Below are 55,766 nucleotides of genomic sequence, written 5' to 3' on the forward strand. Positions count from 1 at the left end.
CCACACCGAACCCGGAAGGCCCTCACCCGTTCAAGATCCCTAAGCCGAGACCTGCATCACCCGTCCACAACCTCCCGCGGCATTACAGCTAGGGCTTGTGGTCGCACTCCGGGTGCGGGCCGGGCGGCATGGGGCAGCCGGGGGAGCGACGGCAGGTCACGGGCGCGGGCCGCTACCGGGCGTCGGCCGCGCGCAGAGTCGCCAGCGCCCGGTCGGCGTGGGTGCTCATCCGGAACTCGCTGCGGACGACTTCGAGGACGCGCCGGTCGGTCCCGATGACGAAGGTGGCCCGCTTGGTCGGCAACGGCCCGAAGCCGCGCGCCACCCCGAACCGGCCGCGCACCGCGCCCTCAGGGTCGGACAGCAGCGGGAAGCCGAGCGTGTGCCGCCCGGCGAACTCCCGCTGCCGCTCCACGGTGTCCGCGCTGATCCCGACGGGCCGGGCGCCGACCGCGGCGAACTCGGCGGCCAGATCCCGGAAGTGGCAGGCCTCCGCCGTGCAGCCCGGGGTCATCGCGGCCGGGTAGAAGAACACCACCACCGGTCCCTCGGCCAGCAGGGAGGAGAGCGTCACGGGGGTGCCCGTCTCGTCGGGCAGGGTGAAGTCCTCCACGAGGGAACCGACTTGGACACGGGGGGACGCGGACACGGAGGGCTCCCGGGCGCTGGTGCGGAGCGGTACAGGACACGCGAGATCCTACTCGGCGGTAGCGCTTGTCGACGGGGCGCTCCGGCGGGGAGGGGTGGTCCCATGAACACGCATGACCAGAACGTCGAAACGGCGGCGACCTGACCAAGGGCGAGGCACGGGCGGACGTGGCCCGCCTTGGGGTGGGAATCGGCTGACGTCGCCGTGCGTTACAGGAACCGACGGCCCGGGAGGAGAACGGACCGTCCGTACCGACGTGGGCAGGGAGTTTCGCATGACCGTGGGAACCGAGAAGGCTGTGCTGGCCGGAGGCTGCTTCTGGGGCATGGAGGACTTGATCCGCAAGCAGCCCGGCGTGGTCTCCACGCGGGTCGGGTACAGCGGCGGTGACACACCGAACGCCACGTACCGCGATCACGGCGACCACGCCGAGGCGATCGAGATCGTCTACGACCCGGCGGTCACCAGTTTCCGGGAGCAGCTGGAGTTCTTCTTCCAGATCCACGACCCGACCACCCGGGACCGCCAGGGCAACGACATCGGGCGCAGCTACCGCTCGGCCATCTACTACGCCGACGAGCGGCAGCGCGCCGTCGCCCTGGACACCATCGCCGACGTCGAGGCGAGCGGGCTGTGGCCGGGCAAGGTGGTCACCGAGGTGGAGCCGCTCGGCGACTTCTGGGAGGCCGAGCCCGAGCACCAGGACTACCTGGAGCGCTACCCGAACGGCTACACCTGCCACTTCCCCCGGCCGAACTGGAAGTTGCCGAAGCGCGCGGAAACCACTGCCGGCTGACCCGCCGCCGCGCGCTCCCGGGCGGGCGGTAGCGTGCTGCCGGGCGCCGATCGAGGGGACCGGCCGACGCGCCCCGGCCGGAGCGGTGTGCGGGAGGTAGTCGGCAGTGGTGGTGTGGAGAAGGATCGGCCGGGGCGTCCGGCAGGTCCCGGAGCCGTGGGCGACGCCGCTCATCTGGACCGCCGCGTACCTCGGCGCGTTCGCGCTGGTGGGCGTCCTGCACGTGCTGGGCTTCCTCGACCGTACGGGCCTGGCGCTGCTGCTGCTCTCGCTGCTTGCCGGGCTGCTCGGCACGCGGGGCCGTCTCACCGCGGCCCCGGGCACCGCGCTCCTCTGCTGGGCCTGTCTGAACGTCGTGGGCACGGAGCCGACCGGCGAACTGTCCTGGGCCGGCCACCGGGATCCCGGCTGGATGGCGCTCCTGCTGGTCGCGGCGGTCGTGGGGACGGTCGCGGGGCGGCTGCTGCACGCGCGTGCGGCCTACCACCGCGTGACGCCGTTCGAGGAGCCGGGCTGAGGCCGCCCCGGAGACCGAAGAGCCCGAAGGGGCCCCTGCCGCGATGCGCGGCAGGGGCCCCTTCGGGTTCTTCAGGCGAATTCTTCAGTGCGGGCGGACCGCCGGCGCCGGCTCAGGCACCACTGGCGTCGAGCATCGCGTCGCGCTCGACGATCTTGACGCGCTCGCGCGTCTGCGGCTCACCGAGCGCCTTCTCGGCCGCGTCGAGCCGGTACCAGCCGTCCCACGTGGTGTACCGGACACCGCGCTCGCCCAGGAAGGCGTCGACGGCCTCGGGGGCGGGGGCGGACGGGGTGTGCAGACGGCCGTTGCCGTGGTCGTCCAGGAGACTGGCGACGGTCTCGTTGGCGTCGCCCTTGGTGTGACCGATCAGACCGATCGGTCCGCGCCGGATCCATCCGGTGACGTACGTGGACTGCAGGTGCTCGCCGGTCTCCTGGATCACGCGGCCGCCCTCGTCGGGAACCGTGCCGGTGGCGACGTCCCAGGGGAGCTTGGGCAGTTCGTCGGAGAGGTAGCCGACGGCGCGGTAGACCGCGGTGACGTCCCAGTCGGTGAAGGCGCCGGTCCCCTTGACGTTGCCGGTGCCGTCGAGCGCGGTGCGCTCCGTGCGCAACCCGGCCACCTTCCCGTCCTCGCCGATGATCTCCGTGGGCGACTCGAAGAAGTGCAGGAACAGCTTGTGCGGGCGCGTACCGGTGTCGCGGATCGCCCAGTTCTCCAGCGTCTTGGCGACCATGTCGGCCTGCTTGTTGGCGCGGCGCGTCGCGATCGAGCCCTCGTCGTAGTCGATGTCCTCGGGGTTGACGATGACCTCGATGGTGGGGGAGTGGTCGAGCTCCCGCAGCTCCATCGGGCTGAACTTGGCCTGGGCCGGTCCACGGCGGCCGAACACGTGGATCTCCCGCGCCTTGTTGGCCTCCAGGCCGGCGTGCACGTTCGGCGGGATCTCCGTCGGCAGCAGCTCCTCGGCGGTCTTGGCGAGGATGCGGGCGACATCGAGCGCGACGTTGCCGACGCCGAGGACGGCGACCTTCTCCGCGTCGAGCGGCCAGGTCCTTGGCACGTCGGGGTGGCCGTCGTACCAGGAGACGAAGTCGGCCGCGCCGTACGAACCGTCGAGTTCGAGGCCCGGGATGTCGAGGTGCCGGTCCGCGGTGGCGCCGGTGGAGAAGATGACGGCGTCGTAGAAGCTGCGCAGATCGTCGAGGTCGATGTCGCGCGGGTAGTCGACGTTGCCGAAGAGACGGATCTGCGGCTTGTCGAGAACCTGGTGCAGGGCCGTGATGATGCCCTTGATCCGCGGGTGGTCGGGCGCCACGCCGTAGCGGATCAGGCCGAAGGGGGCGGGCATGCGCTCGAACAGGTCGATGGAGACGCCGGGCTCGGTGGCCACTGCGGACTTCAGCAGAGCGTCGGCGGCGTAGATGCCGGCGGGGCCCGCTCCGACAATGGCGACCCGCAGAGGGCGAGGCATGTTCAGGTTCCCTTCGAAGGAAAGCGGAGTACTCCAGAGATCTTAAAGTAAGGCAAGCCTTAGTTGGCAGGCGGGTCCCGTCTATGGGGGCATAAGGCGCGGTTATGGGTTGTCCCAGGCATCCTTGGGGTGCTTGTTCGCGCGGCTCCGCGGGCCTACCGTGCCGGGATGGATCCCTTCGCGCGCTCCTGGGCAGCCCTGCGTACCGCGGTCGCCGACCTCGACGACGAGGATTTCACGCGACCGTCCGGCTGTGTCGGCTGGCTCGTGCGGGACCTGGTGTGCCATCTGGTCATCGACGCGCAGGACGTCCTGATCACCCTGGTCACCCCCGCCGACACCGAACCGACCGTGGACGCGACCGGCTACTGGGAGCTGCTGGCCGAGCCTCCGACGGGCGACGATCCGCTGGACGCGCTGATCCCCCGGCTGGCCGCCGCGTACGGCGAACCGCGCCTGCTCACCTTCCACCTCGACGACGTCGGCTCCGCAGCGGGCCGCGCCGCCGAGCTCGCCGATCCGGCGGCCCGTGTCGCCACCCAGGACAAGGTGCTGACCGTCGGCGACTACCTGTCGGCGTACGTCCTCGAATGGACACTGCACCATCTCGATCTCGTCGCCCACCTGCCGTCGGCGCCGCGGCCGCCCGCCGAGACCCTGGCCACGGCGCGCGCCGCGCTGGAGAAGATCGCGGGCGCCGCGTTCCCGTCGTCGCTCCCGGACGCGGAGGCGCTGCTGATCGGCACGGGGCGCCGCGCACCCACCGACGAGCAGGCCGCCGCCCTTGGTGGCCTCGCGGCGAAGCTCCCGCTCATCCTGGGCTGAGACCCCTGGGGCGGCGCCCACCCGGCCGCATATGTTGTCGGTATGACACCTACCACCACCCCCGGCACGGCCGTGGTCACCGGCGCCTCCCGCGGCCTCGGAGCCGTGATCGCCCGGCGTCTCGCGGCCCAGGGGCACCCGGTCGCCGTCGTGTACCGGTCGGGCGCCGACGCGGCCGGCGGGGTCGTGACGGACATCCGCTCCGCGGGCGGGACCGCGGAGGCGTTCGCCGCCGACGTCACGGACGAGAGCGCGGTCACGGAACTCGTCGCGGACGTCACCGCCCGGCTCGGCCCCGTCGCCACGCTCGTCGTCAACGCCACCGGCCCGCAGCCCGAACTCGACCCGACCGCCGTGACCTGGCAGGACCACCTCGACCAGCTCACCTTCTTCGTCAAGAGCCCCACCCTGCTGATGCAGGCGGTACTGCCGGCCATGCGCGAGCGCGGCGGCGGCCGCATCGTCCAGATCGGGTCGGACGTGATCGAGCGGGCACTGCCCGAGATGTCGGCGTACACGGCGGCCAAGGCCGCCCAGCACAGCCTGACCGAGTGCTGGGCCCGCGCGCTCGGCCCGTACGGGATCACGGTCAACACCGTGGCCCCGGGCTGGATCCCGGTCGAGCGGCACGCCGATGTCTCCTCCGCGTCACTCGACGCCTACGCCGCGGAAGTCCCGCTGCGCCGCATGGGCGACCCGGACGATGTCGCCGCCGCCGTGGCCTACCTCGTCTCCGCGCAGGCGGCCTTCGTGACCGGAGAGCGGATCAAGGTCAACGGCGGCCACACGCTCGGTTAGGGCTCGCCGGGGGCGGATGCCCAGGTCAGGACGGGTTCTTCAGGGGCACCGGAGCCTCGTGCGCGATCACGTTCCGCTCGCGCAGGGCCTTCCAGAAGGCGTACGGGACCTCCTCGGCGAGCGCCCCCAGGTCCTCGGCGATGCGGGCGGGGCGCGTCGCGCCGGGGATGACCGCGGCGACGGCCGGATGGGCCAGCACGAACTGGAGGGCGGCGGACTTGATGCCGATGCCGTGCTCCTGGGCGAGGCTCTTGATCAGGCCGACCTTCTCGACGATGTGGGCGGGCGCCTCGCCGTACTCGAAGTGGCTACCGCCCGCGAGGATGCCGGAGCTGTAGGGGCCGCCGACGACGATGTCGACGTCCGCCTCGGCGGCCGCGGGCAGCAGGCGCTGCAGGGCACGCTCGTGGTCGAGCAGCGTGTAGCGGCCGGCGAGGAGGAACGCGTCGGGGCGCGGCTCCTCCAGGTCCAGGGTCATCTCCAGCGGCTCGACCTTGTTGACGCCGAGGCCCCAGGCCTTGATGATGCCCTCCTCGCGCAGTCGGGTCAGCGCCCGGAACGCGCCGGTGCGGGCGCTCTCGTACATGTGCACCCACTCGTCGCCGTAGAAGTCCTGGGCGATGTCGTGGACCCAGACGATGTCGAGGCGGTCCGTCTTCAGGCGCTTGAGGCTGTCCTCGACCGAGCGGAGCGTCGCGTCGGCGCTGTAGTCGTTGACGATCTTGTTGGGCCGCCCGTGCTCGAACAGGGCTCCCTTCTCGCCGAGTTCACGGCTCGTGGGGTTCTCGGTCTCGTCGAGGATGACCCGGCCGACCTTCGTGGACAGGACGTACGCGTCGCGCGGCTGCTGGGAGAGGACGTCGCCGAGGCGGATCTCGGCGAGGCCCGCGCCGTACAGGGGCGCGGTGTCGAAGTAGCGGATGCCCTGGTCCCAGGCGGCCTGCACGGTCGCTGCGGCCTCTTCGTCGGGGATGGCGCGGAACATGTTGCCGAGCGGTGCGGTGCCGAAGCCGATGCGGCCCGGCAGCAGGGTGCGAATGCTCATGGTGGTGCCTCGAATCCGTACTGCGTGGGGGAGTTGTGGGTGTGTGCGGCTGGGGCCGGGTGGTCAGTTGAGGGTGTCGGGGTCCGGGCCCGTGCGCAGACCGCGGTCGGCCGCGGTGAGGGCCTCCATCTCCTGCGGGCTCAGCCGGAAGCCGAGGACGTCGAGGTTCTCGCGGATGCGGGTCTCGGTGACGGACTTGGGGATCACCACGTTGCCGAGCTGCAGGTGCCAGCGCAGCACCACCTGGGCCGGGCTTTTGCCGTGCCGCGCGGCGATCATGGTGACGGCCTCGTCCCCGAGGACGGCACCCTGGGCGAGCGGGCTCCAGGCTTCGGTGGCGATGCCATGGCGGGCGTGGAAGGCGCGCAGCTCCCGCTGCTGGAGGCCCGGGTGGAGCTCGATCTGGTTGACGGCCGGGACGACCGACGCGCTGTCCAGCAGGCGTTCGAGGTGGGAGGGCTGGAAGTTGGAGACGCCGATGGCGCGCGTGCGTCCCTCGGCGAGCAGCTTCTCCATGGCCCGCCAGGTCTCGACGTAGAGGTCGCGGGCCGGCGTCGGCCAGTGGATGAGGTAGAGGTCGACGTGGTCGAGGCCCAGCTTGTCCAGGGAGGCGTCGAAGGCGGCGAGCGCGGCGTCGTGGCCCTGGTCGGCGTTCCACAGCTTGGTGGTGACGAACAGCTCGTCGCGGGCGATCCCGGAGTCGGCGAGCGCCCGGCCCACGCCGCGTTCGTTGCCGTAGATCGCGGCGGTGTCGATGCTGCGGTAGCCGGCGTCGAGGGCGGTGGCGACGGCCGCGGTGGTCTCCTCGTCGGGTACCTGGAAGACACCGAAGCCGAGTTGCGGCATGGTGATGCCGTTGTTGAGAGTGACGGTGGGGATGTCGGACATGTGATCGTCCCTTGTCGTGCGTCCGTGCCGCGCGGCGCTGTGCGCCCGGGGCTTTACAAGCGACAACAATAATTGCGTACGCGGGTTAAATGCAAACGCGGGATAGCGGCGTGGGACGGTCGCGGATTCTTCACATCATCGGCGCGGTGCGGCGGGCGCTCAAGGGCAGGCGAACAGTGACGGCCACACGACCGCGGCCGGAACGTCGATGGGGGCACCTGATCGTGCATACATGTGAGGCGAGCGGCGAGTCCCTGCGGGGCGGTGGCACCGAGGCCGCGGCCCGGGCCAGGGACCTGACCCGGGGATTCCTGCGCGACGCGGCACCCGGCGACCGGGCCGCGGCGCAGGACGTCCTCCTGGTCGTCTCGGAGCTCGTCACCAACGCCGTACGGCACGCCGGAGGTCTCGCCGGTCTCCGGCTTCGCAGCGGCCCCGGGACGGTGGAGGTGTCGGTGCGCGACCACAGCAGCGCGACCCCGCGGAGCGACGCCGCCGACCCGGCCCGGCCCGGCGGCTTCGGCTGGCCGCTGGTGCGCCGGATCGCCGACCGGGTGGACATACGCCTGCACACCGGCGGAAAGACCATCGTCGCCGTGCTGCCGCTGTGACCGGACGGCGCGCCGCGCGTGCCGCTCGCTCCCGCCGGGCGGAACCCGTTCAGGAACCCGTTCAGAACGCGGACGGAGCGCGGACTGAGAGGGAGCACAGGGGGAAGACGGCGGGCATGACCGTACTGAGGAAAGCCGCACGTCCGATGCTCGCTTCGGTCTTCGTCACCGGCGGGCTCTCCACGCTCCGCGACCCGGGGCGCGTCGCGTCCGCCGCGGAACCCGTGGCGGTGCCCGTGGCGACGCGCGTACCGCGCCTGCCCGACGACCCGGAGCAACTGGTCAGGATCAACGCGGCGGTGCAGATCGGAGCGGGCCTGATGCTGGCGGCCGGAAGGCTGCCCCGCGTCGCCTCCCTCGCGCTCGCCGGCTCTCTCGTGCCGACGACGATCGCGGGCCACGCCTGGTGGAAGGAGAAGGACCCCGAGCAGCGCGCACGGCAGCGGACACAGTTCATGAAGAACCTCTCCCTGATCGGCGGCCTGCTCATCGCCGCGGCCGACACGCACGGGAAGCCCTCGGTGGCGTACCGCACCCGGGGCGCCGCGGCGAGCGGACGCAAGAACGCACGACGCGCGCGGCGGGATGCCGCACAGACGCTGCGGGGAGCCTCCGGCGCGGTGCGCGCGCTTCCGTCGACCGCACGCCAGGCTGTCTCCGAGCACCTCTGAGGCGAGCCGCCGAGAAAGGGAGAACCTCGTGACCACATTTGTCATCACCATCCCGGGCACGTTCCTGCGTGACGCGGACGAGCGGGCGCGGGCCGACATCGCCGCACGCCTGCGTCCGGCGGACCCGAACCAGACGGAGCTGGGCCGCGAGGAGGACCTCGACCTGCTCACCGTCAACGACGACAACACCTTCAGCATGCGGCTGGAGGTGACCGCGGGCGCCGGTGAGGAAGCCCAGCTCAAGGCCGAGCGGACGGCCGCGGAGGCGCTGCGCGGCGCGGGGTTCACCGCGGACGAGGCTCCGCTGGGCCCGCCGGCCGTGACCGGGATCGACAACCCGGCCTGACCTCGCCCCGCAAGACCCTGACCTCGCCCCGCAGGACCACGACACACCGCGGCGCCCGCCCCCACCGGGACGGGCGCCGCGTCGTCGTCTCAGACCCGCTGCCGCGCCACCGTCTCGGCGAGCTTCTGGAACTCGCCGAGGTCGTAGTTGGCCAGCGCGGAGTCGAGATTGGTGAGGGCGCCGAGACGTTCCACGAAGCCCTTCGGGTCGTACTCGATCTGGAGCGTCACCCGGCTCCTGGTGTCGTCGAGGCGGTGGAAGGTCACCACTCCGGCGTGGTCCACGCCCTCGACGGTGTGCCAGGCGATGCGGTTCTCGGGAACCACCTCCGTCAGTTCGGCGACGAAGTTCTTCTCCGCGCCGGGCAGCTCCAGCTGCCACGCGAAGCGTCGCTCGTCCATGGGCTCGACCAGACGTACGTGGCTCAGGAAGGACGGCCACCGGGACACGTCACTCCACAGCTCCCAGGCGACGGAGACAGGTGCCTGGAGGTCGACGGACTCGAGCAGGGACGCGGACATGCGCACCTCTTTCCTGGTGGTTTCCTCGGTAGCGGGCGGCCAGGGGCCTTCGGGGCCCGGACGGCACGGGGCTCCGTTACCCCTTCGTCTTCGGGCCACGCGGGCCGGCGTCAGGCCTTCTGCTCGGAGCCGGCGAGCTCCTTCAGGTCCACCGTCTCGCCGGCGGCGGGCTCCTGCGGGCGGACCGGCTTCCCGTAGTCGCTGAACGTGGCGGTGTTGGGGTCCTTGCCGCCGCTGGACGTCGTACGCAGGATGTAGGGCTTGCCCTTGGTGGCCACGTACAGGGTGAGCGTCTCGCCCCCGGCGGCCTTCTTCGTCAGGCGGATCGCCTCGGCGCCGTCCACGGTGGTGGTCGAGCCCTTCTTCATCCCCTTGCGCTCCGACTTGTTCTCGTCCATGGACGAGACGAGCCCCTGCTTGTCGCACAGCCCCTGGGTCATCGAGTCGTCCGCGGGCGACTTCACCCATTTGTCGACCACCTTCGGCACGATCTTGTCGCCGCCGGGCTGCCCCTTGAGAGCGTTCCGCCAGTACTTCTCGTCGCCCCGCAGGTACAAGGTCGCGTCGGTGTGCCGGACGTCCGCGCTCGCCCCATTCGTCCGGATGGTGCCGTCACAGTTCTTGCGCCGGTCCACGGCCAGGTCGACGGTGACCGAGGCCCCGGAGGACTGCCGCACGGTCCCCTTCATGCGCATCGAGTCGGCCTGTTCCGTGGCCTTGACCGCGTCGGCGGCGATCTCGTCGGCGCTCTTGCCCGCGAAGGGCTTGTCGTCGCCAGCGTCACTGTCACCGCATCCCGCCATCGCCATCAAAGCCGCTCCGGCGACCGCGGTCGTCAGCGCTCTACCGACCCTCATGAGGTCTGCTCCTTCCCGGGGACACGGGTGGTCCTCCGCTCGTCCCACGGCCGTCGGGGCCCTGGGACGCCCCGACTACCCCAGGTGCCCGATGGATCACCGGAAGGCCGATTGTCACTTTCCGGCTTACGGTGGTCGAGCGGCATACCGGAGACAGCGATGACCTCAGCCAGGAAGTCAAGGAAGACACACATCGGTCTGGAACAGCGCATGTCCCTGACCGGCACAGGCAGCTTCGACTGGGACCTGGAGAGCGGCGAGGTGAGCCTCGACGCGAGCGCTCTCGCGCTGCTCGACCTGAGCCCCGGCGAGTTCGGCGGTTCGGTCTCCTCCCTGCTCCAGCGCATGTCCTCCGAGGAGATCGTGCGGATCACCTTCGCGGTGACGGAGGCGATCACCTCGGGCGCCGACTGCTACGGCGTCTACTTCCGCGCCCGACACCGTGACGGCACCCTCCACCTTGACCACGCCCGCGGCCGCATCCTGCGCGACGAGCACGGGCGGCCGGTGCGCGCCGTGGGGATGATCCGCACGGCGTCGGACGACGGGACGGAGCTCGCGGCCGTCGACCCCGGGGAGGAACGGCGCCAGGGCATCGCCCTCATGGTGCAGGGCACCACGGACGCCCTCTCCCGTGCCGTCACCGTCGACGACGTGGTGGCCGTGCTCTCCGGCGCGAGCGGACTCGACCGGTTCGCCGCCGACGGCCTCGTCCTCGGGCTCGTCGAGGGGGACCACCTCAAGCTGATCGCCCTCGTGGGCCAGACGATGCAGGCCCTCGACGAACTCAAGCTGCACAATGTCGACGCGTCGCTGCCGCTGGCCCAGGCCGTCACGACGCGCCGGCCCCGCTTCATGGGCTCGCTGCCCGACCCGGCACGGCACTTCACCCTTCTGGGCCCCTACATCGACGAGATGAGGCTGGACTCGGCGGCGTTCCTGCCCCTGGTCGCGCAGGACCGCGCCATCGGCGGGCTCGCCCTCTTCTACCGCGGCCGCAAGGAGTTCACCGACGCGGACCGCAACCTCTGCATCGGCCTCTCCGGCATCGTCGCCCAGTCGCTGCAGCGCGCCATGCTCTTCGACGAGGAGCGGGACCTCGCCAAGAGCCTCCAGGCCACGATGTTGCCGCGCGACCTCCCGCAGGTCGCCGACTCCGAGATCGCCGTGCGCTACCACGCCGCCTGGGGCGGACGTGACGTCGGCGGCGACTTCTACGACGTCATCGCGCTGCCCCGGGGGCGCATCGGCGTGGTCGTCGGCGACGTACAAGGGCACGACACCCACGCCGCGGCCATCATGGGGCAGCTGCGCATCGCGCTGCGGGCCTTCGCCGGGGAGGGGCACGCGCCCGCGACGGTGCTCTCCCGCGCCTCCCGTTTCCTGGCCGAGCTGGACACCGAGCGGTTCGCCACCTGCACCTACGCACAGTTCGACCCGGCCACCGGCATCGTGCGGGCGGTCCGGGCCGGGCATCTGCCGCCCCTCGTGCGCCACGTCGACGGACGGGTGGGCGTCCCGCGGGTGCAGGGCGGGCTGCCGCTGGGGCTCGCCACCGACTTCGGCATGGAGGACTATCCGGAGGTGCGGCTCGATCTCGTGCCGGGCGAGACGCTGGTGCTGTGCACGGACGGGCTCGTGGAGGATTCGGGGCTCGACCTCGACACGGGCATCCACAACCTCGTCGAGGTGCTGAGCGGCGGCCCCGAGCCGGCCGAGGAACTGGCCGATCACCTCTCGCGGGCGCTGTGGGAGAGATGGGGCAGCAGTGACGACGTGGCGCTCCTGGTGCTGCGCCGGCTGCCCGATCCCGGTACGCCCCAGGAGCCCCGCATCCACCGGTACGTCCATCAGGCCGACCCGGAAGGACTCGCCGACACGCGCGCGGCGCTGCGGGGCCACCTCGCGGCGTGGGGTCTCGGCGCGGTGGCCGACGACGTCGAGGTGGCGGCCGGCGAACTCCTGGTCAACGCCCTGGTCCACACCGAGGGCGGCGCCATCCTCACCCTTGAGGTGCTCTCCGGGCCACCCTGCCGTGTCCGCCTGTGGGTGAAGGACCGCTCCAGCACCCGCCCGCGCAGACGGGAGCCGGGTGAGACGGCCACGTCCGGGCGTGGGCTGCTCATGGTGGAGGCGATCGCGTCGAACTGGGGGGTGGAGCCCCGGGGTGAGGGCAAGGCCGTCTGGTGCGACTTCACCGTCCCGGACGACTGACCGCGCCCCCGCTCGGAAAGCGGTCCCCGAGCGGGACGGAGCCACGGGATCAGCCGACGGGGGCCAGACCGGTGATCTTCCGCGTGTTCAGGTCGGACTGCACCTTGATCTTGGTGATTTCGGGGTTCTGCCCGTCGCTCCATGTGAGCGTCACCAGCGCCGTGGAATGCCCGGCACCCGAACCCGTGTACGCGACCTTCCATTTCACCGGTACGTTCTGCGCGAAGAGGATTCCGTCCGCGTGTTCCCGGGCCTCGAAAGCCGCCACCTTCTTCTGTGCGGCGGCCGACAGATAGAAACCGCGCAGCGCCTTGGCGTCGGCGGCGGAACCCGCGTCCTCGTTGTCCCAGACGGCGTCGATGTAGGCGCCGTAGAAATGGGCGACCCGGTCGGTGGTGCTGCGCGGATCGCCCTGCTGGGCGCCGGCGGAGGCCACCGAGGCGCTGTGCGTCCCGGTCCGGGACGGTCCGGCGAGCGCCGGGGTGACGGCCGCGAGCGTGAGCACGGCGGCGACGCCGCCTGCGGCGATGAAACGGGTGCGAATGGTCCTGCGCATTTGAGGTGCCTTCCCCGTACAACGTGCGTGGTCGCCCGGGAATGAGGAGAACCGGGCTCCTTGGTCACAAGGGAAGATGACAAATTCGTCGCGGCAGTTCCAGCGCATCGGAATAAATTCCCCGGCGCCGCCACTGAGCGGGCCGTGCGGAATGGTTGTGCGACGAAATGAAAAGAACCGGCAAAGGTGCGCCCTGGCGCCCACGAAAAGGCGGGGCGGCACTATGTGCCGCCCCGCCCCTGACCGCGCCACCTAGGACTGGGGGCGGCTGCCGTGGTTGGCGCCGTTCCTGCGGCGGGCCTTCTTCTTGCGGCGTCGCTTCGAGGACATCGCTACCTCCCAGGGTCGGTGTTTCTTGTGGTTCTCCCTGGATCTGTCCAGGCGAGCACGCACCCGCCTACCCGGCCACCCACGCCGCATGGCGTGAGCCACGTCACGGACCCGTCGCCGTCCTGGCCGCCGTCACGGGCGAGCGCCCGCGTAGGGCCCTTCCGGCGGGGCACTCGTCAACTCCCCGACTCCGCAGCGGAGTTGCGTCGCCAACGGAAGGAGTGCAGATATGGAGATCTCCGGCATCCTGACCGCGATCGTGATCGGCATCGTGATCGGCATCCTCGGGCGTCTGGTCCTCCCCGGCCGCCAGCGCATCGGAATCCTGTGGACGATCCTGTTCGGGATCGTCGCCGCGCTCGTCGGCACGGCCCTCGCCGCGGCGTTCGACGTCGCCGACACCAAGGGCATCGACTGGATCGAACTGATCATCCAGATCGGCCTGGCGGCCATCGGTGTCGCGGGGCTCGACCGGCTCAAGGGCCGCCGCTGACCTACCGGGCGGCCGTGGAGCGGCACCGAGGGGCCCGGCCCCGTCCTCGGCCCGCCGGCGCCGCTCCACCCCGGCCCGTCGCGACGGGCCGGGAATTCGGGTGTGCTCCCGCGCGGGCCGCGTTACCGTGGCCCGTATGAACGTCATGGGGCCACGCACCACCGCGACCGCGCGAGCGACCAGCTCGCCGGTTGCCGCCGCCTGACGTCCTTCACCCCACCTCGGCGACCGGAGACGGCCCGCCGATGGTTCCGTGGCAGCTCCGCAAGGCTTCAGCCCGGTCTCCGGTGATCGTGCGGCCCCGTGTCCGGTGCCTCCCCGCCCCGTCGCGAAGGAGCCACCCCCATGAACACCGAATCCGTCACCCGCACGTTCGTCGAGTACTACGAGGAGCGCGGCCACCACCGCGTCACCGGCTCCACGCTGCTCCCGCCCCCCGGCGACCCCGTCCTCTTCACCACCTCCGGCATGCATCCGCTCACCCCGTACCTGGAGGGCCGGCCCCACGAGCGCGGGCGGCGGCTGGTCAACGTGCAGCGCTGTCTGCGGACCACGGACGTGGACGAGATCGGCGACGCCACCCATCTGACGGTCTTCGAGATGCTCGGCACCTGGTCGCTCGGCGACTACGAGGGCCCCCAGAGCCTCGACTGGGGACACCGCCTGCTCACCGAGGGTCTCGGCATCGATCCGGGGCTGCTCCACGCCACGGTCTTCGGCGGCGACGACCAGGTGGGCCAGGACACGGACTCCCTGCGCGTGTGGCAGGAGCGCGGGGTGCCGGTGGAGTGCACCGTCGAGGACAACTGGTGGTCCAACGGACCGACCGGCCCGTGCGGCCCCGACTCGGAGATCTTCCTCTGGACCGGTGACACGCCCCCGCGCTCGACACCCACCCGTGACGACCGCTGGGTCGAGGTGTGGAACCACGTGATGATGCGCCACCGTCGCCTGCCCGACGGCTCTCTCGTGCCGCTGCCGCAGCGCAACGTCGACACCGGGCTCGGCCTGGAACGGCTGGCCTCGCTGCTCCAGGGCGAGCGCTCGGTCTTCGACTGCGACGTCTTCGCTCCGTGGCGGCGCAGCGTGCCGGACCTGTGGCGGCTGGACGTACCGACGTCGCGTCTCGTCTGCGACCACCTGCGCTCGGCCATGGTGGTCATCGGGGACGGGGTGCGACCGGGCGCCACCGGCCGCGGCTACGTGCTGCGCAGACTGCTCCGCCGCGCCCTCACCGCCCTGTGGCGGGACGATCCCTCGCGTCAACTGGTCGACCTGCCCGAGGAGTTGACCCGGCACACGCTCGACCGCTTCCGCCAGACGACGGAGCCGGACGAGGTGCGCCGGGTGCTTCTCGACGAGGAACGCCGCTTCGCCGGTCTCCTCCGGCGCGGCCGTCAGGTGCTGGCCCGCCCCCGCTTCCGTGGCCCGCTCGACGAGGACGACCTGCGCTATCTGCACGACACGCACGGCCTGCCCCGGGAACTGGTGCTGAGCCTGCGCTGCGAGGAGCCCAGCCGGAGTTCGTAGGCCGCGTGCGTGCGGGCCTGGTGGGGCGGAGTGGAGTTCGCCGACAGGCTCGACGGAGGGGGTCCGACGAGCGGACTCTAGTCGCGGGCGGCGCGCACGTCACCGTTGACCGTGGTGAGCGCCATGGTGCGGGCGGGCCGTTCGCCGCCTGTGGGGAGCGTGATCAGAGGGTGGCCGTTCTCCGTCGTGGCGTCCACCCGGTAGGCGGGGGAGTCGTGGGGGACGGCGACGTCCACGGACCCGTTGACGGTCCGTGCGGAGATCCGCCGCGGAGCGGTGCCGCAGCCGAGCGTGACGTCGCCGTTGACCGTCCGCGCCCGCAGCGCCGAAGCGCGTACGGCCGTCGCCCGCACGGAACCGTTCCGGGTCGCGAGCCGCAGCGTCGCGGCGCTCTGCCCCGAACCCGTCACCGTCACATCGCCGTTGACCGTCGTCAGGTCGAGGGAGCCGGCCACCTCGGCGACATCGATGCCCGCGTTGCGCGCCGTGACGGTCACCGAGGTGCCGGCGGGTATGCCGATCTCCGGCATCCGGGGGCACGGCCGGTCGTGTCCCCGGCACGACAGATCCAGGACCTGCGTGCGGCCGTGCCGGGACCAGTGAGCGGCGACGGCCGGGTCGACGCCGGCCCGGTCGTCGTCGGTGGGCCGCAAGCGCACTCCGTTCTCCGTGGTGATCGTCAGACGCGGGGCCGAACCGGCCGGCCGGGCGTCCGTGCCGGCGGAGCGGCCGTGCCCGTCGTCGCCTCCGCACCCCGACAGGAGGGGGAGGGCCGCCAGCACGAGAGCCCCGGCGGCCAGCCGCCGGGCGGATGACTTCATCGCTGCCTTCATCCCGACCGACTGCCCCGTGCCGCGCTCCGCTCACGCGATCGCCTCGGCGGAGGCCCGCCGAGGCGATCGGAGGTACTCCACCCTCCGCCCGGAGGCGGAGGGTGGAGTGGCGGGCTCACTGCCGAACCCTCCCGGGAGGGGCTCGGGGCGATCCGTGTCGCACGAAGTCCCCTGTACAGCGAGGGTGAAACACGGGAAACCGACTGATGCTCCCCGGGGCGCCGCGAGATTGGCCGGAACCTCGTGCCGGACAGGGGGCGTGCGGTGCCCGGCACGGGGGTAGGCGCGCCCCACACGGGCTGCGTCGGCTGCGCCGCCCGCCGGCTGAGGGGTCGAGGATGGAGCGAGCGCGGGCGCGGTTTCCGGCGCGTTGGGAAGACGGGGGCGTCCTGGTCGTCGGCGCCGTCGACGCCGACGGAGAGTTCGATCGGGCCGCGGCGGCCGAGCTGTGCGCTCTGCTGACGCGCATGACACGGACCGGACAGCGGCTCTTCGTGGTGGACTTCGCCCGAGCCGGCCGCCGCGCCGCCGACGGCATCCGGCAGTTCGTCCGGGCGAGCCTGGAGGAAGAGGCGCTGCCGGACTGCTTCCTCACCGTCGTCGCCGGGACCATCGCGCGCCCCGTGCTGCTCGCCGAGGGCGCCGACCGCCTCTCGGGCGGCCTCCACGACACGGTCACCGACGCCGTCGAGGCCTGCTGGGCCGCGGCGCCAGAAGCCGGAGAAGCGGGCGTCCTGAACTAGGGCGTGTGTCGAAAGTCCCGCCGGCCGGCGGGACTCCGCCGTCGGCCTGGGCCCCGAGGGGGTGCCTTCGGTACGCGCCCGCCGAGCCGCTAGTGTTCGCATCCGTACTGCCCGACACGGGGTGCCCCGCGACATCGACGGGGCTGAGATCACACCCGTAGAACCTGAACCAGTTAGCACTGGCGGAGGGATGTCAGCGATGCCGATACCGCACGCTTCCTTGGACCCGCGCGCCGCCGAGCCGCACAGCGCGACCGCCTTCGACGGACGGATGCCCGCCGCGCCGGGGGACTGGCGGCCCGAGGCGCGGGGCATCGCGCCCGTCCCCGAGAACCACCGGTACGGCGGTGCCGGACGGCTGTTCACCGTGTGGTTCGCGCCGAACCTGACGATGAGCGGCGTCTTCACCGGCACGGTCGGCGTCGGCCTCGGCCTGGACTTCGCCACCGCGCTGGCCGCCGTGGTCCTGGGCACCGTGCTCGGCGCCGTGCCCACCGCGTACCTCGGCACCTGGGGCAGCCGCACCGGGGCCGGCCAACTGCCGCTGGCCGGACTGGCGTTCGGCCGTGGCGTCGTCGTGCCCGGCGCTCTGCAATGGCTGTCGTCCATCGCCTGGGACGCGCTCATCGGACTCTTCGGCGGAGACGCGCTCGCCCGGCTCTGCGGCTGGCCGTTCTGGCTCGGCGCGCTGGTGATGATGGCCGCCCAGGGCGCTTTCGGCGCGCTGGGCTACGAGGCGATCCACCGCCTGCAGAAGTGGATGACGGCCGTTCTGGCGGTCGCTTTCTGCGCCCTCGCGCTGCGGCTGGCGGACACCGGTGTCATCCCGCCCGGCCACGGCAGCGCCCACGGCGCCGACCGCGCCGGGGCGTTCGTCCTCACCGCCACCATCGCGCTGAGCCTGGCGATCTCCTGGGCCCCGTACGCCAGCGACTTCAGCCGGTACCTGCCGCGCACCACCTCGACGACCCGCATGTTCTGGTGCACGCTGGCCGGCGTCGTCGTGTCCTTCACCGCCGTGCAGGCGCTCGGACTCTGGGGCGCCTCCGTCTTCACCGACCAGACCGCCCAGGGCGTCGACACGCTGCTGGGCGGGGGAGCGGTCGGCTCGGCCGGACTCCTGGCCGTGGCGCTGGCCGCGCTGTGCAGCAACGCGATGAACGACTACAGCGGTTCGCTCGCCCTTCAGGTCGTCGGCGCCCGGCTGCCACGTCCCCTCGCCGCCGGTCTCGCCGCGCTCCTCGGCTTCCCGCTGGTGCTGTGGATGCACGCCGCCGACACCGCCGCCCGCTTCCAGAACGTGCTCCTGTTCGTCGGCTACTGGATCCCCGGCTTCGTGGCCGTCGTCCTCGTCGACTGGCTGGCCCGCTCCCGCGCCCGCGGCGGCGCCCCCATCGACCTCGCCGCGGAACACTCCCGCCGCCGGCCGCCGTGGCCCGCCCTGACGGCGTTCCTCGCCGCCTTCGCCGCCACGGTCCCGTTCATGAACACGTCCCTCTACGTCGGTCCCGTGGCCGAGGCGCTGCACGGCGCCGACCTCGGCTACTACGTCGCTTTCGTGACCGCCCTCGTCCTCTACGCCCCGGTCAGGCTGCGCTCGTCACCGGCACAGCGCTGAGGCGCGCCGCCCTCCCGCAGGCCCGCGCCCGGCCCGGGCACGACGCGGCTCGCCTACGATCTGCCAGGTGTGCGCACATGTCATGGTCGCTGAAGACGACGCGAAACAGGCCGAACTGGTCCGCCGCTACCTGGAGCGGGAAGGCCATGCCGTCACCGTCGTACGGGACGGGCGGCAGGCCATCGAGGAGGTCCGGCACCGGGAACCCGACCTCCTCGTCCTCGATGTGATGATGCCGCGGGCCGACGGCCTGGACGTCGTACGGGTGCTGCGGGCGGAGGCGCGCGAGACACCCGTGCTCATGCTGACGGCCCGCACCACCGAGGACGATCTGCTCCTCGGTCTCGACCTCGGGGCCGACGACTACATGACGAAGCCGTACAGCCCGCGCGAGTTGATGGCGCGGGTGCGCACCCTGCTGCGCCGCACCCACCGCGGCGGCCCCGCGTCACCGGGCTCCGCGGCGTTCAGGGTCGGTTCGCTGGTCGTCGATCCCGACCGGCACGAGGTGTCGGTCGACGGCGCCCCGGTGGAGTGCACGCCGGGCGAGTTCCGGCTGCTCGCGGCGATGGCGGCCGAACCCGGCCGGGTCTTCGGCCGGCAGCGGCTCCTCGCCGAACTGCACGGATTCGACCGGTACATAAGCAACCGCACGGTCGACGTGCACGTCATGAACCTGCGCAAGAAGATCGAGCCGCAGCCGCGCCGCCCCGTCCGGCTGCTCACCGTGTTCGGGGTCGGCTACAAGCTGACGGACCCGGCGAAGGGCGCATCCGATGCGCAGGCGTAGGCCGGGGAAGGAGCGCCGGGCGGGCGCGCGGAGCGACCGGCCGCCGCTGCGCAAGAGCCTGCGCGGACGGCTCCTCGCCGTCTCCGTCCTGGTCGCCACCTGTTCCGTCGCGGCGACGGCCTGGCTCGCCGCGCAGACCACGTCCGGCGCCATCAGGCAGGAGCAGGGCCAGAACCTCGCCGACGACACCAGGATCTACGACACCCTGCTCGGGTACGCCGCCACGCACCCCCGGTGGGACGGCGTCGACACGGCCGTACGCGAACTGGCCCGCTCCACCGGACGCCACATCACCCTCACCACCCAGGCGCGCCGACCGCTCGCCGACTCGGCGGGACACACGCCGGCGCGCACCCTGCCCGCGCAGGCGTCGGCGACCGTCGACCCGCTCTCCGTGGACACGGCGCTCGCCTCGGGACGGACCGGGGCGTCGACCGCGGCGGCGGACCGGATCGACGTCCGCGCCGTCGGCCCGTTCAGGCTGCCCGCCGCGGAACGCTCGGAGCTGCGCGGTCTCGCCGAGCGGCACAAGTCGTGTCTGCGCGCGGTCGGGATCGGCGCGGACATCGTGGTGGGCCCCAGCGGGCGCCCCCGGGTGGAAGCCATCGGCTCCGGTGACGCCACCGGCGAGGCGGGCTACGCCAAATGCGCGACGGATGTGCTCGACGAGCCGACGTCGACGGAGGGCAGAGCGCTCACGGCCCTGACCCGGCTCACCAACTCCTGCCTGAAGCGCCAGAGCCATGACCGCGTCGACCTCGCTCTCGACCTGACCTGGCGGCAGGGGCCGCGCGCCGTGCCGGACAAGGAAGCAGCCGCGGCCCGTGCCGTGCCCCCGGCCCCGACCTCGGCCCCGGTCCCGGAGCCGGCGGCGACGGTGGCGGAGGACGACCGGACGGTGGCCTCCTGCGTGAGCACGGCCCGGCGCGAACAACTCACCTCGTACGTCGCCGCGCCCGTACTCCTGTTCATCGGCGACCAGGGCGGCGGCACCGTCCCCGGGTTCGACCTGTCCCCGCGCAACACCGCGAAGATCGCGGGCGTCGCCGCCCTCGTCCTCGCCCTGACCGTCGGCGCGTCCGTCCTCGCGGGCACCCGGCTGGTGCGGCCCCTGTACGCGCTGACCGGCGCGGCCCAGCGGCTGAAGGACGGCCGTGCGACGGAGCCGGTGCCGGTGACGACCGACAACGAGATCGGCAGGCTCGCGGCGGCGTTCAACGACATGTCGGCGCACCGCACGCGCCTGGAGGAGCAGCGCAAGGCGATGGTCAGCGACGTCGCGCACGAACTGCGGACGCCGCTGAGCACCATCCGCGGCTGGCTGGAGGCGGCGCAGGACGGCGTCGCCGAACCCGATCCGGCGTTCATCGACTCGCTCCTCGAAGAGGCCGTACAGCTCCAGCACCTCATCGACGACCTCCAGGACCTGGCCGCCGCGGACGCCGACACACTGCGGCTGCACCCCCGGCCGGTGCGCGTGGAGGAGTTGCTCGGCCAGGTCGCCGCGGCCCACCACGTACGCGCGGAGACGGCGGGCGTGACGCTGACCGTCAGTCAGTCGCCGTCCCCCGTACCGGAGTTGATGGCAGACCCGGTCCGGCTCCGGCAGGCGGTCGCCAATCTCGTCTCGAACGCGGTACGCCACACGGGCCCGGGCGGCACGGTCACGCTGCGCGCGTACGCGGCCGACGCCGGGGACGAGGTCGTGGTGGAGGTCGCCGACACCGGCAGCGGCATCCCCGCCGCGGATCTCCCGTACGTCTTCGACCGCTTCTGGCGCGCGGAGAAGTCCCGCAGCAGACGCACAGGCGGCAGCGGCCTCGGCCTGTCGATCGTGCGCAAACTCGCGCAGGCGCACGGCGGTTCGGCGACGGCGGCCAGTACGGAGGGCGAGGGATCGGTGTTCACGCTGCGGCTGCCGCCTGCGGGCCCGCCCGCCGCGGAGCGGTCCTGATGCGATGACCACAGCCGTCTGACAGCTTCCTTACAACTCCACGCGAGCCTGGGTCCGTCGATCAAGGGCCACGCCCGGCGATCGGCACCTCCCGGCCGACCGGCCGTGAGCGCCCAGGTATTGGAGCCCCACCATGTCCCACCGACTGTCCCTGCGCACCGCGGCCGTCACCGCCGCCCTGGTCGCCGGGGTGCTCGCCCCGGCCGGCGGCGCGTTCGCCTCCGACACCACGCCCAAGCCGGTGGCGAGCGACCGGGCGGCCGCCGACAAGGCCGACAAGGCAGAGAAGGAAGCAAGGGCCGACAAGACCGCCGAGCCTGTCGAGGCCGGACAGGCCGAGGCGAGCCCGGCCCCGTCCCGGGACAGCGACGAGGCGCGCAAGCGGGCCGCCGTCGCGAAGGCGCCGCGCGGCGGCGTGGCGGCGGGCGAACGCCCGGCGTCCGACGGCGGCTCCACGTCCACCGCGCTCGTCGCCTCGCTCTCCGCGGCGGCGCTCCTCGTGGGCGCGGGCACCGTGGTGCTGCGCCGCCGCGCGTCGCAGCGCTGAGCGTCCGTCCGCCTTGACGGCCCCCTGGCGCCGTCCGCCGTTCTGCGGGCGGCGCCACCCGCTCCCCGTCCCAGGAGTCTCTTGTGCACCAGCCGAGGTGGCGCGTGGCCGCCCTGTCCCTCTTCCTCCTCGCCCCGCTCACCGCGTGCGCGTCGGGGGCCGGAGCTCGGATCAGCGGCGACGCGAGCACCGCCCCGCCCTCCCGCTCCGCCGGCCACCTCCCCGGGCCCGGCCGCACCGCCGCCGCGCACCCCGACCGGGTGACCATCGCCTCGATCGGCGTCGACAGCGCCCTGCTCCCGCTCGGCCTGAACCGGGACGGCACCGTCGAAGTCCCGCCCGCCCGGCAGGGCATGACGGCCGGCTGGTACACCGGCGGCGCGGCGCCGGGCGAACGCGGAGCCGCCGTGATCATCGGCCACAACGACACCAGGTACGGCAGAGCCGTCTTCCACGACCTGCGCCGACTTCACAAGGGCGCGGACGTCACCGTGCGCGACACCCTCGGGAGAACGGCCCACTTCAGGGTCACGGCGACCGAAACGGTCAGCAAGAAGGAGTTCCCGACCCAGAAGGTCTACGGGGCCACCGGCGCCCGCACCCTGCGCCTGATCACCTGCGACGGAGCGTTCGACGCCCAGGGCCACCCCGTGGACAACCTCATCGTCTACGCCGAACTCGACGGGCCCGGGGCGTGAGGTGAAGGGCTCCGGGCGGGGTGACGTGTCCGACATGGGGCGCGTGCCAACTCGCGGCCCGCGTCGGCCTGTTGGGTGCCGCGCGGCCGGGGCGCCCCGCGCCGACCGCCGGCCGGTCGGTGCCGGCCGGCATGTCGGGGCGAACGTCGTACGTCAGCGCGTCCGGCCGGCCACCAGGCGGTAGAGCAGGAGCACGATCACCGAACCGACGATGGCGGCGATCCAGGTGGACAGGCTGAAGAAGCCGTCGATGGAGTGGACTCCGAAGATCACCTTGCCGAGCCAGCCGCCGAGGAGGCCGCCCACGATGCCGATCAGCATCGTGATGAGGCAGCCGCCGGGGTCCTTGCCCGGGGTGAGTGCCTTGGCGATCGCTCCCGCGATGAGTCCGATCAGGATCCAGGCGATGATGCCCACGAGTTCGTCCCTTCCGTTCCGTTGCGTGAAGCCGGCCGACGGGGGAGCCCGACTCCGGCGCTGTTTCTCATGTCCCGGTTCGATCTTTGTACACAGGACCAAAGTCCTCACCCGCGGCGCACAGCTCGCCGCGGGGGCTCCCGGAGAAGTTGCCGGTCTTTTCCGCCCGGCTTAATTTGGCGCCGAGACGACCTTTCAGGGCTGAAGGCCAAGAGCGGCACCAGCACAGGAAGAGAAATGCCGGATGGCGAAAGGCTTGCCGCGCGGAACGCCCGGAAGGACCCGGGCAGGAAAGACACGGACGGCCCGCACGCCGGCCACGGACCGCATGGTGCGCACCCTTCTGCGGCAACGCAAGAAGGCGCTCAGTGCCGAGGACGTGACGGTGTCGGACCGGCCGACGGTCCGGCGCGCCGTGACGGCCGCCGCGCTCGGCAACACCATGGAGTGGTTCGACTTCGGTGTCTACGCCTATTTGGCGGGCACGATCGGAAAAGTCTTCTTCCCCTCCAGTTCGCCCGGCGCCCAGGTGGTCTCCACCTTCGCCACGTTCGCCGCGGCGTTCCTCGTCCGTCCCCTGGGCGGCCTGGTCTTCGGACCGCTCGGCGACCGCATCGGCCGCCAGCGTGTCCTGGCCGCGACCATGATCATGATGGCGGCCAGCACCTTCGCGGTCGGGTTCCTCCCGTCGTACGCCTCGATCGGGTTCGCCGCGCCGCTGCTGCTCCTCCTGTGCCGGCTGGTCCAGGGCTTCTCCACCGGCGGCGAGTACGCGGGCGCCACGACGTACATCGCCGAGTACGCGCCCGACCAGCGCCGGGGCTTCCTCGGCAGCTGGCTCGACTTCGGCACCTTCGTGGGCTACTCCCTCGGCTCCGGTCTGGTCACCGTGCTGACGCTGACCCTGGGCTCGGACGGGCTGGAGAGCTGGGGCTGGCGCATCCCGTTCTTCGTCGCGGGGCCGCTCGGCCTCATCGGCCTGTACATGCGGCTGAAACTGGAGGAGACACCCGCGTTCCAGAAGGAGGCGGCCCACGAGGCCGCCGAGTGCGGGGACGCCGAGGAGGACGGCGACACCGACCCCGTCGAGGCGGCCCGGCAGTCCGGCAAGGGCCGGCTCAAGGAGATCTTCACCCGCCATTGGCAGGCCGTGCTGATCTGCATGGGGCTCGTGCTGCTCTACAACGTCACCAACTACATGGTGACGTCCTACCTGCCGACCTACATGACCGTGACGCTGGGGGAGAGCGACACCACCGCGCAACTCCTGGTCCTCGGGACCATGCTGCTGGTGGTGCTCACCATCACCGTCGTCGGCCGCAGCTCGGACCGGTGGGGCAGACGGCCCATGTTCATGGGCGGCAGCATCGCGATGATCGCCCTGGCCGTCCCCGCGTTCCTGCTGATCAGGGAGGGCGGCATCCTGCTGCCCGCCTTCGGCTGTGTGATCCTCGGCCTGCTCCTGGTCTGCTTCGCGGGGACGGCGGCGGCCACCCTTCCGGCCCTCTTCCCCACCCGGCTGCGGTACGGCGCCCTGTCGATCGCCTTCAACATCTCGGTGTCCCTGTTCGGCGGCACCACCCCGCTGGTCGCCTCGTTCCTGGTCGACGCCACCGGCAACACGCTGGTACCGGCGTTCTACCTGATGGCGGCCGGACTGATCGGGCTCGTCTCGACGTTCTTCCTGCACGAGACGGCGGGCCGCCCGCTGCGCGGCTCGGGGCCCATGGTCGAGACGCCCGACGAGGCCCGCGCCCTCGTGGCCCGCAGCCGCACCGAGGCCGGGCGGCACGCGCGCGATGTCTGGCTGCGCCTGTGGCACCCCCTCGGCGGCCGGAGTCGCGCAGAGAAGCCCCGCCACAAGGACTGACGCGGGGCGGAACGGCACGACCACCCGCCCCGGCGGAGGTCCGTCTCATCGCGCGGTTCGTGGGCACACGTAGGGGGACTCTCACAGACTAGGAGCGACGACGATGGACGATTCCTCCCTGCGCGCCGTGGGGTGGGCACGCTCCCTGCCGATGAGCAGCGGGGTGAAGGCGGCCCGCGACTGGACCCGTGACCATCTGCGGGCGCTGGGCTGGCAGGACAGCGCGCCGGACACGGTGGACTCGGTGCTGCTCACCGTGTCGGAGCTGGTCACCAACGCGCACGTACACGCGAAGAGCACGGCGCTGCTGGTGCTGACCTGGGACGGCGACTGCCTGCACGTCACCGTGCACGACTCCTCGCCCGAGCCGCCCGAACCCCGCAAGCCGGACGAGGACGCCCTCGGCGGCCGCGGCATGCTGCTGATCGACGCGCTGGCGGACACCTGGCAGGCTTACCCGTGCCCGCGCGGCAAGGACGTCACCGCCTGTTTCCGGCCGGAGTACGTCGGCTGACGGCGCGGGCCCTCACCCCTCGCCGGCGAGGACCCGGTCCGGGGTGAGGGGCAGTTCGCGCAGCCTGACCCCGGTGGCGTGGCGGACGGCGTTGCCGATGGCGGCGGCCGTGCCCACGATGCCGATCTCACCGATCCCCTTGCTGCCCATGGGGTTGAGATGCGGGTCGTCCTCGTCGACCCAGTACGCCTCGATGGCGGGCACGTCCGCGTGCGCGGGCACGTGGTACGAGGCCAGGTCGGACTCGGTGAAGTCCCCGAAGGCGGCATCCATCGTGCTGCCCTCCGTCAGCGCCATCCCCAGGCCCATCGTCATCCCGCCGATGAACTGCGAGCGCGCGGTGCGGGGGTTGAGGATGCGCCCGGCCGCGTACACGCCGAGCAGCCGGCGCACCCGGATCTCCCCCGTCACGGTGTCGACGCCGACCTCGGCGAAGTGGGCGCCGAAGGCGTGCCGGGCATAGTCGCTGTCCGCGTCGGCCGTGCCTGCCGTGTCCGCCGTGACGGTGACGCCCTCCGGTGGCAGCGGCCGCCCCTGCCGCTCGCGCAGGCTCTCGGCGAGTCGCGTACCGGCCTCGTGGACGGCCCAGCCCCAGGAGGCCGTGCCCGAGGAGCCGCCCGCGAGCGGCGCGGCGGGCAGGTCGCTGTCGCCGACCTCGATACGCACCCGGTCCAGCGGTACGCCGAGCGCGTCGGCGGCGACCTGGGCGAGCACCGTACGGGCGCCCGTGCCGATGTCGGTGGCGTTGACCCGGATCCCGAAGCTGCCGTCCGGGTGGGCGTGGGCGCTCGCCCGGCTCGGCGAGACGAGCGCGGGGTAGGTCGCCGCCGCCATGCCGCTACCGATCAGGACGGCCCCCTCGCGGTGTGCGCGGGGGCGCGGGTCGCGCTCGGCCCAGCCGAAGCGCCGGGCGCCCTCGCGCAGACACTCGGCGAGGTGCCGGCTGCTGAAGGGCCGCGCACTGTCCGGCTCGGTGTCGGTGTCGTTGCGCAGCCGCAGTTCGACGGGGTCCATGTCCAGGGCCAGGGCCAGTTCGTCCATCGCGGACTCCAGGGCGTACATGCCCGGTGCCTCGCCCGGGGCCCGCATCCAGGACGGGGTGGGCACGTCACGGGGGAGTACGCGGTGGGTGGTGCGGGAGTGCGGCGAGGGGTAGATGATCCGGGTGGCGGCGGCGGCCGTCTCCATGAACTCCTTGACGCGCGAGGTGTGCGAGGTCACCTCGTGCACCACGGAGATCAGGGTGCCGTCGCTCTCGGCGGCGAGCCGCACGCGTTGCAGCGTGGGCGCGCGGTGCCCCACCACGGCCGGCAACTGGCGGCGCGGAAGCACGAGCTTGACCGGCCGTCCGGTCACCCGGGCCGCCATGACGGCGAGCACCACATGCGGTCGCGGCGTCCCCTTGGAACCGAAGCCGCCGCCGACGTGCTCCGAGACGACCGTGATCCGCTCCTTGTCCAGGGCGAACAGGTCCGCCAGGGTGTCGCGCACCGTGGTGCTGCCCTGGCTGGCGTCGTGCACCGTCAGCCGGTCGCCCTGCCAGGAGGCGGTGGCCGCGTGCGGTTCCATGGGGTGGTTGTGCAGCGGCGGCACCCGGTAGCGGACGTCGACCCGGACGGGCGCGGTCGCGAACGCGTTGTCGGCCTCGCCGCGCAGGTGTTCGCCCGAAGTGCCGTCCTCGTCCTCGGGAACGTAGGCGTCGGGGTGATCGGCGCTCAGCTCCACCTCGTGCGGCTCCTCGGCGTAGGAGACCCGCACCGCGGCCGCCGCCTCGCGAGCCGTCTCCAGGGTGTCGGCGACGACGAGCGCGACGTACCACCCCCGGTGCGGGACCCGGTCGTCCTGCAGCACGGCGAGCGTCGCGTCGTCCGGCTCGCTCAGGCGCGGCGCGTTGCGATGGGTGAGGACGCCGAGGACGCCGGGCAGCGCCAGGGCCGCGGTGTCGTCGACGCCGGTCACCCTGCCCCGCGCCACCGCGGCGGGGACCGGCCACGCGTACGCGCATCCCTCGGGCGTGTGTTCCGCCGCGTAGCGGGCGGTCCCCGTCACCTTGGCGGGACCCTCCCTGCGCCCGGCGGGCGAACCGAGTGCGCTGACCGTGTCCGGCATGATGTCTCTCCGTGTGAGCGGGGGGCGGAAGTCAGGAGGCGGCGGAGGCGCCGGCCAGGCGGCGCAGCACGTCGCAGGCGAGGTTGCGGGCGAGCGGAACCTTGAAGGCGTTGTCCCGCAGGGGCGCGGCGGCGGCGAGTTCGGCGTCGACGGCCCGCCGGAACGCGTCGTCCGTCGCGGGGCCCTCCAGCAGCGCCCGCTCGGCGCGGAGCGCGCGCCAGGGCCGGTGGGCGAGTCCGCCGAACGCGATACGGACGTCGCGGACCACCTCGTCCCGCACGTCGAGGGCGACGGCCACGGAGGCGAGGGCGAAGGCGTACGACGCCCGGTCGCGGGCCTTGCGGTACGCGCTGGGGAGCCCCGCGGTCGTGGGCGGCAGGAGCACACCGGTGATGAGCTCGCCGGGCTCGATCTCGGTGTCGCGCTCCGGCCGGTCGCCGGGCAGCCGGTGGAACTCGGCGGCGGGCACGGCGCGGGCGCCCGCGGAGCCGTGCAGCTCCACCTGCGCGTCGAGCGCGGCGAGCGCGACGGCCATGTCGGAGGGGTGCGTCGCGATGCACTGCGGCGAGTGGCCGAGGACGGCGTGATCGCGGTGGACGCCGTCGCGTGCGCCGCACCCGGACCCCGGCTCCCGCTTGTTGCACGGCTTGTCCGTGTCCTGGAAGTAGGGGCAGCGGGTGCGCTGGAGAAGGTTGCCGCCGGTCGTGGCCATGTTCCGCAGCTGGCCCGACGCGCCCGCGAGCAGCGCCTGCGACAGCACGGGGTAGCGGTCCCGGACGAGCGGGTGGGCGGCGAGGTCGCTGTTGCTCACGGTGGCGCCGACGCGGACGGAGCCGTCGGGCAGCTCCTCGACGGTGTCCAGCGGCAGGTCGTGGACGGCGATCAGGGTCCGTGGCTGTTCCACGCCGAGCTTCATGAGGTCGACGAGGTTGGTGCCGCCGCCGAGGTAGCGGGCGTCCGGCCGGCCGGCGTGGGCCTCGGTCGCCTCCTCGACCGTACGGGCGCGCACATAGCTGAAGGGTTTCACCGGATCACGTCCTCGACGGCTTCGACGATGTGCGGGTAGGCGCCGCAGCGGCACAGGTTGCCGCTGAGCCGTTCACGGATCTCGTCCCTGGTGAGCTTCACGGGCGCACCGGTGGCGGCGCCCGGCCGGGTGACGTGCGAGGCGTGCCCCGCCGCGGCCTCCGCGAGAACTCCGACGGCGGAACAGAGCTGCCCGGGCGTGCAGTAGCCGCACTGGAACGCGTCACGCTCCAGGAACGCCTGCTGGAGGGGGTGCAGTTCGTCACCGTCGGCCGTACCCGCCAGCCCCTCGACGGTGGTGATGTCGGCGCCCTCGTGGGCGACGGCCAGCATGAGGCAGCTGTTCGCCCGCCGGCCGTCGACGAGGACGGTGCAGGCGCCGCACTGTCCGTGGTCGCAGCCCTTTTTGGCGCCGACGAGTCCGAGCTGTTCGCGCAGGACGTCCAGCACCGTCGTGCGGTGGTCGAGAGGCAGGCGGTGCGGGCTGCCATTGACCGTCAGAGACACTTCCGAACGGAAGGCGTCGGTGGACATGGTGCGCTGCTCCTCAGGTGACGCGTCGGCTGCGATGGACGTGGCGCTCGACCAGCGTGTGCCAGTCCGCACCGGGCGGCACGCCGAGAGGGCGCGCGCCGAGCGCTCTCACGCCGGGTGCCCGGCGGTGATGTCGAGGGCGTCGCGCAGGGAGAGCGCGGGCCCCTCGGCTGCCGGGGACGTCCGCGTGAGCGTGGGGTCCAGGAGGAACGCGACGTGGTCGCCGCCGTCGAACCGGTCGTGGACACGGCCCGCGAACCAGGCGAGCGCCTCGTTCAGGACGGGCGCACCGCCCGGCCCCTCGGACCAGTCGAGCCCGGCGAACTTGTCGTGCCGGACACCGCACAGCCCCCCGAACCGCTCGGCCAGATCGTGCTGCCGCCGGTCGAGAAGGTGCACGACCAGGGTCTGCGCCGTTCGGGCGAGACGGTAGGTGTGGTTCGCCTTGGACAGCCATACGGCGAACCGGACGGGGTCGAGGGAACACTGGCCGGCGAAGCCCACGAGACAGCCCGCGCGTTCCTCCCGCACGGCTGTGGTGACCACGTAGACGGGGGAGTCGGCCATTGAGGTGAAGGCGCCGAAGTCAGCCACGGCGCCCTCCCGACCTGCCCGGGGTCTGCTGCCCTGTGCTCGACCGTGCGGCCATGCGCCGTCCTTCCCGCGCTGCTGGGATGGGGGTGTCCGACCACCCCAGCGACCTTCGGAGCCAGCCGTGTCCGATCCTGTGCCCGACCCCGCGAACGACGACTCCTTTCCCGCCGAGTGCGGCCGTACGCATCTCTACGCGGGGGCCCGTTGCCGGATCCGGGGCCTGCCCGACCCGGCGGGCTTCACGGCCGCCCCGGCGCCGGTCGGCATCGCCCTGCGCTTCTGTGACGGGGTCACCGCTGCGGCAGAGCTCCTGCTGGACGACAGGGGCGAGCCGGCCCTGGCCGTGGCGGCCCACACCACGGCCGCCGGCACCCCGGTGGGCGAACGGCTCTGGGACGTGCGGGAGCTCCGGCTCGTCGGGGAGGAGGAGACGGAGGAGGTGGAGGTCGTCATCGGCCGCCGCCTGGACCCCGGGTCCGCCGGGCGGCAAAACTGAGCACGGCGGCACGCACCACGGCTACTTCCTCCCGGCCGAGGGCGCCGGCGACATCGCCCTCGCGCTGTTCAGCTTCCCCAGCCTCGCCGCGTACGAGCAGTACCGCGCGCGCTTCGGGCACGACCCCGACTTCACCGAGGCGGACCGGATCAGGGACGAGAGTAACTGCGTGCTGCGCTACGAACGCGCCTTCATGCGCCCGCTGTTGCCCGAACCGTCCGACCGCCCGGGCCTCCCGGACCCGGTCGGATCTCTCAGGGCCGGCCGGGCCGCTCGAGGGCGGTCGCTGACTCAGGACGGCGACGCGCGGCGGCAGTTGCCTCCAGCGGGCCCGCCCACGGTGACACACGCCCGTAGCACGGCCTTCGAAAACCCCGTGCAGGGTTGATCGTTGAGCCGTCGGGATACACACACGGGGTTCGCACCGCACCGAGACCGCCGGGACGGCACCGCGCCTGACCGGCCGACCGAGACTGGGGACGACCGACATGACCATCAGTCGCAGGGGATTGCTCGCCACCGGCGCCGCCTTCGGGCTGCTCACCGCATGCGGGTCCAACACGGGCCGCGACGGGGCGGGGGAGTCCGGCGAGGGGCCCGCACTGTCGCAGTGGTACCACCAGTACGGCGAGCAGGGCGCCGAGCAGGCCGTGAAGAAGTACGCCGCCGCCTACAAGAAGGCACGGGTCACCGTCCAGTGGCGGCCGGGCAACTACGACCAGCAGACGGCCGCCGCCCTGCTCACTACGTCCGGCCCCGACGTGTTCGAGGTCAACGGGCCGAGCCTGGACCAGATCCAGGGCAAGCAGGTGGCCGACCTCACCGATCTCTTCGAAGGCGTCAGGGACGATTTCAACCCGGCGGTACTCGCCCCGAAGACGTACGACGGCAGGATCTGGGGCATCCCACAAGTCATCGACATGCAGATGCTCTTCTACCGCAAGAGCCTCCTCGACGAAGCCGGCGTGAAGCCGCCCCGCACCCTGGACGAACTCGTCGACGCCGCGGCCGAGTTGACCGACAAGAAGGTCAAGGGCCTCTTCCTCGGCAACGACGCGGGCGCCGGGGTCCTCGGCGGCACCCCGCTCTACGCCGCCGGCCTCTCCCTGGTCACCGACGCCGGCAAGGTCGGCTTCGACGACCCCGCGGCCGCCCGCGCGCTCGGCAAGCTGCACCGGCTGTACGCCGACAAGTCGTTGCTGCTCGGCGCGCCCTCGGACTGGTCGGACCCCTCGGCGTTCATCCAGGGCCTCACCGCCATGCAGTGGTCGGGGCTGTGGGCGCTGCCCGCGATCCAGAAAGCGCTCGGTGACGACTTCGGGGTGCTGCCCTTCCCCAAGGACGGCGCTCAGGGCGCTCCGTCCGTACCGGTCGGCGCGTACGCGGCGGCGGTCTCCACGCGCAGCGCGCACCAGCGGGCGGGCAAGGACTTCCTGAAGTGGCTGTGGATCGACCGCACCGACCACCAGGAGGACTTCGCCCTCGGCTACGGCTTCCACATCCCGGCCCGTCTCTCACTCGCGAAGAAGGCGGACAGGCTCAAGGACGGCGCCGCGGCCGACGCCGTCCGCTTCACCACCGAACACGGTTACGCCCAGCCGCTGTTGTGGACGCCGGCGTCCCAGACCGCGTACCAGGACGCGCTCAACCGCATCGTCAAGGACGGCGCGAACCCGGAGAGCGAGCTGAGGGGAGTCGTGCGGAAGGTGTCCGCGGAGCTGGCCCGTGTGACGGCGAAGTGAGCGCGCCGCGGCCGCACGCGCCGGGACGACGGGCCGAACGCGACGGCGCCCGGTGGTTCTGGGTCTTCGTCGGCCCCTTCGTCCTCGGCCTCGGCCTGTTCACGTACGTACCGCTCGGCTGGAGCGTCTGGCTCAGCTTCTTCGACGCCCACAACACCGTCACCCCTGACCGCTTCGTCGGCCTCGACAACTACACCGCGCTGCTGCGGGACGACGCGTTCCGCTCCAGCCTGTGGACGTTCTGCGTCTTCACCCTCTTCATCGTGCCGACGACCTACGCCGCCTCGCTCGCCCTCGCTCTGATGGTGAACCGGCTGCGACGGGCCCAGGCGTTCTTCCGCTCGGTCTTCTTCCTCCCGGCGGCCTGCAGTTACGTCGTCGCCGCGCTGATCTGGAAGATGTCACTCTTCAACGGAGTACGGTTCGGGCTCGCCAACACCCTGCTCGGGTACGCCGGTTCGGACCCGGTCGCCTGGCTCTCGACCACGGACCCGCCCTGGTACTGGCTGGTCATCGTCACCGTACGGCTGTGGCTCCAGGCGGGGTTCTACATGATCCTCTTCCTGGCCGGCCTGCAACGGATCAGCCCCGCCCTCTACGAGGCCGCCGCGGTCGACGGGGCCCGGCCCGGCTGGCAGGTCTTCCGGCACATCACCTTCCCGCAGCTGCGTGCCACCTCCGTGGCCGTCGTACTGCTGCTCGTCATCAACGCCTTCCAGGCCTTCGACGAGTTCTACAACCTGCTCTCCGACGCCCGCGGTTACCCGCCCTACGCGCGCCCGCCGCTCGTCTACCTGTACTACACGGCTCTCGGCCAGGGCCAGAACCTCGGACTCGGCAGCGCGGGCGCGGTCCTCCTCGCCCTGATCATCGCCGTGGTGACGGTGGGTCAGGCGCGCTGGTTCGGGCTCGGCAGGAAGGAGGCGGACTGATGCCGCCGATCCAGGAGGGCGACGCCCTCGTCCGCACCGGGCGGGCCCTGCGGCTCGCCTTGCTCATCGCCCTCGCGCTGCTGTTCCTGGTCCCCTTCTATCTGCTCGTGCGCAACGGACTCGCCACCGAGCGGGACATCACCTCGCCCGACTGGACGTTCTTCCCGTCCCACGTGCAGTGGGGCAATCTGCGTGAACTCTTCGAGGACACGTCGGTCCCCTTCGCGCGCTCCCTCCTCAACTCGGCGCTCATCGCCGTCGCCACGACCCTGGGCACCCTGCTCCTCGCCTCACTGGCCGGATACGGTCTCGCCCGCATCCCGTACCGCCACGCGAACAAGGTCTTCTACGCGATCCTCGGCACGCTCATGGTCCCGGCGGCGGTGACCTTCGTGCCCACCTTCGTCCTGGTCTCGTCGCTCGGCTGGGTCTCCACCCTGCGCGGGCTCGTCGTCCCGACGCTGTTCTCCGCGTTCGCCTGCTTCGTCTTCCGGCAGTACTTCCTCGGCTTCCCCGGGGAGCTGGAGGACGCGGCCCGGGTCGACGGGCTCGGCCACTGGCGCACGTACTGGCTCGTGGTGGTGCCGAACGCCCGGCCCGTGTTCGCGGCGGTCGGCACCATCGTCTTCATCGGCGCCTGGAACTCGTTCCTGTGGCCGCTGGTCATCGGCCAGGACCGCGACGCGTGGACGGTGCAGGTGGCGCTGTCGTCGTTCAGCACCTCTCAAGTGGTGCGCCTGCACGAGCTGTTCATCGCGGCAGCGGTCTCGATCGTGCCGCTGCTGGCGGTGTTCCTGCTGTTCCAGCGGTGGATCGTGGCGGGGGTGGAGCGCTCGGGGATCGACTGAGCGGGGCGGCCGGGCGAGGTGACGCCGGGGTGAGACCCGGGCGCAGTTTGCGCGAAGTTGATTCAAACAGCCATTGACGCGTCAACTTCGAGCAAATAGCGTCGGGGTATTCCGTCGCGGGGTGGCGCCCCCCGCGACGACCACTGGTGGCTTCACGGCTCCCCCCGAGGGCGGAGCCGTGCGGCCTGTCCCACCCCAGGAAGGCTCCGCGTGCGCAGACGTTCCCTCCTCGCGGCGGCCGCCGCCACGACGCTCGCGGCAGCCCCGCTCGCGTCCGGCTGCGGCCCCTCGGCCACCGCGGGCGGCGGCTCCCGGCGCGGCCACCTCACGTACGGCGTCTGGGACGTCTACCAGGTCCCCGCGATGAAGCGGGCGGCGCGGGAGTTCGAGCGCACCCGGCCCGGGGTGACCGTCGACGTCCAGCTCACCCCGAACGGGACGTACTGGACCAAACTGCGCACCGCCTGCACCGGAGGCGCCGCCCCCGACGTCTTCTGGATGAACGGCCCCAACTTCGGCCTCTACGCCGACGCGGGACAGCTCCTGCCCCTGGAGACCGAAGGGGCCGACGCCGTGCTGCGGCCCGCCGACTTCCCCGCGGACCTGGTCTCCCTCTACCGCTGGAACGGCGTCCAGTACGGTGTCCCGAAGGACTTCGACACCGTCGCGCTCTGGTTCAACAAGGAGATCTTCGACCGGGCCAAGGTCGACTACCCCGACTCCACCTGGACCTGGCAGGACCTGATCGTCAACGCCCAGCGGCTCACCGACCGCAGACGCGGCATCCACGGCGTCGGAGCCCCGGTCCGCGCCCAGGAGAACTACTACAACTCCATCCCCCAGGCCGGCGGCTGGGTCATCTCCCCGGACAAGCGGCACTCCGGCTACTCCGACGAGCACACCCAGGAGGGGCTGCGGTTGTGGATCGACCTGATCCACCGCTACCGGGCGTCGCCGACCCTCCAACAGATGGCCGACACCGACCCCACCCAGATGTTCCAGTCCGGAACGCTGGCCATGACCTACGAAGCGTCCTACAACGCGGCGACGTTCTACCGGGACTCCGAACTCCGCGCCAAGGTCGACGTCGCGCCGATGCCCAGGGGCCGCCGCCGCGCCACCGTCCTGCACGGCCTGGCCAACGTCGTCTACGCCCGCACACCCCACCCCGAACTGGCCCGCGAGTTCGTCAGGTTCCTCGGCGGCGAACACGCCTCGCTGCTCCAGGGCACGTACGGCACCGCCATCCCGGCCCGCAACGGCACCGCCGAACCGTGGGCCGCGGGCATGCCGCGCTTCGACCTCCGGGTGCACCTGGACGCGCTCGACTACGCGGTGCCCTTCCCCGGCTCCGCCAACAGCTCGGCCTGGCAGCACAAGGAACAGATGTGGCTCGCCAGGGCGTGGAGCGGCAACGAGAGCCTCAGGAGCACCGCGGGCTCCCTGACCGACGCGATGAACCAGCTGCTCGCGCAGGAGAGGAAGGGCCGGTCCTGATGAGCCTCGACGTGCGTACGGACACCGCCGTACCGGCGCAGCGCGGCCGCCCGGTCGCTCTCGACCAGCGCGCACTGCGCCGACGCGAGCGCCGCTTCCGCCACCGCGACAAGTGGTGGGGGTACGCCCTCATCGCCCCGGCGGGACTCGGCCTCGCGGTCTTCTACCTGTGGCCCGTCGTGCAGACGCTCTACTACAGCTTCACCGAGTGGGGCGCGTTCGGCGGGACCACCTGGATCGGCCTGTCCAACTACCGCACCCTCGTGGGCGACCCGGAGTTCTGGCACTCCCTGGGCAATACCGGCATCTACACCGGACTCGTCCTGCTCGGCATCCCGCTGTCGATGGCGCTCGCCGTGCTGCTCAACATCAAGGGCCTGCGCGGCACCGGCGTCTACCGCACCCTCTACTTCCTGCCCGTCGTCACGATGCCCGCCGCCGTCGCGGTGGTCTGGCGCTGGCTCTACAACGGCGACGCGGGCATCCTCAACCACGCCCTGTCCTCGATCGGTGTCGACGGCACCTACTGGGTCTCCGACCCGCACACCATCCGCTTCGCCGTCGCGGTCGTCGGCGTGTGGATGACCGTCGGCTACAACATGATCCTGCTGCTCGCCGGGCTCCAGAGCATCCCCGGCGACTACTACGAGGCGGCCGCGCTCGACGGCGCGGGACGCGTGCGGCAGTTCTTCTCCGTCACGCTGCCCCTGCTCAGCCCCACCCTCTTCTTCACCACCGTGCTCTCGGTCATCCAGTCCCTGCAGGTCTTCGACCTGGTGTACCTGATCATCGGCGCCAACACGAACAACTCGCTCCAGAACCCGGCCTACGGCGAGGGCCAGACCGTCGTGATGCTCTTCCTCCAGAAGGCGTTCTTCGACAACCAGCGCGGCTACGGCGCCGCGATCGTGTGCGTGCTGTTCGTCCTCATCATGGCGCTCACCGCCGTCCAGTTCCGGTTGCAGAAGAGGTGGGTCCACTATGCGTGAACCGACGCGCGGAGCGCGCCGCGAGGGCAGGATGTGGCCCGCTCACGTCCTGCTCGCGCTGGGCGCGGTCATCACCGTCTTCCCCCTGGTGTGGGAGCTCCTCACCTCGTTCAAGAGCTTCGGCGAGTCCGTCCAGGTGCCGCCGACGATCCTGCCCGCGCACTGGGACTGGTCGAACTACCCGAAGGTCTTCGACGGGGTCCCCTTCGGACAGCAGTTCCTCAACACCGTCGTGATGGCGCTGCTGCGCACCGCGGCCCAGCTCGTGCTCTGCTCGATGGCGGCCTACGCCTTCGCCCGGATCCGCTTCCCCGGGCGCGGGGCGATCTTCCTCGGCTTCCTCGCCGTGCTGATGGTGCCCGGCCAGCTCTTCCTGCTGCCGCAGTACCAGATCATGCAGAGCCTCGGCTGGCTGGACTCCATGCAGGCGCTGGTGGTCCCCGGCATGTTCTCCGCCTTCGGCACCTTCCTGCTGCGCCAGTTCTTCATGGGGCTGCCCGAGGAGCTGGAGGAAGCGGCGCGGCTCGACGGCGCCAACCCCTTCACCGTCTTCTGGCGGATCGCCCTGCCGCTGGCCCGCCCCGGGCTCCTCGCGCTCGGCATCCTCACGTTCCTGTGGTCCTGGAACGACCTGATGTGGCCGCTCATCGTCAACACCGACCCGGCGAAGATGCCGCTCTCGGCCGGTCTTGCCTCCCTCCAGGGCGCCCACCTGACCGAGTACCCGGTGCTGATGGCCGGGTCCCTCCTCGCGACGCTCCCGGTGATCGTGGTCTTCGTGGCCATGCAGCGCCAGTTCATCCAGGGCATCGCTTTCTCCGGCATGAAGGGCTGAACACGCGTGACCGACACCTCCTCCGTCTCCACCGCACCGGCCGGCAGTGACACGCACACCAGGGACCTGCGCCTCGGCGTCATCGGGCTCGGCCTGCGCGCCACCCTCGCCCAGGAGGCCCATCACCCCGGCGAGGGATCCGCGGTGGTCGCCGTCGCCGACACCTCGCCCGCCATGTTCGACCGGGCCCGCTCCTGGTTCGGCGACGATGTCCACGTCTATCCCGGCCACCGCGAGATGATCGCCGCCGAGGAACTCGACGCGGTCTTCGTCATCACCCCCGACCACACCCACGAGGCCCTCGCGATCGATCTGCTGACGGCCGGGGTCGCCGTCTTCGTGGAGAAGCCGCTCGCCATCACCACCGAGGGCTGCGACCGCGTCCTGGAGGCCGCGCGCACCGGCGGCGCCCGCCTCTACGTGGGCCACAACATGCGGCACATGCCGGTGGTCCGGGTCATGCGCGACCTCATCGAGCGTGGCGAGATCGGCGAGGTCAAGGCCGTGTGGTGCCGCCACTTCGTCGGCCACGGCGGCGACTTCTACTTCAAGGACTGGCACGCCGACCGCCGCAACACCACCGGCCTCCTCCTGCAGAAGGGCGCCCACGACCTGGACGTCATCCACTGGCTGGCCGGCGCCTACACCGAGCGGGTCAGCGCCCTCGGCGGACTCACCGTCTACGGGGAGATCACCGACCGCTCGGGACAGGCGCCAGGAGCGGTCATGCCGGACTGGTACGACCCCGAGAACAACTGGCCACCCCTCTCCCTGACCGGACTCAACCCCGTCGTCGACGTCGAGGACCTGTCGATGATGGTCATGCGGCTCGAAGGCGGCGTGCACGCCAGTTACCAGCAGTGCCACTACACGCCCGACTACTGGCGCAACTACACGGTCATCGGCACCGAGGGCCGCCTGGAGAACTTCGGCGACCACGGCGAGACGGCGGAGGTCCGGGTCTGGAAGCGACGCAGCGGCTACCGCGCCGACGCCGACCTCGTCGTCCCCATGCCGGCCCCTGGTGACGGCGGGCACGGCGGCTCCGACCCGCTGCTGGTGGCCGAGTTCCTGCGCTTCGTCCGCGCCGGCGGGGCGACGGACACCAGCCCGGTCGCGGCCCGCGAAGCCGTCGCGGCGGGCGTCGCGGCGACGGAGTCGCTGCGCGCCGACGGCCGTCCCGTCACGGTCGGGCGCGTCGACCCCGAACTGGCGCGGTGGTTCGCGGCCGGCCAGCGCTGAGGCCACCGGCCGCATCGCGCCATGTTCGGTCCGGTCCGTTTAGAGGTGAGTGGCTCGGATAGTCGGGTGGAGTCGCCGGAAAGGACGCACGGTGCAGCCCTGCATCGCCTGACTACAAGCGACTGACGTACGGAGGTAGCACTATGACCGAGAACATCTGGAACTACCCGGCCAGTGCTGGTCACACTCCGAATGCCGACCTGACGGGGTACAAGGTCGAGGCGACCGACGGGCACATCGGCAAGGTGGACAAGCACTCCAACGATGTCGGATCGCAGTACATCGTGGTGGACACCGGTGTGTGGATCTTCGGCAAGGAGGTCCTGCTGCCCGCCGGCACCATCACGGGCATCGACGCCGAGGCGAAGACGATCCAGGTGGCGCGCACCAAGGACGAGATCAAGAGTGCGCCCGAGTTCAACAAGGAGAAGCACCTGGGCGACGCCGGCTACCACGAGCAGCTCGGCACGTACTACGGCCCGTCCGGCACACCCGGTACCCCGGGCACGCCTGGCACCCCGGGTACGCCCGGCGCTCCGGGCGCGGGCCCGGGCCGCCCCACGATCTGACCTCAGGTCGTAAAGGCAGGACAGAGGGCCGGGCCGCCATGTGCGGCCCGGCCCTCGCACGTGTACGCCCGCCCAGGCCCCTCCCGTACGCCCACCTTGCTCGGTCCGCACGCCGCGAGGTGGAAAGAGCGGCACAACGGGGAACGCGTCGAACATGTCCATGGATCACACACAGGCCCCCGTCCTGGAAGCTCTCGACGCCTACCGCAGGGACGGCCTGCTGGCGTTCACCCCGCCCGGCCACAAGCAGGCACGCGGCGCCGACCCCGAGACCCGCAGGATCCTGGGGGACGCCGTCTTCTTCGGTGACCTGCTGGCCTCCGGCGGCCTGGACGACCGGCGCCAGCGCGGCCAGTACCTGCGCCACGCCGAGGAACTCATGGCGGACGCCGTCCACGCCGACCACACGTTCTTCACCACCTGCGGCAGCTCGCTCTCGGTCAAGGCGGCGATGCTGTCGGTCGCCGGGCCCCACGAGGAGCTGCTGATCGGCCGGGACGCGCACAAGTCCGTGGTGTCCGCCCTGATCCTCTCCGGCATCGTGCCGGTGTGGGTCGAGCCGCGCTGGGACGCCGAGCGGCATCTGGCCCACGCCCCGTCCGCGGCGGACTTCGAAGCCGCCCTGGAGGCCCACCCCCGGGCCAAGGGAGCCCTGGTCACCAGCCCCACGCCGTACGGCGCCTGCGCGGATCTCCAGGCCATCGCCGAGGTCTGCCACCGGCGGGGCCGCCCGCTCATCGTGGACGAGGCCTGGGGCGCGCACCTGCCGTTCCACCCCGACCTCCCGACGTGGGCGATGGACGCGGGCGCGGACGTCTGCGTGACCAGCATCCACAAGATGGGCAGCGGCCTCGAACAGGGCTCGGTCTTCCATCTGCAAGGCGACCTCGTCGCGCCGGACGTCCTGAAGAACCGCGCGGACCTGTGGGGCACGACGAGCCCGTCGGTCCTCATCTACGCGGGACTGGACGGATGGCGCCGTCAAATGGCCCTGCACGGGCAGGAGTTGCTCACCCATGCCCTGGACCTCGCGGGCGAGGTACGCGCCGGCATCGAGGCCATCGACGGCATGCACGTGAACGACCGGAGCGACTTCTGCGGGCCGGACCTCGCCGACGACCTCGATCCGCTCCCCGTCGTCGTCGACCTCGCAGGCCCCGCGCTCTCCGGTTACCGCGCCGCGGACTGGCTGCGCGAACACCGGGGCATCAACGTCCACCTGGCCGACCACCGCCGCATCAACGTCCAGATCACGTACGCGGACAGCCACGAGACCACCCGGCCGCTGCTCCAGGCCCTGCGGGACCTCGCCGACGTGTCGCGCGGCTGGGACGCGGCGCCGCCGGTCGAGGTCCCGGACCCCACCGAGCTGCGGATGGAGCAGGCGTGCCTGCCGCGGGACGCCTTCTTCGCCCGGACCGAGGACGTGCCCGTCGACAAGGCCGCGGGCCGGGTCGCCGCCGAGATGGTGACGCCCTACCCGCCCGGCATCCCCGCGGTCCTGCCGGGCGAGCGCCTCACCGAGCCCGTCCTCGCCTACCTGTCCTCGGGCGTCGAGGCCGGAATGAACCTCCCCGACGCCGCGGACCCCGCCTTCCGTACGGTCCGCGTCACCGCTGACCGCTGACCGCTGACCGCTGGCGCGAACGGCCTCGGCCGCCCCGGGGCGGCCGAGGCCGAGTGGTTACAGCGCGTCCCGGGGGAGCGTCTCGTTCCAGGTGCGCGAGAAGACGCGGCGGTCGGACTCGTACGCGTCCAGGGTCGCGTTCACCTGGAAGGAGGTGGCGTCGCAGCGCAGCGTCGTGCTGGTGCGGACCCGCACGTCCCAGTCGTCGCGGCGGAAGCTCATGGTCCAGGTCGACTCGCCCTCGGGCGAGGTGAAGTCGTCGGCCGTGGACGTGTACCGCTCCACCGCACGGCACCCCACATCCAGATCGATCGCGTCGAAGTGGATGGTGCCGCGGTCCTTCACGATCTCCAGCGTCGAGCCGTAGTCCACCAGATCGCGGGTGACCTCCCAGCGCTCCTCCGGCGGCGTCACGGAGCGGGTGGTGAGGGGGCGCGTGCCCTCCGGGGTCTCGAAGGGGGACGACATCGCCGTGTCGTCCTCGTTCGAGGCGGGACGGACCGGCAGCACGACGCGGCAGGACTCCTCGTGGACCGTCAGCGACGTGGGGCACGGCGGCGGCCAGGCCAGCGGCCAGTACGACGTCGACAGGGAGAGCCGCACACGGTGGCCCGGCGGGAACGCCTGGGCCACGCCGTTGAGGCTGATGACGGCCCGGTACCGCTCTCCCGGCTCCAGCGGGGCGGGCTCGTCCGCGCCGTCCCGGCGCGTCAGGTTGAGGATGCCGTACGTGACGCGGGTGGCCCGGCCGTCGGGCGCCACGTCGGACAGCCGGGCCGCGACCATCGCGACGGGCTGGTCCGCGCTCACCTCCACCTCGACGCGCGGCACCCCGAGGATCTCGAGGCGCTCGGCGAGCGGTTCCGTCTCGTAGACCAGGGAGCCGCCGTCTTCCTCGCGCTGGTCGTAGGGGAGGTCCGGCGGCGCGTTGTACGACGCCCACTTGCCGGCGAACTGGCCCACGGACAGCGGCGACTGGATACTGGTCCGGGCCGGCTCCCCGGCCTTCTCCGCAGGCGACGACAGCCGGCCCGAGCCCAGCTGGTAGGCGGTCTCCTCAAGGCGGTCGAACGGCCAGGACTCACCCACCCAGCGTCCGGGGCGCTCCTCGTAGGACGTGGACGGCGGCACGCTCTCCTGCATCCAGGCCCGCAGCATCGGGCCGTCCATCACCCCGTTCTCCTCGCCCTTGAGCCAGTGGTCCCACCAGCGCACGACCTCCTGGAGGTAGCCGATCGCGGGCCCCGGCTCGCCCAGGTGCGGGTACTTGTGCGACCACGGGCCGATCAGGCCCTTGCGGGGGACATCGAGGTGGGCGAGGAGCCGCGTCACCGCGTTCGAGTACCCGTCCGCCCAGCCGCTGGAGGCCAGCACGGGGCAGCGGACCGCCGCGTAGTCCTCGCAGACGGAGGCGTGCCGCCAGTAGTCGTCGCGGCGCTGGTGGCGCAGCCAGTTGAGCACCCACGGCTCGACGGACTCCAGGCGTTCGTGCCACATCGTGCGCCACTCGTCGCCGACCGTCGCGGGGTCGGGCGGGCAGGTGGAGTAGGCGAACATGGTGCCCGCCTCGCCGAGGTTGTCGGAGAGCAGTGCCCCGCCCATGTAGTGCATGTCGTCGGCGTAGCGGTCGTCCGTGAACGAGGAGAGGACGACGGCCCGCAGGCTCGGCGGCCGGCGGGCGGCCACCTGGAGTGCGGCGAACGCGCCCCAGGAGATGCCCATCATCCCGGTGCTGCCGTCGCACCAGGGCTGCGCCGCCAGCCATTCGAGGACTTCCTCGGCGTCGGCCTGCTCGCGCTCCAGGTACTCGTCGGTGAGGACCCCCTCGGAGTCACCGGTGCCCCGCAGGTCGACGCGGACGCAGGCGTACCCGTGCCCGGCGATGTACGGGTGGTGGATCGAGTCGCGGACCGAACTGAGGTCCCGCTTGCGGTAGGGGATGTACTCCAGGACGGCGGGGACCGGGGTGCTGTCGGAGGAGAGAGGACGCCAGACGCGGGCCGACAGGTGGATGCCGTCCGACATCGGGATCCTGACGTTCTCCTCTTCCTTCGTGGCGTGCGGGAGGTTGTCGACGTATCGCATGGCTCTCTCAGGAGGAGGGGGCGGTCGGGCTGTCGAAGGTCAGGCGGAGGGCCGCCACGCAGCGGTCGTACTTCTCACGCAGCTCCTCCTCACTGTCACCTCCGGTGAAGATGTGTGCCACTTCATAGCTGTAGCTGTCCTGTTGGCCGACGTCGGAGAGGCGCTGCTCCTCGTCGGGCACGATGTCGATGCGGACGCCGGGTATCGACTCGGCGATCCGTTCGATCTCGTCGGCCGACGGGATGCGGCGGACCACGCCGTCGGTGAACCAGCGGTAGTACCACTTCGCCGCCAGCGCGTAGGGGCCCTGACGGCTGGGGAGGGCGGGGTCCTCGCCCAGGGCGAGCGCCAGCATGCAGTGGTGGTTGGGCGCCCCGTCGACGTAGTCGAACAGCTCGGCGTGCGACTGGGAGTGCCGCGGGTTGATCTCCAGGATCGCGACCGAGTCGGTGTGCGGGTCGTAGAAGAACTCGATGCTGAAGGTCGCCTCGTTCATGCCGATGCGGCGCATCACCCGCTCGGAGACGTCCCGCAGGCGCTGCTGCACCGGCGTCGGCAGCGTCGAGGGGTACTGGTGGCGCAGGAAGCTCGTGGACTCCGGGTAGTTGATCGAGTCGAGCACGCCGTAGACGGTGACCTCACCCTCGTGGACGTACCCCTCGACCGCGACCTGGAGCCCTTCGAGGGTCTCCTCCGCCAGACAGACCTGGGCGCCCACACCGTCCATCTCCGGCGGGAGTTCGAGCTGCTCCAGGATGTACTCGAAGGGGCGGCCGACGCGCTGGATGCCGTTGCGGATGTGCTCGACGGCCTCCCGGAACTCGTCCATGTCCTTGACGCCGTAGGCCAGTTCGGAGGAGTACGACAGCGCGGGCTTGAGCCACATCGGGAAGGAGACACCCTCCGGCGGCCGGGGATCGTCCGCGGTCAGGTCGACGCGCCCGAAGTTGGGATGCTCCGAGACCACCTCCGCCTGGACCAGCCGGCTCCAGTACTTGTGCTCGCACTTGACGACCGACTCCAGGCTCGTGGCACGGGTGCCGTACCGCTCGCCGAGCACGGCCACCAGCGTGCTGACCGGGAAGTCCCAGTAGCCGACGATCGCGTCGATGGGGCCGTCGAAGGAGTCGAGCACCTTGCAGGCACGGTCGATCAGGTCAGGGACGCTGACCTCGCCCTCCTGTAGCTCCTCGATGGTCAGGAGGCGATGGAACTCCAGGTCGGCGGCGTGCGGGACGGCCTGCAGAGCGGGCAGGTTGGCGTCGTCGAGGCCGAGGACGAATACGTTCTTGCGGCGCTGAGTCACGAGCGGCTCCTAAGGTTGACGATGCGGGCCTGGGTACCCGCCGTCGGCCCACGCACACGTCGCGCCCCATCCGCCACCTGCGACAAAGGGGTGAGGAATCGCACGTTCGGGTCTTCCGGGGGCCGCACCCGGCACCGCGTCGCCGAGCTACTGGTGGACGGACCCGCGCACGCGCGGGGCCCGGGGCGGCCGGAGCCGCGGCCCGGGCCCCGGCCGTCACGCGTCCCGGTGCCCGCCGGGCAGCATCTCCTGCACCTTCGCCTTGAACCCCTGCTTCAGCACGCCCGCCGAGTCGCTGTCGCCCTTGAGGATCGAGGTGGCCGCCGCCTCTATCTGGTCAAGGGTGGCGTGCGGCGGGATCGGCGGCACCGCCGGGTCCGTACGGAAGTCGAGCACGAACGGGCGGTCGCTGGCCAGCGCCTGCCGCCACGCGCCCTCCACGTCGCCCGGCTTCTCCACCCGTGCGCCGCCCAGGCCGATCGAGCGCGCGAAGTCCGCGTACGCCACGTCGGGCAGCGCCTGCGAGGGCAGGAACTGCGGGGCTCCGGACATCGCGCGCATCTCCCAGGTGACCTGGTTGAGGTCCTGGTTGTTCAGGACGGCCACGATGAGCTGCGGGTTCTCCCACTCCTTCCAGTACTTGGCGGCGGTGATCAGCTCGGCCATGCCGTTCATCTGCATCGCCCCGTCCCCGACGAGCGCGATCGCGGGGCGCCCGGGGTGCGCGAACTTCGCCCCGATGACGTACGGGACGCCCGGGCCCATCGTGGCGAGCGTCCCCGACAGCGAGCCGCGCATCCCGCCGCGCAGCCGCAGGTGGCGCGCGTACCAGTTCGCGGCGGAGCCGGAGTCCGCGGCGAGGATGACGTCGTCGGGCAGGAGGGCGTCGAGGGTGTGGACGACGTACTCCGGGTTGATCGGGTCGGCCTCGACCGCGGCGCGCCGCTCCATCACCTCCCACCAGCGGGCGGTGTCCTTCTCGATCTTCTTGCGCCACTTGCCGTGGGGCTTCTTGCGCAGGTGCGGCAGCAGCCGGGTCAGCGTGGCGTGGGCATCGCCGACGAGGTTGAGCTCGAAGGGGTAGCGCAGCCCGATCATGTGCGGGTCGATGTCGATCTGCACCGCCCGCGCCTGCCCGAACTCGGGCAGGAACTGGCTGTAGGGGAAGCTGGAGCCGATGACCAGGAGCGTGTCGCATCCCTGCATCAGCTCGTACGAGGGCCGGGTGCCGAGCAGGCCGATGGACCCGGTGACGTAGGGGAGGTCGTCGGGCAGGGCGTCCTTGCCCAGCAGCGCCTTGGCGACGCCCGCGCCAAGCAGCTCGGCGAGCTGTTCCACCTCGGCGCGGGCGCCGCGCGCCCCCTGGCCGATGAGCACGGCGACCTTCTCGCCCGCGTTCAGGATCTCCGCGGCCTTGAGCAGGTCCTCCTCGGCGGGGACCGGCGCGTAGGAGGCCATGCCGAGGCTGGAGGGGACCATCTTGAAGGCGTGCGTGGGCGGCGAGTAGTCGAGCTCCTGCACGTCGGCGGGGACGATGATCGCGGTGACGGTGCGGCGCGCGTAGGCGGTGCGGAAGGCGCGGTCGATGACGCCGGGAAGCTGCTCGGGGACGGTGACCATCTCGCAGAAGTCGGAGGCCACGTCCTTGTAGAGGCTCAGCAGGTCGACCTCCTGCTGGTACGAGCCGCCCATGGCGCTGCGGTTGGTCTGCCCGACGATGGCGACGACCGGGACGTGGTCGAGCTTGGCGTCGTAGAGACCGTTGAGGAGGTGGATGGCGCCGGGCCCCGAGGTGGCCGCGCAGACGCCCGCCCGGCCGGAGAACTTGGCGTAGCCGACCGCTTCGAAGGCGGCCATCTCCTCGTGGCGGGCCTGGATGAACTCGGGCTTGTTGTCGGCGCGTCCCCAGGCGGCGAGGAGGCCGTTGATGCCGTCGCCCGCGTAGGCGAAGACATGCTCGACCTCCCATTCGCGCAGGCGCTCGAGGATGTGGTCGGAGACCTTCTGCGTCACAGGAGAGAGTCCTTTCGTGCTGTGTTGCCTTTGTCGCGCCGGTCTGATGTGCCCCGGGTTACCGTCATTCGTGCGCGCATGCGCCGGCCGGCGAGGCCGTGCGGGGCGGCGGGAGATCCGTCACCGCCAGCGCCGTGCCGCGCAGACTGCCGAACCACAGCCGTCCTGCGTCGCAGTGCGCGCTGGTCGCCATGGAGAAGCCCCGGGGGCGCCGTCGCACGTCGTGGACGACGCGCCCGTCCGGGTCGAGGCCGAGCGCCCGCACCGAGGGGCGCGGGCCCGGCAGCAGCCCGGCGGGCAGGGCCGCCAGCCTCCGGCGCACGGCCGCCGGGCCGCGGTGCAGCAGATCGACCAGCGGATCGCGGGGCCCGGCGATCGCGGCCCAGATCAGGCCGTCGTCCGCGACGGTGAGGTTGTCGGGGAAGCCGGGCAGCGCGTCGGCCAGGACGTCGCGCCGCCCGGCCCGCTCGCCGCCGAGCCGGACCCGCACCAGGCGGTACGCGCCCGACTCGGCGACCACCGCGCACGACTCGTCGGCGGTGAGGACCACGCCGTTGGCGAACTGGAGCCCGTCGAGCAGGACGTCCACCGAACCGTCGGGCGCGAGGCGGATCAGCCGGCCCGTACCGACGTGCTCCAGCAGGTCGCGCTTCCAGTCCCGCAGGCCGTACCGGGCACTGGAGTCGGTCACGTACACCGTCCCGTCCCGGGCCTCGGCCACATTGCTGCACAGGCCGAACGGGACGCCGCCGGCCGCGGTGAGCAGGACGCGCACCGCGCGCGTGGAGAGGTCGACGGAGAGCAGCCCGCGCTCGGCGTCGCAGACGAGCAGCGTGCCGTCGGAGCGCACGGTCATGCCCATCGGACGGCCACCGGTACGCGCCACCTCCCGCACCCGGCCGGTGGCGGGATCGACGTGCAGGACACGCCCGTCGGCCACCCCGGTCAGAAGGCCGCCCCGGCCGTCGCCCGTGACGTGCTCGGGCCCCTCCCCGCCGAGCGGCAGCAGCCGCGGCGGGACGGTGGCGCCGCTACCGCGCGTCATCGGCGTCCCTGTCCCGCCGGGCCCGCACGCAGCGGATCATCTCCTCCGCGTAGGGGAGGGCGACGCACACGCCCACTCCGGCGGCGATCGCGGCGAGGTAGCCGGCCGACAGCGGGCGCTCCTTGGGCACGAGCTTCCAGTCGTCGGGGCGGCCGCCGCCCCGCACGGTCTCCCGGAGCTGGTCCCAGTGCAGACACGTGGTGAAGGCGGCGGCCGTCAGCGGCAGCACCTCGAGGAAGCTGTGGATGTGCTGCTCGACGGGGCGCACCTCGCGCTTGTCGGTGGCCAGCGACACGTCCCACAGGGCCGTCGCGCCGTGGGCGAGCGCCGCGCCGCCCATGAGGGAGAGCACCAGCGGGTTGATCTTGGCGGTGAGCCCCGCGACGACGGGCACGCCCGCCTCGGTCATCATCAGGGCGTGCACCGCCGACTCCCGCAGGCCGCTGGTGTGCTCGATGTCCGTGCGGCGGTGCATCACCCAGTCGGCGACGGCCGGGACGAACCACAGCGGCAGGACGCCGTACATCAGGAACCTGCGGCTGGCGTTCTCCACGTCGTCCGCCCCGCGCGGTACGCGCAGGGCGGGACCGGAGCGCCACCGCTGCCAGCGGGTGAGCGTCGAACGGCGGATACGCATGACGTCCTCTCCTCGGTCGGACCGCGTCACCGGCGCGTGGCGTCCCGCAGGCGCGGCAGGATCTCGGCGCGGTAGAAGTCGAAGAAGCCCTGCTGGTCGGGGCCTATCTGATTGACGTAGACCTCGTCGAAGCCGGCGTCGGCGTACTCCTTCACCGCGCTGAGGTGCGCGTCCCTGTCGTCGCCGCAGACGACGGCGTCGGCCACCATCTCCTCGGTGACCAGGCCGGACGCCTGCTCGAAGTGGGCGGGCGTCGGCAGGACCTGGGGGAGCTCGCCGGGGAGCTGCTCGTTGGGCCACAGCCGGTGCACGGTTTTCACGGCCTGTGCCCGGTCCGTGCCCCAGCACACCTTGAGCCCGCCGATCACCGGGTTCTGGCCGCCGCCCGCCCGCCGGAACTGGCCCACGAGGTCCGCGTCGGGGGTCATCGTCACGAAGCCGTCGCCGATCCGGCCGGCGAGCGCGGCGGCCTGCGGGCCGAACCCGGACACGTAGAGCGGGGGCGGGTTGTCGGGCCGGGTGTACAGCCGCGCGTTCTGCACCGTGTAGTGCACCCCGCGATGGGTGACCTGCTCGCCGGTGAAGAGCCGGCGCATCACGTGCACGGCCTCCTCCAGCATCTCCATGCGCCGCGGGGCCTCGGGCCAGGCGTCGCCGAGTATGTGCTCGTTGAGGGCCTCACCGGTGCCGATGCCGAACCGGAAGCGGCCCTCGGTCAGCACGGCCGACGTGGCGGCGGCCTGTGCGTTGAGGGCGGGGTGCATCCGCACGGTCGGACAGGTGACCAGAGTCGTCACGGGCAGCGAGGTCACCTGGGAGAGAGCGCCGATCATCGACCAGACGAAGGAGCTCTGGCCCTGTTCGTCGTTCCAGGGGTGGAAGTGGTCGGATATCGCCAGTGCCTCGAACCCGGCCTGCTCGGCGGCCCTGGCCTGGGAGAGCAGCTCGGCAGGGGTGAATTCCTCCGAGGAGAGGAAGTAGCCGTACGTGGTCATGCGTCGCCTCCGGGAAGTGATCGCGGGGTCATGGGTCTCGGTGGCGGCGAGTACCCGCCGGACGCCGTCGGACGCGCCCGCTGTTTCCTCCTGGGTACCTGCTACGCCGCGGTGCCGCCAGGCGAGGAACTGTCCGTGATCGCCCGCGCGGTCAGCGTCCTGCGCCGACCCGCCCCCGAGGCCCCGGGTCAGGCGGAGCGCGAAGCCCGCTTGGCCGCCTTCTTCGCGGGCTGCTTCGCCGTCTTGCCGGCCGTGGACCGTGCCGCCGTGGCCTTCTGGTCCGCCGGCTTCTTCGTGGCCTTCTTGGCGGCCTTCTTCTTCGGCATCTCGTGCACGGTCGCGTGCTCTTCGCGGGCGGCGGACCGGGAGCCGGAGGAGCGGGACTTCTTGGCCTCCTGCACGGACTGCTCCAGAGCCGACATGAGGTCCAGGACCCGCCCGGACGGCGCCTCCTCGGGCTCGGGCGCGGGGGGCTTCTTGCCGTCGACCTTGGCGTGGATGACCTCTTCCAGAGCCGCGGTGTAGCGGTCGGCGGCCCACTCGGCGTCCTCCAGGGGCTCCTCGCGGGTCATCGAATCGACCAGCGACAGCGCCTCGTCGACCTCCGCGTCGGTGATGTCGACCGTGGCGGGGGCGAGCTCCCCGGGGGAACGGATCTCGTCGGGCCACTTCAGGGCGTGCAGGGCGATCACGTCCTCCTTCACCCTGAGCAGCCCGAGGCGCTCCCGGCCGTGCCAGGCGAACTTGGCGACGGCGGCCTTCGCGTTGCGCTCCAGGGCCTTGCGCAGCAGGACGTACGGTTTCGTGGCGGCCTGCCCGCCGGCCTCCAGGTAGTAGCCCTCGCCGATCTGGATCGGATCGATGGTCTCGTACGGCACGAAGGCGACGATCTCGATCGCCTTCGCGGTCGGCAGCGGTATCTCGCGCAGCTCTTCGTCGGAGACGGCGACGACCTGCCCCGGGGCGACCTCGTACCCCTTGCCGATCTCGTCCTGGCCGACCTCACGGTCCTCGAGCTCGCACACCTTGCGGCTGCGGACCCGCCCCATGTCGTCCAGGTGGTACTGGTGGAAGCGGATGCTGTGGTCCTCGGTGGCTGTCATGACCCGGATCGGGATGGTGACGAGCCCGAACGAGATGGCGCCGGTCCACACGGGGCGGGGCATGACGAACCTCCCTGGTCGGCCCGAGGACGCCAGCCTAGGCAGCGGGCGGGCGCCCGGCACGTCGGGAGACCTCCGCATGCGCCGCGCACACCCCGCGCGTAGCGTGATCGGTGCCCCACCGTTTGTCCCCGAGGACGGCGGGCAGGCGGATGTGCGTACTTGAGACCACAAGCGCTACGACGTCGGACGCGGCGCCGACGAGGCCTACGCGCTCCCCACGGCCACCGGTGGCCCGCCCCGCCACCTCCGCGACCACACCTGGGACGTGCGGGCCTCTCCCTCCGCTTCGAGGACATGACCCGGGCCCGCGTCGCCGAGGGCATCGGCATCTCGCAGAGGAACGTCTCCCCGGTCCGCGCCTACGCCGTCCAGCCCCCCGGCACCAGCAGGCCGCTTGACCGACGACAGAAGGGAGCCACTCGTGAGCGAGAAGGACGGACTGCGCACCTACCGCGGGAAGCGTCACTTCGACCGGACGGCCGAGCCGAGCGGCGAGCACGAGACGGCGAGGAGCGACGCACCGTCCCCGTCGGACGAGCCCGTGTTCGTGGTGCAGATCCACGACGCCAGCTCCATGCACTTCGACTTCCGCCTCGAGGTCGACGGCGTGCTCAAGTCCTGGTCGGTCCCGAAAGGCCCCTCCACCGACCCGCACGACAAACGGCTCGCCATCCCGACCGAGGACCACCCCATGTCGTACCGGGAGTTCGAGGGGGTGATCCCGCGGGGCGAGTACGGCGGGGGCACCGTCATCGTCTGGGACCAAGGCACGTACCGGCCGACCAGCCACGACAAACGGGGCAGGCCGGTGCCGTTCGCCGAGGCACTGGAGAACGGGCACGTCACCTTCGAGATGCACGGCGAGAAGCTGCGCGGGCGGTACGCGCTCACGCGGTTTCACGGCCGCGAGGAGCAGAGCGGCGGCACGGCGAAGAAGCCGACTTGGCTGCTGGTCAGGACCGAGGGGCCCGGCGCCCGGAGCGGCTCCGGCGGCACCCCCGACCCGCGGCGGGCCCGTTCCGCACGCACCGGCCGCACCCTGCGCCAGGTCGCCGAGTCACCCGACGCGCCCACCTGGGAGCCGAAGGGCGGGGAGCGGAAGTGACCGGCCTGCTCGACACGCTGCCGCCCGGCCTCGACAGCCACACCCGGGAGGCGGCACCGGGCGTGGAACTCGCCGCCTCCCCGATGCTCGCGACGCTCAGCTCCCGCCGCGACTTCCCCACGGGCTGGATCTTCGAGCGGAAACTGGACGGCATCCGGGTGCTCGCCGTGCGGGAGCGCGGCGAGGTGACCCTCCGCTCCCGTTCGGGCCGGCGGCTCGACGCCACGTACCCGGAGATCGTCGAGGCCCTCGCCGCACAGGACTGCGCGGACTTCACCGTCGACGGCGAGATCGTCGCCTACCAGCACGGACGCACGGACTTCTCCCTGCTCCAGCAGCGCATGGGGCTCACCCGCCGCGCCGACGTCGAGGCGAGCAAGGTCACCGTCACCTATTACGTCTTCGACCTGCTGCGCCTCGACGGCGTCGACGTGCGGCGGCTGCCGCTGCGCAACCGCAAGTCGCTGCTGCGCCGCGCTCTGACCTTCCAGGCCCCGCTGCGCCTGAGCACCCACCGCAACCAGGGCGGGCCCGACCTGCTCGCCGACGCGTGCCGGCGCGGATGGGAGGGGCTCATCGCCAAACGGGCGGACAGTACGTACCAGGCGCGCCGCTCGGACGACTGGCTCAAGCTCAAGTGCAGCCGGGGCCAGGAGTTCGTGGTCGGCGGCTTCACCGAGCCCGCCGGCAGCCGCGAGGGGCTCGGCGCCCTGCTCATCGGTTACCACGAGGACGGGGCGCTGCGGTACGCGGGCAAGGTCGGCACCGGGTTCGACCGGCGCACGCTGCTCGATCTGCGGCAGCGGCTCGACGAACTCCAGGCGGCCGATTCGCCGTTCGCCGGGCGGATCGCACAACGGGCCGCCCACTGGGTACGGCCCCGGCTCGTGGTGCAGATCGACTTCGCGGAGTGGACGCGGGACGGCATGCTGCGCCACCCCCGCTACCAGGGGTTGCGGGACGACAAGAAACCGGCCGACGTCGTGAGGGAGCGCGCCACGCCATGACCGACCAGAAGAACGTGATGCGGGAACTGCTCCGCGAACACGGCCTGACCTACGCCGCGGAGGCGGGCATCGGCCTCAAGGACACCCCGCAGCCGCTGTACCGGACGCTGGTCCTCGCGAGCCTGCTCAGCGCGCGGATCCGCGCCTCCGTCGCGGTGGCGTCGGCCCGGGCGCTGTACGACGCGGGGCTGCGCGACCCCCGGCACATGGCCGACGCCACCTGGCAGCGGCGCGTCGACGCACTGGGCGAAGGCGGCTACCGGCGCTACGACGAGCGCACCGCGACCCATCTCGGCGACGGCGCCCGGCTGGTGCTCGACGAGTGGCACGGAGACCTGCGGACGGTCCGGGAGCGGGCCGACGGCGACGAGGGCGCCCTGCGTGACCTGCTGCGCCGGGTGCCGGGGCTCGGCCCGACCGGCGTCGACATCTTCCTGCGCGAGGTGCAGGACGTCTGGCCCGAGTACGCGCCGTTCCTTGACGCCAAGACGCTGCAGGGAGCCGAACGCCTGGGACTGCCCAAGGACCCAGCGGCGCTGACCCGCCTCGCGGGCGACACCCCGCGCGCGCAGGTGGCGGCGGCGCTGGTGCGCGCCGCGCTCGACAAGGACGTGGTGGAGGACTGCCTGGCCCGGGCGCGGGCCGCCTGAGTACGGCGGTCCCGCGCCGGGTGACCGAGGTCACCGCGGTGTTCAGGCCGATCTTGGAATGTGCGTGTCCCCCCACACTGCTGCATGCTTGTGGGCTTGCCCCTTCTCAAGGTGGCGCCGGGCAATGGGGCTCGGGACCCCTGTCCATGGACCGCTGTTCTTCGAAAGGTCTCCTGCACCATGCCGCTGGCCCTCCTGGCCCTGGCTGTTGTCGCGTTCGGCATCGGCACGACCGAGTTCGCCACGATGGGGTTGCTGCCCCAGATCGCCGACGGGGTCGGCGTCTCCGTGCCGCACGCCGGCAACCTCGTCTCGGCCTACGCGCTCGGCGTCGTCGTCGGCGCTCCCGTGCTGACCGGCATCGGCGCGCGCGTCCCGCACAAGCGGCTGCTGCTGCTTCTGTCCGGCCTCTTCGTGGTCGGCAACGTCGCGTCCGCGCTCGCCCCCTCCTTCGGCCTGCTCTTCGCCGCCCGCTTCCTGGCGGGCCTGCCGCACGGAGCGCTGTTCGGCGTGGGCGCCGTCGTCGCCTCCCGCCTCGTCGCCCCCGAGCGGGCCGCACGCGCCGTGTCGAAGATGTTCCTCGGGCTCACCGTCGCGAACATCGTCGGCGTACCGGCCGGCACGGCACTCGGGCAGCATCTGGGCTGGCGCGCCGCCTACTGGGGAGTCGCCGTCATCGGCGTCGTCGCGCTCGGGGCGCTGGCCCTCCTCGTTCCGTACCAGCCGCGCGGCCGCCAGTCCGGCATCCGGCACGAGCTGCGCGCGATGGGCAACAAGCAGGTCGTCATCGGCCTCGCCACCGCCGTCGTCGGCTTCGGCGGTTTCTTCGCCGTCTACAGCTACCTGGTACCGATGCTGACGAACGTGACGGGCATCTCCGACACCTCGACCACACTGGTCCTCGCGCTCTACGGCGTCGGTATGACCCTCGGCACGCTGGTCGCGGGACCGCTCACGGACCGTGCCCTGCGGCCCACGCTGTACGCGGGCCTCGCCCTGCTCGTCGTCGCGCTGCTGACCTTCTACTTCACCGTTCACAGCACCGTGCCCGCGCTGATCACCATCACCTTCATCGGCGCGATGGGCTCCCTCATCACCACGCCCGTGCAGATGCTGCTCATGGCCAAGGCGGAGAAGGCTCCGACCATGGCGGCGGCCTCCAACCACTCCGCCTTCAACCTCGCCAACGCGGGCGGCGCCTGGCTCGGCGGCCTGGCCATCTCGGCGGGCTGGGGCTGGACCTCGCCCAACCTCGTCGGCGCGGCACTCGCCGTGGCGGGCCTCGGCCTCGCCTTCACCGGGGGCCTCATGGACCGGGGCACCCGGCGCTCCGAGGTGGTCACCTCCTTCCGCCCGGACCTCGCCGAACAGGCCGGGCAGGCCGACCGGATCGACTCGGCGCCCTGAGCCCGGCGGCCCGCCGCTGCCGGGGGCCCGCAGACCGAAGCCGTCTGCCCCGCCTCGTCCGAGGCGGGGCAGACGGCTTTCCGCGTCACCGCTGGGCGACGTACGAGAAGACTCCGATGACCGCGCCGACACCGCCCGCGCACGCGCCGAGGCAGCGCGCCTTGAGCCGGGCGTAGCGCTCTCCGTACTCCCCGCGCAGTTCTCGTGCCCGGTCCGCGAGCTGGGCGAGCGCGGCCGTGTGGAACGTCAGGCGTTCCTCGGTGAAGACCCGCTCGACCTCCTCCCGCTGCGCCGTGGTGAGCCAGGGGAGCCGCCGGGTGAAGTCCTGTGCCTGCGCGTGCGTCTCGGCCACCTTGGACGTCCACAGCAGATAGCCCTCCATCTGCCGCAGACCCGACTCGACGTCCTGCTCCGTGCTCTCCGTGCTCATGAAGAAGCGGCCTCGTGCGTGTTCTGCTGCTGGTCGAGGGCGGCGACGCCGGGGTGGTGCAGATCGAACGCGGGGGACTCGGAGCGGATCCGCGGCAGGGTGACGAAGTTGTGCCGCGGCGGCGGGCAGGACGTCGCCCACTCCAGCGAACGGCCGTAACCCCACGGGTCGTCAACCATGATCGGCCGGCCGTACTTGGCGGTCTTCCAGACGTTGTAGAGGAACGGCAGGAGGGATAGGCCGAGCAGGAAGGACGAGATCGAGGAGATGGTGTTGAGGGCGGTGAAGCCGTCGGCCCCGAGGTAGTCCGCGTACCGCCGGGGCATGCCCTCGACACCGAGCCAATGCTGGACGAGGAACGTGCCGTGGAAACCGGTGAACAGCGTCCAGAAGGTGATCTTGCCGAGGCGCTCGTCGAGCATCTTGCCGGTGAACTTGGGCCACCAGAAGTGGAACCCGGAGAACATCGCGAACACCACGGTCCCGAAGACGACGTAGTGGAAGTGAGCCACCACGAAGTACGAGTCGGAGATGTGGAAGTCCAGCGGCGGGGCCGCGAGGATCACGCCGGTCAGGCCGCCGAAGAGGAAGGTCACGAGGAAGCCGACCGCCCAGAGCATCGGTGTCTCGAAGGACAGCGACCCCTTCCACATCGTGCCGATCCAGTTGAAGAACTTCACCCCTGTCGGTACGGCGATCAGGAACGTCATGAAGGAGAAGAACGGCAGCAGCACACCGCCGGTGACATACATGTGGTGCGCCCACACGGTCACCGAGAGACCGGCGATGGCGATGGTGGCGCCCACCAGGCCGGAGTAGCCGAAGATCGGCTTGCGGCTGAAGACCGGGATGACCTCGGAGACGATGCCGAAGAACGGCAGCGCGATGATGTACACCTCCGGATGGCCGAAGAACCAGAACAGGTGCTGCCACAGCAGCGCCCCGCCGTTCGCGCCCTCGAAGACGTGCGCCCCGAACTTGCGGTCCGCCTCCAGAGCCAGCAGTGCGGCGGCGAGGACCGGGAAGGCGAGCAGGACGAGGACGGCCGTCAGCAGCACGTTCCACGTGAAGATCGGCATACGGAACATGGTCATGCCCGGGGCGCGCATGCAGACGATGGTGGTGATGAAGTTGACGGAGCCCAGGATCGTGCCGAACCCCTGGAACGCCAGGCCCATGACCCACATGTCACCACCGACACCGGGGGAGTGCACCGCGTCGGACAGCGGGCTGTAGGCGAACCAGCCGAAGTCCGCGGCCCCCTGCGGGGTGAGGAAGCCGGCGACGGCGATCAGCGAGCCGAACAGGTACATCCAGTAGGCGAGCATGTTCAGCCGTGGGAACGCGACGTCGGGGGCGCCGATCTGCAGCGGCATGATCCAGTTCGCGAAACCGATGAAGAGCGGTGTGGCGAACATCAGCAGCATGACCGTGCCGTGCATGGTGAACGCCTGGTTGAACTGCTCGTTCGAGATCAACTGCGTGCCGGGGCGGGCCAGTTCCGCGCGCATGAAGAGCGCCATCACGCCGCCGATGAGGAAGAACGCGAACGACGTCGACAGATACATCGTCCCGATCGTCTTGTGGTCGGTGGTGCTCAGCCACTGCACCACGATCGCACCGGGGCGCCGTGCGTGGGCGCTCTCCGAACCGGGTGTGTCGGGCGCGGCCTCAGCGCTCTCCAAGGACGTCATCAGGTGGGGCTCTCTTCGTCGGTGCTGTCGAGGGACGCGACCACGACTAGTCCACCCGCGCCGGTGCGCCCGGCACCA

Annotated in this window: 54 protein-coding genes, 2 pseudogenes and 1 riboswitch; of the genes and pseudogenes, 33 read left to right on the top strand and 23 right to left on the bottom strand. The window is 71.8% G+C overall.

Annotated elements, in window-relative coordinates; genetic code table 11:
- Window positions 1–172 precede the first annotated feature (172 nt).
- Complete coding sequence (locus ACZ45E_RS36885; protein ID WP_468230020.1) at window positions 173–649, bottom strand: peroxiredoxin; 477 nt, start codon at window positions 647–649, stop codon at window positions 173–175.
- 274 nt (window positions 650–923) lie between these two features.
- Here ACZ45E_RS36885 and msrA point away from each other — a divergent pair, with 274 nt between their 5' ends.
- Window positions 924–1,445, top strand: a complete 522-nt coding sequence (msrA, locus tag ACZ45E_RS36890) for a peptide-methionine (S)-S-oxide reductase MsrA (RefSeq protein ID WP_468230023.1) — start codon at window positions 924–926, stop codon at window positions 1,443–1,445.
- Between the two features lie 106 nt (window positions 1,446–1,551).
- Window positions 1,552–1,962 carry a hypothetical protein gene (locus tag ACZ45E_RS36895; protein ID WP_468230025.1) on the top strand — a complete coding sequence of 137 codons (411 nt, stop codon included), beginning with the start codon at window positions 1,552–1,554 and terminating at the stop codon, window positions 1,960–1,962.
- A 112-nt stretch (window positions 1,963–2,074) separates the two neighbouring features.
- Here ACZ45E_RS36895 and ACZ45E_RS36900 read toward each other — a convergent pair whose 3' ends face one another.
- Window positions 2,075–3,439, bottom strand: coding sequence for an FAD-dependent oxidoreductase (locus ACZ45E_RS36900; protein ID WP_468230028.1), 1,365 nt, complete (start codon window positions 3,437–3,439; stop codon window positions 2,075–2,077).
- 168 nt (window positions 3,440–3,607) lie between these two features.
- On the opposite strand from ACZ45E_RS36900, the gene ACZ45E_RS36905 reads away from it, so the two are divergent.
- Both ACZ45E_RS36905 and ACZ45E_RS36910 read left to right on the top strand, forming a co-directional pair.
- Window positions 3,608–4,264 carry a maleylpyruvate isomerase N-terminal domain-containing protein gene (locus ACZ45E_RS36905; protein ID WP_468230031.1) on the top strand — a complete coding sequence of 219 codons (657 nt, stop codon included), beginning with the start codon at window positions 3,608–3,610 and terminating at the stop codon, window positions 4,262–4,264.
- Between the two features lie 42 nt (window positions 4,265–4,306).
- On the top strand, window positions 4,307–5,062 hold the full coding sequence (locus ACZ45E_RS36910) for an SDR family NAD(P)-dependent oxidoreductase (protein ID WP_468230035.1): 756 nt from the start codon (window positions 4,307–4,309) through the stop codon (window positions 5,060–5,062).
- Window positions 5,063–5,087: 25 nt separating this feature from the next.
- Here ACZ45E_RS36910 and ACZ45E_RS36915 read toward each other — a convergent pair whose 3' ends face one another.
- A complete protein-coding gene (locus tag ACZ45E_RS36915) occupies window positions 5,088–6,107 on the bottom strand; it encodes an aldo/keto reductase (protein WP_468230038.1) in 1,020 nt (339 codons plus the stop codon).
- Window positions 6,108–6,170: 63 nt separating this feature from the next.
- A complete protein-coding gene (locus tag ACZ45E_RS36920; RefSeq protein WP_468230041.1) occupies window positions 6,171–6,995 on the bottom strand; it encodes an aldo/keto reductase in 825 nt (274 codons plus the stop codon).
- A gap of 224 nt (window positions 6,996–7,219) precedes the next feature.
- Here ACZ45E_RS36920 and ACZ45E_RS36925 point away from each other — a divergent pair, with 224 nt between their 5' ends.
- The 3 genes from ACZ45E_RS36925 (at window position 7,220) to ACZ45E_RS36935 (ending at window position 8,623) form a co-directional block, all read left to right on the top strand.
- Window positions 7,220–7,606 (top strand): ATP-binding protein, encoded by a 387-nt coding sequence (locus ACZ45E_RS36925; RefSeq protein WP_468230044.1) that lies wholly within the window; start codon window positions 7,220–7,222, stop codon window positions 7,604–7,606.
- A 116-nt stretch (window positions 7,607–7,722) separates the two neighbouring features.
- Complete coding sequence (locus tag ACZ45E_RS36930; RefSeq protein ID WP_468230046.1) at window positions 7,723–8,277, top strand: DoxX family protein; 555 nt, start codon at window positions 7,723–7,725, stop codon at window positions 8,275–8,277.
- Between the two features lie 28 nt (window positions 8,278–8,305).
- Window positions 8,306–8,623 carry a hypothetical protein gene (locus tag ACZ45E_RS36935; RefSeq protein ID WP_468230049.1) on the top strand — a complete coding sequence of 106 codons (318 nt, stop codon included), beginning with the start codon at window positions 8,306–8,308 and terminating at the stop codon, window positions 8,621–8,623.
- 89 nt (window positions 8,624–8,712) lie between these two features.
- Here the strand turns inward: ACZ45E_RS36935 and ACZ45E_RS36940 are convergent, their stop codons facing one another.
- Window positions 8,713–9,144 carry an SRPBCC family protein gene (locus ACZ45E_RS36940; RefSeq protein WP_468230052.1) on the bottom strand — a complete coding sequence of 144 codons (432 nt, stop codon included), beginning with the start codon at window positions 9,142–9,144 and terminating at the stop codon, window positions 8,713–8,715.
- Window positions 9,145–9,254: 110 nt separating this feature from the next.
- Complete coding sequence (locus ACZ45E_RS36945; RefSeq protein WP_468230055.1) at window positions 9,255–10,001, bottom strand: hypothetical protein; 747 nt, start codon at window positions 9,999–10,001, stop codon at window positions 9,255–9,257.
- 159 nt (window positions 10,002–10,160) lie between these two features.
- Between ACZ45E_RS36945 and ACZ45E_RS36950 the strand changes: the two genes are divergently transcribed.
- Window positions 10,161–12,215: a SpoIIE family protein phosphatase gene (locus ACZ45E_RS36950; RefSeq protein WP_468230058.1), complete on the top strand. Its 2,055-nt coding sequence runs from the start codon at window positions 10,161–10,163 to the stop codon at window positions 12,213–12,215.
- A gap of 49 nt (window positions 12,216–12,264) precedes the next feature.
- Here ACZ45E_RS36950 and ACZ45E_RS36955 read toward each other — a convergent pair whose 3' ends face one another.
- Both ACZ45E_RS36955 and ACZ45E_RS36960 read right to left on the bottom strand, forming a co-directional pair.
- Window positions 12,265–12,771: a hypothetical protein gene (locus ACZ45E_RS36955; protein ID WP_468230060.1), complete on the bottom strand. Its 507-nt coding sequence runs from the start codon at window positions 12,769–12,771 to the stop codon at window positions 12,265–12,267.
- 252 nt (window positions 12,772–13,023) lie between these two features.
- The gene (locus tag ACZ45E_RS36960) at window positions 13,024–13,191 is read right to left on the bottom strand and encodes a hypothetical protein (RefSeq protein ID WP_468230202.1); all 168 of its coding nucleotides are present in this window, start codon (window positions 13,189–13,191) and stop codon (window positions 13,024–13,026) included.
- A 139-nt stretch (window positions 13,192–13,330) separates the two neighbouring features.
- On the opposite strand from ACZ45E_RS36960, the gene ACZ45E_RS36965 reads away from it, so the two are divergent.
- Entirely contained in the window at window positions 13,331–13,594 is a 264-nt protein-coding gene (locus ACZ45E_RS36965; RefSeq protein ID WP_468230062.1) for a GlsB/YeaQ/YmgE family stress response membrane protein, read from the top strand.
- A gap of 345 nt (window positions 13,595–13,939) precedes the next feature.
- Window positions 13,940–15,124, top strand: a complete 1,185-nt coding sequence (locus tag ACZ45E_RS36970) for an alanine--tRNA ligase-related protein (protein ID WP_468230065.1) — start codon at window positions 13,940–13,942, stop codon at window positions 15,122–15,124.
- A gap of 77 nt (window positions 15,125–15,201) precedes the next feature.
- Here ACZ45E_RS36970 and ACZ45E_RS36975 read toward each other — a convergent pair whose 3' ends face one another.
- On the bottom strand, window positions 15,202–15,945 hold the full coding sequence (locus tag ACZ45E_RS36975) for a DUF4097 family beta strand repeat-containing protein (protein ID WP_468230068.1): 744 nt from the start codon (window positions 15,943–15,945) through the stop codon (window positions 15,202–15,204).
- A 350-nt stretch (window positions 15,946–16,295) separates the two neighbouring features.
- On the opposite strand from ACZ45E_RS36975, the gene ACZ45E_RS36980 reads away from it, so the two are divergent.
- The 6 genes from ACZ45E_RS36980 to ACZ45E_RS37005 all read left to right on the top strand — a co-directional run bounded on the left by ACZ45E_RS36980 (window position 16,296) and on the right by ACZ45E_RS37005 (window position 22,307).
- Entirely contained in the window at window positions 16,296–16,700 is a 405-nt protein-coding gene (locus tag ACZ45E_RS36980; protein WP_468230071.1) for a hypothetical protein, read from the top strand.
- Between the two features lie 107 nt (window positions 16,701–16,807).
- A riboswitch (TPP riboswitch) is annotated at window positions 16,808–16,908 on the top strand.
- The gene (locus ACZ45E_RS36985; protein ID WP_468230074.1) at window positions 16,900–18,318 is read left to right on the top strand and encodes a purine-cytosine permease family protein; all 1,419 of its coding nucleotides are present in this window, start codon (window positions 16,900–16,902) and stop codon (window positions 18,316–18,318) included. (Overlaps the previous riboswitch by 9 nt.)
- Before the next feature lie 82 nt (window positions 18,319–18,400).
- Entirely contained in the window at window positions 18,401–19,108 is a 708-nt protein-coding gene (locus ACZ45E_RS36990) for a response regulator transcription factor (protein ID WP_468230076.1), read from the top strand.
- Entirely contained in the window at window positions 19,095–21,062 is a 1,968-nt protein-coding gene (locus ACZ45E_RS36995) for a sensor histidine kinase (protein ID WP_468230079.1), read from the top strand. Before ACZ45E_RS36990 ends, ACZ45E_RS36995 begins: the two co-directional genes overlap by 14 nt.
- A 133-nt stretch (window positions 21,063–21,195) precedes the next feature.
- Window positions 21,196–21,609, top strand: coding sequence for a hypothetical protein (locus ACZ45E_RS37000; RefSeq protein WP_468230082.1), 414 nt, complete (start codon window positions 21,196–21,198; stop codon window positions 21,607–21,609).
- Between the two features lie 83 nt (window positions 21,610–21,692).
- Window positions 21,693–22,307, top strand: a complete 615-nt coding sequence (locus ACZ45E_RS37005; protein ID WP_468230085.1) for a class F sortase — start codon at window positions 21,693–21,695, stop codon at window positions 22,305–22,307.
- A 153-nt stretch (window positions 22,308–22,460) separates the two neighbouring features.
- Here ACZ45E_RS37005 and ACZ45E_RS37010 read toward each other — a convergent pair whose 3' ends face one another.
- Window positions 22,461–22,724, bottom strand: a complete 264-nt coding sequence (locus ACZ45E_RS37010; protein WP_468230088.1) for a GlsB/YeaQ/YmgE family stress response membrane protein — start codon at window positions 22,722–22,724, stop codon at window positions 22,461–22,463.
- A 328-nt stretch (window positions 22,725–23,052) separates the two neighbouring features.
- Between ACZ45E_RS37010 and proP the strand changes: the two genes are divergently transcribed.
- Both proP and ACZ45E_RS37020 read left to right on the top strand, forming a co-directional pair.
- Entirely contained in the window at window positions 23,053–24,594 is a 1,542-nt protein-coding gene (proP, locus tag ACZ45E_RS37015; protein WP_468230091.1) for a glycine betaine/L-proline transporter ProP, read from the top strand.
- A gap of 103 nt (window positions 24,595–24,697) precedes the next feature.
- The gene (locus tag ACZ45E_RS37020) at window positions 24,698–25,108 is read left to right on the top strand and encodes an ATP-binding protein (RefSeq protein WP_468230093.1); all 411 of its coding nucleotides are present in this window, start codon (window positions 24,698–24,700) and stop codon (window positions 25,106–25,108) included.
- Window positions 25,109–25,120: 12 nt separating this feature from the next.
- Here ACZ45E_RS37020 and ACZ45E_RS37025 read toward each other — a convergent pair whose 3' ends face one another.
- The 4 genes from ACZ45E_RS37025 to ACZ45E_RS37040 form a co-directional block, all read right to left on the bottom strand.
- The gene (locus ACZ45E_RS37025; protein ID WP_468230096.1) at window positions 25,121–27,217 is read right to left on the bottom strand and encodes a xanthine dehydrogenase family protein molybdopterin-binding subunit; all 2,097 of its coding nucleotides are present in this window, start codon (window positions 27,215–27,217) and stop codon (window positions 25,121–25,123) included.
- 31 nt (window positions 27,218–27,248) lie between these two features.
- Complete coding sequence (locus ACZ45E_RS37030; RefSeq protein WP_468230099.1) at window positions 27,249–28,244, bottom strand: FAD binding domain-containing protein; 996 nt, start codon at window positions 28,242–28,244, stop codon at window positions 27,249–27,251.
- A complete protein-coding gene (locus tag ACZ45E_RS37035; RefSeq protein WP_468230102.1) occupies window positions 28,241–28,777 on the bottom strand; it encodes a 2Fe-2S iron-sulfur cluster-binding protein in 537 nt (178 codons plus the stop codon). The genes ACZ45E_RS37030 and ACZ45E_RS37035 overlap by 4 nt, the downstream gene beginning before the upstream one ends.
- 108 nt (window positions 28,778–28,885) lie before the next feature.
- On the bottom strand, window positions 28,886–29,371 hold the full coding sequence (locus ACZ45E_RS37040) for a flavin reductase family protein (RefSeq protein WP_468230104.1): 486 nt from the start codon (window positions 29,369–29,371) through the stop codon (window positions 28,886–28,888).
- A 121-nt stretch (window positions 29,372–29,492) separates the two neighbouring features.
- On the opposite strand from ACZ45E_RS37040, the gene ACZ45E_RS37045 reads away from it, so the two are divergent.
- From ACZ45E_RS37045 to ACZ45E_RS37095, 11 genes and pseudogenes are all read left to right on the top strand, one after another.
- On the top strand, window positions 29,493–29,867 hold the full coding sequence (locus tag ACZ45E_RS37045) for a hypothetical protein (RefSeq protein ID WP_468230107.1): 375 nt from the start codon (window positions 29,493–29,495) through the stop codon (window positions 29,865–29,867).
- A gap of 1 nt (window position 29,868) precedes the next feature.
- Window positions 29,869–30,078, top strand: a pseudogene (locus ACZ45E_RS37050) (NIPSNAP family protein); the annotation flags it as partial.
- A 277-nt stretch (window positions 30,079–30,355) separates the two neighbouring features.
- The gene (locus ACZ45E_RS37055; RefSeq protein WP_468230109.1) at window positions 30,356–31,609 is read left to right on the top strand and encodes an ABC transporter substrate-binding protein; all 1,254 of its coding nucleotides are present in this window, start codon (window positions 30,356–30,358) and stop codon (window positions 31,607–31,609) included.
- The gene (locus ACZ45E_RS37060; protein ID WP_468230113.1) at window positions 31,606–32,541 is read left to right on the top strand and encodes a carbohydrate ABC transporter permease; all 936 of its coding nucleotides are present in this window, start codon (window positions 31,606–31,608) and stop codon (window positions 32,539–32,541) included. The genes ACZ45E_RS37055 and ACZ45E_RS37060 overlap by 4 nt, the downstream gene beginning before the upstream one ends.
- Complete coding sequence (locus tag ACZ45E_RS37065; RefSeq protein ID WP_468230115.1) at window positions 32,541–33,389, top strand: carbohydrate ABC transporter permease; 849 nt, start codon at window positions 32,541–32,543, stop codon at window positions 33,387–33,389. Before ACZ45E_RS37060 ends, ACZ45E_RS37065 begins: the two co-directional genes overlap by 1 nt.
- Before the next feature lie 210 nt (window positions 33,390–33,599).
- On the top strand, window positions 33,600–34,886 hold the full coding sequence (locus ACZ45E_RS37070; protein ID WP_468230117.1) for an ABC transporter substrate-binding protein: 1,287 nt from the start codon (window positions 33,600–33,602) through the stop codon (window positions 34,884–34,886).
- Entirely contained in the window at window positions 34,886–35,875 is a 990-nt protein-coding gene (locus tag ACZ45E_RS37075; protein WP_468230119.1) for a carbohydrate ABC transporter permease, read from the top strand. Before ACZ45E_RS37070 ends, ACZ45E_RS37075 begins: the two co-directional genes overlap by 1 nt.
- Window positions 35,868–36,710: a carbohydrate ABC transporter permease gene (locus ACZ45E_RS37080; protein WP_468230123.1), complete on the top strand. Its 843-nt coding sequence runs from the start codon at window positions 35,868–35,870 to the stop codon at window positions 36,708–36,710. Before ACZ45E_RS37075 ends, ACZ45E_RS37080 begins: the two co-directional genes overlap by 8 nt.
- Before the next feature lie 6 nt (window positions 36,711–36,716).
- Window positions 36,717–37,952 carry a Gfo/Idh/MocA family protein gene (locus tag ACZ45E_RS37085; protein ID WP_468230126.1) on the top strand — a complete coding sequence of 412 codons (1,236 nt, stop codon included), beginning with the start codon at window positions 36,717–36,719 and terminating at the stop codon, window positions 37,950–37,952.
- Window positions 37,953–38,095: 143 nt separating this feature from the next.
- Window positions 38,096–38,521 (top strand): PRC-barrel domain-containing protein, encoded by a 426-nt coding sequence (locus tag ACZ45E_RS37090; protein WP_468230129.1) that lies wholly within the window; start codon window positions 38,096–38,098, stop codon window positions 38,519–38,521.
- A 154-nt stretch (window positions 38,522–38,675) separates the two neighbouring features.
- On the top strand, window positions 38,676–40,148 hold the full coding sequence (locus ACZ45E_RS37095) for an aminotransferase class I/II-fold pyridoxal phosphate-dependent enzyme (protein WP_468230132.1): 1,473 nt from the start codon (window positions 38,676–38,678) through the stop codon (window positions 40,146–40,148).
- A 57-nt stretch (window positions 40,149–40,205) separates the two neighbouring features.
- Here the strand turns inward: ACZ45E_RS37095 and ACZ45E_RS37100 are convergent, their stop codons facing one another.
- The 7 genes from ACZ45E_RS37100 to ku all read right to left on the bottom strand — a co-directional run bounded on the left by ACZ45E_RS37100 (window position 40,206) and on the right by ku (window position 49,395).
- Window positions 40,206–42,233, bottom strand: a complete 2,028-nt coding sequence (locus ACZ45E_RS37100; RefSeq protein WP_468230135.1) for a CocE/NonD family hydrolase — start codon at window positions 42,231–42,233, stop codon at window positions 40,206–40,208.
- A gap of 7 nt (window positions 42,234–42,240) precedes the next feature.
- Complete coding sequence (locus tag ACZ45E_RS37105; protein WP_468230138.1) at window positions 42,241–43,539, bottom strand: ATP-grasp domain-containing protein; 1,299 nt, start codon at window positions 43,537–43,539, stop codon at window positions 42,241–42,243.
- Between the two features lie 216 nt (window positions 43,540–43,755).
- A complete protein-coding gene (locus tag ACZ45E_RS37110; RefSeq protein ID WP_468230141.1) occupies window positions 43,756–45,552 on the bottom strand; it encodes a thiamine pyrophosphate-requiring protein in 1,797 nt (598 codons plus the stop codon).
- 64 nt (window positions 45,553–45,616) lie between these two features.
- Entirely contained in the window at window positions 45,617–46,597 is a 981-nt protein-coding gene (locus ACZ45E_RS37115; protein WP_468230144.1) for an SMP-30/gluconolactonase/LRE family protein, read from the bottom strand.
- A complete protein-coding gene (locus tag ACZ45E_RS37120) occupies window positions 46,584–47,234 on the bottom strand; it encodes a diguanylate cyclase (RefSeq protein ID WP_468230147.1) in 651 nt (216 codons plus the stop codon). The genes ACZ45E_RS37115 and ACZ45E_RS37120 overlap by 14 nt, the downstream gene beginning before the upstream one ends.
- Window positions 47,235–47,260: 26 nt before the next feature.
- Window positions 47,261–48,229 carry an LLM class F420-dependent oxidoreductase gene (locus ACZ45E_RS37125; RefSeq protein WP_468230150.1) on the bottom strand — a complete coding sequence of 323 codons (969 nt, stop codon included), beginning with the start codon at window positions 48,227–48,229 and terminating at the stop codon, window positions 47,261–47,263.
- Between the two features lie 188 nt (window positions 48,230–48,417).
- Window positions 48,418–49,395, bottom strand: a complete 978-nt coding sequence (gene ku, locus ACZ45E_RS37130) for a non-homologous end joining protein Ku (RefSeq protein ID WP_468230153.1) — start codon at window positions 49,393–49,395, stop codon at window positions 48,418–48,420.
- 421 nt (window positions 49,396–49,816) lie between these two features.
- Between ku and ACZ45E_RS37135 the strand changes: the two genes are divergently transcribed.
- From ACZ45E_RS37135 to ACZ45E_RS37150, 4 genes are all read left to right on the top strand, one after another.
- Window positions 49,817–50,500, top strand: coding sequence for a DNA polymerase ligase N-terminal domain-containing protein (locus tag ACZ45E_RS37135; protein WP_468230155.1), 684 nt, complete (start codon window positions 49,817–49,819; stop codon window positions 50,498–50,500).
- Complete coding sequence (gene ligD, locus ACZ45E_RS37140; RefSeq protein ID WP_468230157.1) at window positions 50,497–51,507, top strand: non-homologous end-joining DNA ligase; 1,011 nt, start codon at window positions 50,497–50,499, stop codon at window positions 51,505–51,507. Before ACZ45E_RS37135 ends, ligD begins: the two co-directional genes overlap by 4 nt.
- Complete coding sequence (locus tag ACZ45E_RS37145) at window positions 51,504–52,157, top strand: endonuclease (protein WP_468230159.1); 654 nt, start codon at window positions 51,504–51,506, stop codon at window positions 52,155–52,157. Before ligD ends, ACZ45E_RS37145 begins: the two co-directional genes overlap by 4 nt.
- A gap of 180 nt (window positions 52,158–52,337) precedes the next feature.
- Complete coding sequence (locus tag ACZ45E_RS37150) at window positions 52,338–53,564, top strand: MFS transporter (protein ID WP_468230161.1); 1,227 nt, start codon at window positions 52,338–52,340, stop codon at window positions 53,562–53,564.
- 85 nt (window positions 53,565–53,649) lie between these two features.
- On the opposite strand, the gene ACZ45E_RS37155 is transcribed toward ACZ45E_RS37150, so the two are convergent.
- Together ACZ45E_RS37155 and ctaD are read right to left on the bottom strand one after the other, a co-directional pair.
- Window positions 53,650–53,994, bottom strand: a complete 345-nt coding sequence (locus ACZ45E_RS37155) for a hypothetical protein (RefSeq protein ID WP_468230164.1) — start codon at window positions 53,992–53,994, stop codon at window positions 53,650–53,652.
- Window positions 53,991–55,619, bottom strand: a pseudogene (ctaD, locus tag ACZ45E_RS37160) (aa3-type cytochrome oxidase subunit I); the annotation flags it as partial. The pseudogene ctaD and the gene ACZ45E_RS37155, both read right to left, overlap by 4 nt.
- Window positions 55,620–55,766: the final 147 nt, after the last annotated feature.

The organism is Streptomyces sp. NPDC030991, from assembly GCF_055571235.1.

Bases quoted from the DNA above. Each gene is read 5' to 3' on its own strand.
- ku (WP_468230153.1), bottom strand. From the start codon at position 49,395: ATGCCCCGCCCCGTGTGGACCGGCGCCATCTCGTTCGGGCTCGTCACC.
- ACZ45E_RS36980 (WP_468230071.1), top strand. From the start codon at position 16,296: ATGGAGCGAGCGCGGGCGCGGTTTCCGGCGCGTTGGGAAGACGGGGGC.
- ACZ45E_RS36920 (WP_468230041.1), bottom strand. From the start codon at position 6,995: ATGTCCGACATCCCCACCGTCACTCTCAACAACGGCATCACCATGCCG.
- ACZ45E_RS36940 (WP_468230052.1), bottom strand. From the start codon at position 9,144: ATGTCCGCGTCCCTGCTCGAGTCCGTCGACCTCCAGGCACCTGTCTCC.
- ACZ45E_RS36915 (WP_468230038.1), bottom strand. From the start codon at position 6,107: ATGAGCATTCGCACCCTGCTGCCGGGCCGCATCGGCTTCGGCACCGCA.
- ACZ45E_RS37065 (WP_468230115.1), top strand. From the start codon at position 32,541: ATGCCGCCGATCCAGGAGGGCGACGCCCTCGTCCGCACCGGGCGGGCC.
- ACZ45E_RS36945 (WP_468230055.1), bottom strand. From the start codon at position 10,001: ATGAGGGTCGGTAGAGCGCTGACGACCGCGGTCGCCGGAGCGGCTTTG.
- msrA (WP_468230023.1), top strand. From the start codon at position 924: ATGACCGTGGGAACCGAGAAGGCTGTGCTGGCCGGAGGCTGCTTCTGG.
- ACZ45E_RS36960 (WP_468230202.1), bottom strand. From the start codon at position 13,191: ATGCGGCGTGGGTGGCCGGGTAGGCGGGTGCGTGCTCGCCTGGACAGA.
- ACZ45E_RS37025 (WP_468230096.1), bottom strand. From the start codon at position 27,217: ATGCCGGACACGGTCAGCGCACTCGGTTCGCCCGCCGGGCGCAGGGAG.
- ACZ45E_RS37120 (WP_468230147.1), bottom strand. From the start codon at position 47,234: ATGCGTATCCGCCGTTCGACGCTCACCCGCTGGCAGCGGTGGCGCTCC.
- ACZ45E_RS37000 (WP_468230082.1), top strand. From the start codon at position 21,196: ATGTCCCACCGACTGTCCCTGCGCACCGCGGCCGTCACCGCCGCCCTG.
- ACZ45E_RS37095 (WP_468230132.1), top strand. From the start codon at position 38,676: ATGTCCATGGATCACACACAGGCCCCCGTCCTGGAAGCTCTCGACGCC.
- ACZ45E_RS37125 (WP_468230150.1), bottom strand. From the start codon at position 48,229: ATGACCACGTACGGCTACTTCCTCTCCTCGGAGGAATTCACCCCTGCC.
- ACZ45E_RS36965 (WP_468230062.1), top strand. From the start codon at position 13,331: ATGGAGATCTCCGGCATCCTGACCGCGATCGTGATCGGCATCGTGATC.
- proP (WP_468230091.1), top strand. From the start codon at position 23,053: ATGGTGCGCACCCTTCTGCGGCAACGCAAGAAGGCGCTCAGTGCCGAG.
- ACZ45E_RS37090 (WP_468230129.1), top strand. From the start codon at position 38,096: ATGACCGAGAACATCTGGAACTACCCGGCCAGTGCTGGTCACACTCCG.
- ACZ45E_RS36970 (WP_468230065.1), top strand. From the start codon at position 13,940: ATGAACACCGAATCCGTCACCCGCACGTTCGTCGAGTACTACGAGGAG.
- ACZ45E_RS37100 (WP_468230135.1), bottom strand. From the start codon at position 42,233: ATGCGATACGTCGACAACCTCCCGCACGCCACGAAGGAAGAGGAGAAC.
- ACZ45E_RS37020 (WP_468230093.1), top strand. From the start codon at position 24,698: ATGGACGATTCCTCCCTGCGCGCCGTGGGGTGGGCACGCTCCCTGCCG.
- ACZ45E_RS36955 (WP_468230060.1), bottom strand. From the start codon at position 12,771: ATGCGCAGGACCATTCGCACCCGTTTCATCGCCGCAGGCGGCGTCGCC.
- ACZ45E_RS36995 (WP_468230079.1), top strand. From the start codon at position 19,095: ATGCGCAGGCGTAGGCCGGGGAAGGAGCGCCGGGCGGGCGCGCGGAGC.
- ACZ45E_RS36950 (WP_468230058.1), top strand. From the start codon at position 10,161: ATGACCTCAGCCAGGAAGTCAAGGAAGACACACATCGGTCTGGAACAG.
- ACZ45E_RS37055 (WP_468230109.1), top strand. From the start codon at position 30,356: ATGACCATCAGTCGCAGGGGATTGCTCGCCACCGGCGCCGCCTTCGGG.
- ACZ45E_RS36990 (WP_468230076.1), top strand. From the start codon at position 18,401: ATGGTCGCTGAAGACGACGCGAAACAGGCCGAACTGGTCCGCCGCTAC.
- ACZ45E_RS37080 (WP_468230123.1), top strand. From the start codon at position 35,868: ATGCGTGAACCGACGCGCGGAGCGCGCCGCGAGGGCAGGATGTGGCCC.
- ACZ45E_RS36905 (WP_468230031.1), top strand. From the start codon at position 3,608: ATGGATCCCTTCGCGCGCTCCTGGGCAGCCCTGCGTACCGCGGTCGCC.
- ACZ45E_RS36975 (WP_468230068.1), bottom strand. From the start codon at position 15,945: ATGAAGTCATCCGCCCGGCGGCTGGCCGCCGGGGCTCTCGTGCTGGCG.
- ACZ45E_RS37150 (WP_468230161.1), top strand. From the start codon at position 52,338: ATGCCGCTGGCCCTCCTGGCCCTGGCTGTTGTCGCGTTCGGCATCGGC.
- ACZ45E_RS36900 (WP_468230028.1), bottom strand. From the start codon at position 3,439: ATGCCTCGCCCTCTGCGGGTCGCCATTGTCGGAGCGGGCCCCGCCGGC.
- ACZ45E_RS37075 (WP_468230119.1), top strand. From the start codon at position 34,886: ATGAGCCTCGACGTGCGTACGGACACCGCCGTACCGGCGCAGCGCGGC.
- ACZ45E_RS36985 (WP_468230074.1), top strand. From the start codon at position 16,900: ATGCCGATACCGCACGCTTCCTTGGACCCGCGCGCCGCCGAGCCGCAC.
- ACZ45E_RS36910 (WP_468230035.1), top strand. From the start codon at position 4,307: ATGACACCTACCACCACCCCCGGCACGGCCGTGGTCACCGGCGCCTCC.
- ACZ45E_RS37145 (WP_468230159.1), top strand. From the start codon at position 51,504: ATGACCGACCAGAAGAACGTGATGCGGGAACTGCTCCGCGAACACGGC.
- ACZ45E_RS37155 (WP_468230164.1), bottom strand. From the start codon at position 53,994: ATGAGCACGGAGAGCACGGAGCAGGACGTCGAGTCGGGTCTGCGGCAG.
- ACZ45E_RS36930 (WP_468230046.1), top strand. From the start codon at position 7,723: ATGACCGTACTGAGGAAAGCCGCACGTCCGATGCTCGCTTCGGTCTTC.
- ACZ45E_RS37035 (WP_468230102.1), bottom strand. From the start codon at position 28,777: ATGTCCACCGACGCCTTCCGTTCGGAAGTGTCTCTGACGGTCAATGGC.
- ACZ45E_RS37115 (WP_468230144.1), bottom strand. From the start codon at position 46,597: ATGACGCGCGGTAGCGGCGCCACCGTCCCGCCGCGGCTGCTGCCGCTC.